Raw genomic sequence first — 43,572 nt, 5'->3', positions numbered from 1 at the left:
ACGCGGGGGTCGATCACGGCGTAGAGGATGTCCACGACGAAGTTCACGATCACCACCATGGCGGCGAGCAGCATCACGCAGTTGCGCACCACGATCAGGTCGCGGTTGGAGATGGACTGGAAGATCAGGCGCCCGAGGCCGGGCAGGTAGAACACATTCTCGACCACGATGGTGCCTGCCAGCAGGTTGGCAAATTGCAGCCCCATCACCGTGACCACCGGAATCATGGCGTTGCGCAGCACATGGCCCCACAGCGCTGCGCGCTGCGTCAAGCCCTTGGCGCGAGCGGTGCGTACAAAGTCTTCACGCAGCACCTCCAGCACGGCCGAGCGGGTAATGCGCGCCAGGATGGCAGCCTGCACCACGGCCAGCGCAATCGCAGGCAGCAGCAGGGCCTTGAGGGCTTCAAGCGGGCTGCCACCAGCGTCTTCGGTCCAGCCCGTAAAGCCGCCGGCCGAGAACCACTGCAGCTTCACCGAGAACAGCAGGATCAGCAGGATCGCGAACCAGAAGTTGGGGATGGCAATGCCGATCTGGGCCAGGCCCATCACGCCCACGTCACCCAGCTTGTTGTGGCGTGCAGCAGCGTACACACCGGCGGCCAGCGCCAGCACCGTGGTGATCACCATGGCCATCAGGGCCAGCGGCACGGTGAGCGCCAGGCGCTCCAGCACCAGGTCGAGCACGGGCGAGCTGTAGGCGTAGCTGTCGCCCATGTTGCCCACCACCAGGCCGCTCACCCATTGCCAGTAGCGCAGGCTGGCGGGCTGGTCCAGCCCCAGCTTGGTGGCCAGAGCCGCCACCGCATCGGGAGAGGCATCGGGACCCATCAGAATCTGCGCGGCATTGCCCGGCAGGATTTCCAGCACCAGGAACACGACGATGGAGGCGCCAATCAACGTGGCCAGGAGGGTGACAAACCGCTTGAGAAAAAACAGGCCCATGGGTGGGGTGCGTTGGCAGGTGGGTCAGACGCAGGGGCGTCAAAATTAATGTGTATACACAGCATAACGGTAAAAACGTCCCCGTCAGCGGTGGTGGGTTGCAGTGTGGCACGCAAGGCACATGCCACCGGCGCGGGATAATACGGAGCATGAACTGCGCCGCTCGCTCCGTTGCCCCTGTTTTTGGCCCCGTGCACTGGGAGGCTGTATGGCGCTGATGATCACGGACGAGTGCATCAACTGCGATGTGTGCGAGCCCGAATGCCCCAACCAGGCCATCTACCTGGGGCAGGAGATCTACGAAATCGACCCGAACAAGTGCACGGAATGTGTGGGGCATTTCGACGAGCCCCAGTGTGTGCAGGTCTGCCCGGTGGCGTGTATTCCCGTGAACCCGCAGCACGTGGAAAGCCGCGAAACCCTGTGGCAGAAGTTCCAGCGGCTGCAGGCGTCCACGCCGACGTAATTTGAGCCCAATCGACCGCTCGCGCTAGTGGTTTATGTCTTGGGTGCTACTGAATATATAGCAATATCCACTGCGCAACGGCTGGACGGACTTGTGGCCCTTCAGTCCCCCACGGGCCGAGGGGGCTTGGGGCGGGGCGGTTTGGTGGTGTGGATGAGCAGCGTGGCCTTTTCCATGTCCCCCGCCAACAGAGCGGGGTAGGCCTTGAGCGAGTGGGCGATGCTGTCCTCGATCAGCGTGCGCTGGTCTGGCGACGGTTTCTTGAGCACCCAGTTGGCAACTTCGCTTTTGACGCCCGGATGGCCGATGCCGATGCGCAGGCGCCAGTAGTCGGGCGATCCCAGCTGTCCGTGGATGTCACGCAGGCCGTTGTGCCCGGCATGGCTGCCGCCGCGCTTGAGCTTGACCTGGCCCGGTGCAATGTCCAGTTCGTCGTGCACCACCAGGATTTCCTCGGGCAGGATCTTGAAAAAGCGCGCCAGCGAAGCCACCGACTTGCCCGAGAGGTTCATGAAGGTCTGCGGCTCCAGCAGCCACACGTTCTGGCCGTGCACCGTGGTGCGTGCCACCAGGCCGTGGTAACTGCGCTCGGGCACCAGCGTGGTCTTGAGTTCGCGCGCCAGGGCATCAATCCACCAGAAGCCGGCGTTGTGCCGCGTGTCCTCGTAGTCTGGCCCGGGGTTTCCCAGGCCTACAAACAGCTTGATCATGTGCGGGATTATCGGTGGCTGGGATGGGGGCAGGCCGTTGGGAATGCTGCGGCGCCTCTGAAGACGTGTTCAGGAAGTGGGCTGTGCAGTTCGCAAGATGCGCCGCACCAATGAAAACGGCCCACACGAGGTGGGCCGTTTTGTGGTCAACCCCGCAGGGTGGGTTGACCGGAGGAAGTGATCGAGGTCGTTGACCGGCGAATTACTTCTTGCCCTTGCCCTTGCCCTTGGCATCGGCAGCAGGAGCGGCTTCAGCAGGGGTCTCGACGACCACGACTGGAGGCACCACGGACACCAGCACGGGGTTGTTGTTCTGGCCACCACGGACCTTGGCCACCACGCCCTTGGGCAGCTTGATGTCCTTCAGGTGCAGGGAAGCACCCTTTTCCAGCTTGGACAGGTCCACAGCGATGAATTCGGGCAGGTCCGAAGGCATGCAGGTCACGTCCAGTTCGTTCACGATCGGGTTGACCATGCACTTGTCCACCTTGACGGCGTTGGACTCTTCTGCACCGCTGTAGTGCAGTGGCACCTTCAGGTGCAGCTTGGTCTTGTCGTCCACGCGCTGGAAGTCGATGTGCAGCACGAGTTGCTTGTAGGGGTGGTATTGCACGTCACGCAGCACGACCTTGGACGTGGCGCCAGCCACTTCCATGTCCAGCACGCTGGAGTGGAACGCTTCCTTCTTGAGGGCGTGCCACAGTGCGTTGTGGTCCACCTCGATCAGTTGTGGTTCGGTAGCACCACCGTACACGATGCCAGGCGTCTTGCCCGAATTACGCAGACGGCGGCTCGCACCCGTACCCTGCTTGGCGCGCTCAAAAGCGACGAAGTTCATAGTTAGCTCCTGAAAAGGGTAGACCGCGACCAGTCGTACCCCGATTAAAAAAGACCTGTGACGCCTTCATGGCGGCAGGCCTGCGCATTGCTCTCGAACAGACAAGCCTCCCGAAGGAGGCGTGCGTGCAATCCGACTGCAACGCTCCCGGGGGAGCGTGTCAGAACAGGTTGTCCTGGTCCGAGAACAGACTCATGACCGACTCACCCTTGGCAATGCGCTGGATCGTTTCGGCGATCAGCGGGGCCACGGAGAGTTGGCGAATCTTGGAACATCCCTTGGCGTTGTCGCTCAGCGGGATGGTATTGGTCACCACGACTTCATCGAGGGCTGTGCCCTTGGCGATGCGTTCGATGGCAGGACCCGAGAAAATGGGGTGTGTGCAGTAGGCGTAAACCTTCTTGGCGCCGCGCTCCTTGAGCACCTCGGCCGCCTTTACCAGTGTACCTGCGGTGTCGATCATGTCGTCCATGATCACGCAGTTGCGGCCTTCGATCTCGCCGATCACGTGCATCACTTCCGACACGTTGGCCTTGGGACGGCGCTTGTCGATGATGGCCAGATCACAGTTCAGTTGCTTGGCCAGGGCGCGTGCGCGCACCACGCCGCCCACGTCGGGGGAGACGACGATCAGGTCTTCGTAGTTCTTCTGGCGCAGGTCGCCCAGCAGCACCGGCGACGCATAGATGTTGTCCACGGGAATATCGAAGAAGCCCTGGATCTGGTCAGCGTGCAGGTCCATGGTCAGCACTCGGGCCACGCCCACGGCCTGCAGCATGTTGGCCACCACCTTGGCCGTGATGGGCACACGGGTAGAGCGGGGGCGGCGGTCCTGGCGGGCGTAACCGAAATAAGGAATCACGGCGCTGATCCGCTCAGCCGACGCGCGCTTGAGCGCATCGACCATGATCAGCAGTTCCATGAGGTTTTCGTTGGTGGGTGCGCAGGTGGACTGCACCACGAAAACATCACGTGCGCGCACGTTTTGTTTGATTTCGACGGTGACTTCACCGTCAGAAAAGCGACCCACATCGGCTGCACCGAGGGTGGTGCCGAGGTGTTGGGCAATTTCAGCTGCCATGCCAGGATTGGCATTGCCGGTGAAAACCATGAAGTCGGGGTGGTTGGCTTGCATGAGCGTCCCAGCAGTCTGAAAAAAAAGCCCGTACGCGGAAAGCGTTTGGCAGGGGAAGAAGGATTCGAACCTTCGCATGCCGGAATCAAAATCCGGTGCCTTAACCAGCTTGGCGACTCCCCTACACAGGTCAATTGCCGAGGGCAATCAACCTTAAATTTCTTCTGATGCCCAACCTGCCAGAGGATGAACCATCAGATTCTCACATGCCTTCACTTGCCAGCCCTCAGGGGCTCCGCTCAAGTCAACTGCGCGTGACATTTGCGCAAACACCGCACTGCCTGAGCCTGTCATTCTGCCTTTGAGGCCGCGATCTTTGAGCCATTCAATGGCTTGTAAAACACCGGGGCAAAGAGCCTGAGCAACTGGCTGCAAGTCGTTTCGACCGAAGTCAAAGTGTGCTGCAGCAAAGCCTAAGATTGTAGCACTATTTGAATCGCGTTTCAAAGTTGGTGACGAAAAAATTTCTTTTGTCTCCAAACCTGCTGCGGGCTTCACGATCACAAAGCTCGCTTGCGGTAGCTGGTGCGCTTTCTCAAGCGGCGTGATTGTCTCACCAATTCCCTCCACCCAAGCGTTGTGACCGCATAAAAAAAACGGGACGTCTGCGCCCAGCTGCAAACCGATCTTTGCCAATGCGGGTCTTGGCAGGTTAAGCCCCCACAGCCGGTTCAAAGCCAGCAGCGTGGTGGCGGCATCTGAAGAGCCGCCTCCCATGCCTGCCTGCGCCGGTACGCGCTTCAGAACGCCGATGTGAGCGCCCTCACTGCAGCCTGTCGCAGCTTGCAGTGCGCGTGCAGCGCGAACCGAGAGGTCCTCGTCTGGCAGTACGGTGGAGAGGTCTTCCCGCGAAATCAACCCATCTATCCGGCGTTCGAAGTGCAGGGTGTCGCACCAGTCAACGAGCATGAATACGGACTGCAGAAGATGGTAGCCATCTGCACGCCGCCCGGTGATGTGCAGAAAAAGATTGAGCTTGGCCGGGGCCGGCACGTCATACAAGGCTTGCATGGAGGCAGAAAAGTGAAGTGCGCTTTTTCGCAGTTTGAACTGAGCAGTCCTGTTGGCCGCAGCAGGTTGCAGTCCGTCAGGGGGTCAGTGCAATGCGCAGCGTCGCGGTGGGTTCAGGATCGCTGCGGCGTGCCGTCAGTCGTCCGTCGGCAATGCCCGAGAGGTCCGCGTTCCACCCCGTTGCACTGGCCTGGGTGCCCTTGAGCCAGCTGAACAAGGCGGTCACGGGAATGCGGGTGCCGGTCACGTCTTGGAGCAGCGTATCCAGCGAGTTCGATGTGCGCGTGTCTTGGCCGCTGAGCAGCTGCGCATGACCATCTTTCCAGTCGAGTTGCGCAATGCGATTGCCAAAGGGGCTGAGCAAAACGAGTCCGCCGGCCTGTGGGGTGCCACGCAGTTCAAACAAGGCAGAAAAAGACTGTGAGGCCTGTCCGTCGATCTGCAAGGCGATGCGCCCACTCCAGCTGTCTTCGTCCATGGGGGCTTTGGCCATTGGCTGCGCACAACCAGCGAGCCACAGCGCACACAACACCAGCCACCATGTCCATCGGTGAGGAAGAGTCCGTAGCCGACTGCTGGAAGCGGCGCTGAAAAAGCCCGGCATCAGAGGGTGGCTCCGAGGCGTTTCAGAGTCTCTTTGAGGGTGTCGTTGTCAGGGCTGGCGCGTTGCCCTTCTTTCCAGACGCGTGTCGCACCGTCCCTGTCGCCCATGCTCCAAAGCACCTCGCCCAGATGTGCGGCAATCTCCACATCGGGCCGTGCCTTGAAGGCCGCTTCGAGGTGCTTGCGGGCGTCTGCCTTGTTGCCCAGGCGAAACTCTACCCAACCTAGGCTGTCCATGATGAAAGGGTCGTTGGGGGCAAATTCCAATGCCTTCAGGATGAATCGTTTGGCCTCGTCCAGCCGCACTCCGCGGTCCGCCAGCGAATAGCCAAGGGCGTTGTAGGCGTGGTGGTACTCCGGCTGGCGCGCGATCACTTGGCGTAGCAGCTTTTCCATGGTGTCGGGCTGGCCCGCCTTTTCGGCCAGCATGGCTTGGTCGTAGACCAGCTCGGCATCGTCGGGAGCCAAAGCCACCAGTTCAACTTGCACCTTGTAGGCTTCCTGGTAGAGGCGCTGGTCGCGTAACAGCTGCACTTCGGCCATCAGCTTCATGCGTTGGCTGTCTGCTGAATTGCCAGGCAGGTTGCGCAACAAGGCCCGCGCCTGGGCGACCTTGCCCTGGCGTGCCAGCAGTGACGCGCGGCGCGTTTGCGCACCAAAGACTTCCTCTGCGTTGTCGATCCGTGCGAGCCAAGCTTCAGCGCCCGCAAAGTCTTTCTTTTTCTCGGCAATCTGTGCATAGAGCAGGTACGCTTGCGTGAGGCTCTTTTGCCGCAGGTCGGCGTCACCAGACGCAGATGCCAGTTCCATGAATCGCTGAAGCGATGCCTCTGCTGCGGGCAGCCGGTTGTCCTGGTACTGCAAGGTGGCGGCCACCAGCCAGGCTTCCGCCAGGTCAGGCTTTTCCTTGGTGACCGTCTCCAGCTGGCGACTGGCCTCCGGGTAGCGCTGCAGGCCCAGCAATACCCTGGCATACGCCATGCGCAGGTCCGGGATAGGTTGTTTGGACAGCGTTTGCGTTACGATGGGTTCCGCGTCCAGCAGACCTTCGTCCATCAGCTCCAGCGCCAGCCTTGCTGCGCTCTCGCTGGCGTTGTCCAGGCCCTGTGCCTTGCGCGCAGCGTCCAGCGCTCCCCCCTTGTCACTTGCCGCAAGCCTCAAGCGGCCCAGCGACACCCAGGCCTCGGGGCCGGTGGCAGGATTGGTCAGTTCGTTGACCAGTGCTTGTTCTACCACTTTGGCGGCCAGCGCTTTGTCGCTTGCACGTCCATATAGTTGCGGCAGAGATGCCAAGGCCGACGCCTTGGACCGGGGAGAGGCTTGCGCGAGTTCTTGGCGCAGCAATTCAGGCGTCTCGCCAATGCGATTCAGTGCGATCAGGATCTGCAGCACATACCGATTGGCCTCGCGCGACTGGGGCAAGGCTTCCTTCCAGGCTCTGGCTGCAGCCAGGGCGTATTCGCCTGATCGTGATTGCAGGGCAATGTCTGCAGCCCTTTGGTAGAGCTGCCCGTCAGCGCTTCGGCGCGCAGCTTCCAGCATGAACGCATAGCCTGCGCCCGGGTCCCCAGTTCGTGCACTGATCTCGCCCAGAAAGATTTCGTAGAACAGCTCTGCGTCCAATGCGGGGTTGGACTCTACCGGAGGGGGCTCGTTCGGGGGGCGGCTTTCGCCGGCGGGCCTTTGGGCCCAAGCTGAGTGGGCGGACGCCGCAATCACGGTGACCAATGCGACGGTACGAAAGCTGTGGAATAACACCATCGGGCCATAATAATCCATGCCTGTTAAGCCGTTGCCCGGTTGTTTGTATGCCTGAGTTGCCCGAAGTGGAAGTGACACGGCGCAGTTTTGCCGATGCAATCGCCGGAGCCTGTATCGAGGCAGTGGTGATGGGCAAGCCCCTGCGTTGGCCCCTGGGTTGTGACCCGCAGACGCTGGTGGGTCAACAGGTGGTCGGATTGCGTCGGCGGGGTAAATATCTGTTGCTCGATATGACCCAGGGCCTGCTGCTCCTGCATCTGGGTATGTCGGGGAGCCTGCGCTTTGCGTCCGGCATGCCTCAGGCAGGCGTTCATGACCATTTTGACCTTGTGACCGACAAGGGAACGCTGCGTCTTCACGACCCGCGCCGGTTTGGTGCCGTGGTCTATGCGCAGGCAGAAAATTCGCCGCTGGCGACTAAATTGCTGGGCGGATTGGGCATGGAGCCTTTGTCCGACGGGTTCTTGCTCCCGGATTTCCAGATAGGACTCAAGAAGAGCCGGATGCCCATCAAGCAGTTGCTTCTGGCGGGGCGCTTGGTAGTGGGAGTTGGAAATATCTACGCCTCTGAGGTGCTTTTTTTGGCTGGCATCCGTCCAACCACCGTTGCATCACGCATCGGTGCTGCGCGGGTGCACAAGCTGCACCAGGCCATTCGCTCGGTGCTGGCCCGAGCGGTTGAGATGGGCGGTAGTACGCTGCGTGATTTCTCCAATGCGGAGGGAATGGCAGGCCACTTCCAGACCGCCGCTAAGGTGTACGGCCGCGATGGCCAGCCTTGCCATGAATGCGGCACGACCATCGAGCTGATTCGCCAGGGGCAGAGAAGCACTTACTTCTGTCGCCAGTGCCAGCGGCCCTAGGCCCCATCTGATCGGCGGTTCATGACAGCCGGTGTACGGTCGATGCTATATTTTGTATATGCCTGCCTCGCGGGCCATCCATAGATCTCTGGGAGCAAAGTGGGACCTTCATTCAACGAACAGTTCGACCAGCATGGCGTCTGGCGACGGGAGTTCGCCCAGCAGCTCAAGCGGCTGGCCGATTGGATGGCCACGCACGACCTCATGGATGCAGCGGTGCAAGAGCGATTGCAGCGCCTGGAAGAGCAGGTCCGCAGCGACAAGGTCATGGTGGCGTTTGTGGCGGAGTTTTCGCGTGGAAAGTCAGAACTGATCAACGCGATCTTTTTTGCTGACTATGGCCGGCGCATCATGCCTGCCAGTGCGGGCCGCACGACCATGTGCCCCACCGAGCTGGGGTACGACGCGAATATTGCGCCCAGCTTGCGGCTATTGCCGATTGAGACCCGCCTTCAGATGCAGAGCCTGGCGGAGTGGAGGGTCAAGACCGACCGCTGGCAGGAGATCCCGCTGGATGTTGGCAACGCCGACCAGATTGCCAAAGCCCTTGAAAAAGTGGCCGAGGTTCGCAAGGTCAGTCTGGACAATGCGCGTGCGCTGGGTTTCTGGCATGACGATCTGATAGACGAAAACCCTGTGCCTGACGCGCAGGGCTTGGTGGAGGTGCCCATGTGGCGCCACGCCATCATCAATATCCCGCACCCGCTCCTGAAGCAGGGTTTGGTGATTCTGGATACGCCTGGCCTGAACGCAGTGGGAGCGGAGCCCGAGCTGACGGTCAACCTCATCCCCCAGGCGCACGCAGTGGTGTTCATCCTGAGCGCCGACACCGGCGTGACGCGCTCGGACCTGTCGATCTGGCGAGAGCACCTGGCCATTTCGCCCGAGAGCATGGAAGCGCGTTTGGTGGTGCTGAACAAGATCGACACCCTCTGGGATACGCTCAACACCGCCGAGCAAGTCCAAGCGCAGATGGACCGGCAGTGCGCGACATCGGCCGAGATGCTCGGCGTGTCCCTGGACCGTGTGGTGCCTGTATCTGCACAAAAAGGCCTGGTGGCCAAGATCACTGCGGATGACGTGTTGCTGGAAACCAGTGGACTGCCCGCACTGGAAGAGGCGCTTGCCAAAGGCATCATGGGCAGGCGACAGTCCATACTGCGTGCCGCGGTGGCGACAGGGGTGGCCAGCCTGCGCACAGAAACGTCGCGGGTGATCAATATCCGACGCCGCGACCTCGATGACCAGATGGCTGAGTTGCGCAGTCTGCGGGGCAAGAATGCATCGGTAATCGAATCCATGCGCCATCGCATTGAGCAGGAGCAGCGTGAATTCGACCTCAGTACCGCCAAGATTCAGGCGGTTCGTGCGGTTCATCTCAAGCTGTTGCGTGACGTCTTCCAACAGCTGGGCGCCAAGGCGCTCAAGGCTGAGCTGGCGGAACTGGCCCAGACGCTTCAGCAAAAGGGGCTCAAGCTGGGCGTGAAGAAAATATACGTCCAGACCTTTGACAAGCTGCGAGGCACCTTGGACAAGGCGCAAGCTTCTGGCACCGAGATTCAGGCCATGCTCAGCGGGACCTTCCGGCAGCTCAATGCCGAGTTCGGTTTTTCTTTGCAGGTGCCCTCGCCGCCACAACTGGAGCATTTTGCGCAAGACCTGCACCAGATCGAGCAGAGTCATTTGCAGTATCTGGGAATGGGAAATGCGCTCAAACTCGCACAGCCAGAGTTTGCCGAGCGTCTGGTGCGCGCTCTGGCCATGCGTTTGCGAACGGTGTATGAGTCGGCTGCCAACGATCTGGAACTATGGAGCAAATCAGCCACCGCACAATTGGACGCGCAGCTGCGAGAGCGACGCCGGAGCTTTGCTCGTCGCATGGAGGCGGTAGACCGCATCCAACAGGCTGCCAGCGGGTTGGTAGAACGGATCTCGGAGATCGAGGCTGGAGAGGAAGAGCTTGGACAGCTGGAGCGCAAGCTCCATGAGCTGACGTCCAAGTTGGTGACTCTGCCAGGGGCTGCACCGGTGTTGACCGACGCGCATCCGGTTCCAGCATGAGTGGTAAGACCCGGGAGGATGTGGCCGAGCTCGTGGTCGCCTGGCAGGCTACCCATGGCCGCAACCATTTGCCATGGCAACAAACCCGCGACCCTTATCGGGTTTGGCTGTCGGAGATCATGCTGCAGCAAACCCAGGTCACCACGGTGCTGGACTACTACGCGCGCTTTCTGGACAGGTTTCCTGATGTCGGCGCCCTGGCTGCTGCGCCCCAGGACGGGGTCTTGGGGCTGTGGAGTGGCTTGGGCTACTACAGCCGCGCACGCAATCTCCACCGTTGTGCACAGCAGATCATGGCGGACCATGGCGGGGCCTTTCCGCGAACGGCGGCGGTATTGGCGTCCTTGCCGGGCATTGGGCGCTCGACTGCGGGGGCCATTGCAGCGTTCTGTTTTTCCGAGCGTGTGCCCATTCTGGACGCCAATGTGCGCCGGGTGCTGACGCGCCTGCTGGGCTTTGATCGTGATCTCGCTTCTGCCAAGAACGAGCGCCTGCTGTGGGACCACGCGGACGCGTTGTTGCCAGTGCGTGATCTTGAAGCGGCGATGCCCCGCTATACCCAGGGCTTGATGGACCTAGGGGCGTCTCTGTGTACGCCTCGTACTCCACAATGCTCAGATTGCCCGTTGATGGCCCATTGCGTGGCTTTCAAGGAGGGTGATCCCGAACGCTATCCGGTCAGAACCCGCAAACTGGCACGCCGGGCTGAATCATGGCAGTTGGTGATCGTGCGTGATGTGCAAAGCCGTATCTGGCTGCAACGCCGCCCGCCCACCGGGATTTGGGCGGGAATGCACTGCGTGCCCGTGTTTGCTGACCTTGAGTCCCGAGATGCATTTGTGAGGGGTTTGGGGAGCCCAGCGCAGTGCGTGCAGCAAGAGTTGCAGTCCTTTGTGCATGTGCTGACGCATCGGGATCTGCACCTTCACCCCCTGTTGGTACAGACCGATGGGGTTGTGCCCCCTGTGGAAGATGGAGAGTGGCTGGGGCCAGACCAATGGTCCTCGGTCGGGTTGCCGGCGCCCATTCGCAAGTTGCTGGACAGCACGCAATCGACACTTTGGTGACCGCAAATTGCGCGCTCCCTAGGTCTCGGCCCTTTTGTTTCGCCAGTGCCGAAATTTCGTTACCAGCACCCCATGTGGGTTGGCTCACAGAGCCCATTCATGAAAGCCATGGTCAGCGCCCATCCAGTTCACGGTGCCGTTTCAGCGCAGTCCATCGGTCACTGAAAGCCTGCGCCAGTTTCTCTACCAGATAGACAGAGCGGTGTTGCCCGCCGGTGCACCCGATGGCTACTGTGACGTAGCTCCGATGATTGCGGTCCAGCATTTCCAGCCAGTGCGCCAGGAATTGCTCAATGTGGGCCCGCATCAGGCCCACGTCGGGCTGGATGTCCAGAAAGTCGGCTACGGGCTGGTCCAGTCCGGTGAGGTCCTTGAGCGCAGCCTCGTAGTGCGGGTTGGGCAGCATGCGTACATCGAAGACATAGTCAGCATCCATGGGAATACCGCGTTTGAAGGCAAATGACTGGAACACCAAGGTCAATTGCCCTTGCGCAGTAGACATCAGACCCTTGACGTAGCTTTGCAGCTGGGAGGCGCGAATGGTACTGGTGTCGATCACATGCGACTGCTCGCGCAGTTCAGCCAGTAATTCGCGCTCCAGCTCAATGATCTGTACCAGCGCCCTGCGTCCTTGCTGAAGATCGTCGTGCGACAGGGGGTGGCGGCGTCGCGTTTCGGAGAAACGCCGCACCAGCGTGTCAATCGTTGCATCCAAAAAAAGCGATTTAACGGCTACGCCCTGGCTGCGCAAGCGGCTCAATTCTTGAGGCACTTGATGCAAAGAGGTGGCGCTGCGAACATCCACCGCAATGGCCACGCGATTGCCATGGTGCTTGTGTTCGAGCGCTACGAACGCCGGCAGAAGCTCAGGCGGCAGGTTGTCCACGCAGTAGTAGCCAGCATCTTCCAGGGCGTGCAAGGCGACTGATTTGCCAGACCCCGACATGCCCGTGATGAGGACGATTTCAAGGGCCATCAGCGTTTCCTAGTGGGGGTAGAGGTATCAAGAGGTGTGGTACGTGCCACGGCCAACATCGGAGCGACAGTGCCCAGCATTTCGCGCGCGTGCGCTAGCGTCGTCTCGGTGGCGCGCTCACCACTCAGCATGCGGGCGATCTCCGCAACGCGCTCGTCCTGCTGCACGACCAGCACGGTGCTGGTCGTGCCTCTGGCGCTTTTGTTTTTTGCCACCTTGAGGTGGTGGTGCGCACATGCCGCCACTTGAGGCAGGTGGGTCACAGCAAGCACCTGGCGGTCGCGTCCTAGCTGTTGCATCAATCGTCCCACGGTTTCGGCGACTGCTCCGCCCACGCCGGAGTCCACCTCGTCAAAAATGAGTGTGGGGGCTGAGCCCAATTCACTGGTTGTGACTGCGATAGCCAGCGAAATGCGAGACAACTCCCCGCCGGATGCGACTTTGCCGACCGGCTTTGGGGTCATGCCAGGATGCCCTGCCACCAAAAACACGACATCATCGATTCCGTCGGGAGAGGGCTCCGACGCCTTGGTTACCGACACCTCAAATTTGCCGCCTTCCATCCCAAGGCCCTGCATGGCCTGAGAGATGAACACGGAAAGCTTTGGTGCTGCTTTGGCGCGAGCCAGAGACAGCGCGCGCGCCGCCGTCTGGTATGCCTTGGCGCTGACTGATTCGTTGGCTTGCAGTCTTTCCAAATCGGTGGCTGCATCAAGTTGGCGCATGGATGCTTTCCAGTCCTTGAGCAGAGCGGGAAGTTCAGCAGGGGGGCGTTTGTATCGGCGAGCCAGTCCCATCCATAGGGACATGCGCTCGTCCAGTTCTGCCAAACGTTGCGGGTCGATGTCCGCATGGCGCAAATAGGTGTGCAGTGAATGCACCACATCTGTGGCCTGTGCCAGACTCGATGCCAGAATATCGGCCAGATTGGCAAACTCTGGCTCAATGTGTTCTTGCACCTGCAGCAGCGCATGTGCGCGGGTTAGCGCAGAGACCGCTCCCGCGTCGTCTTCTTGCAAAGCCTGAAGCGCCCCATGCGCCCCGTCCAGCAACGCCTGCGCGTGAGACAGGCGCTTGTGTTGCGCATCGAGGTCCTCCCACTCCAAGTCGCCCGGCGCAAGTTTGTCCACTTCGCTGATTTGCCACTGCAGGCGTTCGCGCTCTTGCTGAAGTGTTGCCTGTGCTGCGCGTGCCTGTTGCAATACCTTGAGGTCAGCGCGCCATTGCGCCCAACGCGATGCTGTATCGCGGGTACTCACACCGGCAAAAGCGTCCAGCAATCCGCGCACCGACTCTGGACGGGTCAGGCTTTGCCATGCGTGCTGACCGTGGATGTCGAGAAGCATCTCGCCCAATGCGCGCAATTGTGAAGCTGTCGCAGGTGTGCCATTGATCCAAGCGCGACTCTTGCCCTGCGTGTCTACCGTACGGCGCAATAGCAGCCAGTCATCGGTTTCAAACCCTGCTTCTTCTAGCCATGGGCGCGCATGTGCGGGGCAGTCGAATTCCGCGCAAATGTCGGTCTTGCTGCATCCTTCTCGTACTACCCCTGCATCTGCGCGTGCCCCCAGTGCCAATTGCAACGCATCGATCAGGATGGATTTCCCCGCCCCGGTTTCACCGGTCAATACGGTAAAGCCACTGCGCAAATCAAGTTCCAGCGTTTGGACGATCACAAAATCCCGCAGAGTTATCCGCCGCAGTGCCATGGTCAGGAGCCTCCTTCGTTCCAGCGCAGCTTCTTGCGCAATGTCGCGAAGTAGTTCCAGCCTTGGGGGTGTAGAAATCGCACGCGGTGCTCAGACCTTTTGACGAGGATACGATCGCCATGCAGCAAGGACGCGAGTGACTGCATGTCGAAGTTCGCGCTGACATCGCGCCCGCTCACCACTTCGACGGCCACTTCTGTCGCATCGGAGAGCACGATGGGGCGGTTGGACAGCGTATGCGGCGCGATAGGAACCAACACCCAGCCCGGGATCGACGGATGAAGCATGGGGCCTCCTGCGGACAGTGAATATGCCGTTGAGCCAGTGGGGGATGCAATGATGAGGCCGTCGGCCCTTTGATTGGCCACGAACTGCCCACCGACTTCAACGCGCAACTCCACCATGCCCGAGGTTGCTCCACGGTTGACCACCACATCGTTCATGGCCAAGGCTTCAAACACCACACGCTCGTCGCGAACGACGGTTGCATGCATCAGCGGTCGTTGGTCTTCTTCGTAGGCACCTCGCAGCATCGGTGGTAAGGTGGTCTGATAGGTGTCGAAGGGAATGTCGGTGATGAATCCGAGCCGGCCCTGGTTGATTCCGATCAACGGCGTTCCAAAACGAGCTAAGCGGCGGCCAATGCCTAGCATCGTTCCATCTCCCCCCACCACCAGCCCCAGATCGCACCGCGCACCGATCTGGTCTACATTCAAAGATGGGTAGTGTGTCAATCCGGTGTTGCTGGCGGTTTCTGCTTCCAGCACCACCTCACATCCCTGACGCTCCAAGAAATGCGCAATGTCTTCCAAAGCCCGGCGAGAGCCATCGCCGGGGGCGCCTGCAGCTGAAGTCTGGTACTTGCCTATAAGTGCGACATGGCGGAAATTGGACGTCATCGCGAAATTACATCATTAAACAGATGTGAGTTTCGCGACGCGCTTCATCATCCGCGTCTTGCATGCGCTTTCTCGCTCTGATTCCAGAGCGGCTACCACGATCCAGGTTTTCACATCCTCGCCCAGCTCGTCTGCGAGTGCTCCTGCTATCGCTGGGCTGATGTGGCCCCTTTGTCTCGCGTTATGAAGCGCGTTCCTGTTGAGGTTCAGCTTTTCGTGCCAGTACTGCGCTGGTTGCATCGATAGGGCTTGTTCCAATAGGGTCATTGTTGACAGCATTTTTCGCTCCTTTGAGGGTGCTTTTTTCCAGTGGGAAGTCGCGTTGCAGTTGGTCAATGTCTGGGATGTTGGCGTATCGGATGACGCGGTATCCAGCGCTCGTTAGTAGGGTGTCTCTCGCAGCGTCTTCTTCTGTTTTCTTCTTGTGCGAATCGTCGTCTAGTTCAATAACCGCTTGCACTTGCAGGGACTTGTCGCACACAACGAAGTCTGCAATTTTTCTGTCAAAGCTGTTTCGTGTAGCTCTTGATTTCGCGGTTAGCAAAGCTCCGAATGAAACCTGCGCCAGAATTTTTGATTCTGGTAAAGAGGTTGAGAGCCGGTTGTACATGGCCTCTTCGCGCTGTGTGAGAAGGCGTTTCCTTTTTGGTGGTTCGCGCCCTTCACCGTCGCTGCGGTCGGCGGCGCTGTTTTTCTTCAACGCAGCAATCACGATTGCTGCAATCACCACCAAGACGACCACAAATATCAAGGTTTTCATGTTTCAAGCGTTGTAATTTTGCAATCACCATGATTGCAGTCTTGCAATCATGGTGATGGCGAGTCTATTCTCCTGCCTGCAATCAATGTGGTTGCAATAGCCGGAGCCGCCATGCCTTCTACTTCGCCCGTTCGCACACCCCCAGCCACCAAAGGCGCTGCACGCGCTGTGGCGGCTCCTGCAGCGCCTGCGCTGGGGGTGTGCACCCTCAAGGGCCAATCAGGCGCCGGGATGCTCAACACATGGAGCATCCTTCGCGCTGGCAATGAATGCGGCTGGGTCGGCTTTCTCGCCTCCGGCGAAAGCCCACGGCAACGCGCCCAGTCCAAGACCATTCATTGCAACCTGTACGGCGTCGCCTGCACGTTTGCTGCCCCAGGGTGGGCACCACGCATGGCCGACTACATGGACGAACACCGCGCCCTGGTCACGCGCTGCGATCTGGCCTTGGACTTCTTCGACGGCATCAGCGGTGGCATGGACCGTGTTGCCAGTGACTACGACGCCGGAGCCATGGACCACTACGGTCATCGGCCCGATCACAACTGCGTGGGCGCATGGCGTGCTGGTGGTGTGGGTCGTTCCTTCTACTTCGGCAGCAAGGCCGCTGGCAAGCAAACCAACGTGTATGACAAGGGCGTCCAGCTCTACGGCAAACAGGACGCCACCGGCTGGCAGCGCATCGAGTTGCGCTATGGAAACCAAAAGCGACTGCTGCCCACCGACATTCTCCGCAGGCCCGCCGACTTCTTCTCAGGTGGGCATTTCGGATGCTCATTCGCGCCCTGAACATCGACGGAAATTCACCAACTTCAACTGAGGAAAATTGACATGCAAAAAACCTTTAATCGCTCGCTCGTCGCCGTCGGTTTGCTGATCGGTGCTGCTGCTGCAAATGCCGCAGCCGTGCCCATGCACTGTCTCCGCAGGGCTCTTGGTACTCCAGCGATGCGCCGTATATGCCAGCTGCTAGTGCGCAGGCTTACGGGTCCAAAGATGCCTTGTGTGCAGCTATTGCCGCTGCCATGGGTGGCTCCAATCCATCGCGCACTTACACCCCACGATCTGGTGGTATTACTTGCTTGATTGACAGCTATTCAGCCACCTCGGGCGCGTATGTCACCTCAAATGCATACAACGCTAGCAATCGCGGCGACTCCTGCCCCGAAGGTTCTACCGCCACTGGTGCCACCTGCACTTGCACCGCTCCACTCATTGAAAAAGACGGCCAGTGCAAGCCGCCTTCTTGCCCTGCGGGCCAGCATGAAGAGGGCGGCGCATGTGTTCCCGACAACTGCAAGCCCAACGAAACCCGCGTGAATGGCGTTTGCGTTCCTGAGCCTCCTTGCCCCGCTGGTCAAACCCGTGTCAACGGTGTGTGCAAAAACAATGGTTGCGAACCCGGGAAGTCAGTCGGAGACCGTATCACCAAGGGCGATAACACTACTTACACCTGTGAGGACGGTTGCACTGTAAAGACCAATCCATCTATCTGTATCAAGTTTGGCGACACGCAGGAGTGCACCGGCACCGGTCGCCAAACTGGCGGGACCTGCACGCCAGGGGATGGCGGTGGCGGCTCTACCCCAGGTACTGGAGGTAATGGCGACACTGGCGGTACTGGCACCGGTGGAACTGGTACTGGGGGCACAGGCACCGGGGGCACAGGCACCGGGGGCACAGGTACAGGCGGCACAGGTACAGGCGGCACTGGCACGGGCGGCACTGGCACGGGCGGCACTGGCACGGGCGGTACTGGAACGGGTGGCGGCGGCACAGGTACTGGTGGCACAGGTACGGGCGGAACTGGCACCGGTGGCACTGGCACTGGGGGTACTGGAACCGGCGACGGTGGTACAGGTACAGGCGGAACTGGCACAGGCGGAACTGGCACCGGTGGTACTGGCACAGGTACTGGTACACCGGTCCCTAACTATCCGAAGCCCAAGCCTGTCCCCCCCACACCCGAAGGCACATGCCCCCCCGGCATGCATAAAAGCGGGTCTTGGTGCATCAACGACCCTGTGCCACCTGATGGCGACGGTAAATGCCCCCCTGATGCCGTCAAGGTCGGCAGTACCTGCGTGTATCCCCAGCCCGGTGGCGCTGGCACTGGCACAGGTGGCGGCGGTACTGGCTCCGGTGATGGCGACGGCGAAAAGGGCGGCTTTGGCGGCTCCTGCATGTCCGGCTTTGCCTGTGAAGGTGACGCTATCCAGTGCGCCATTGCCAGAGAGCAGTACGCCCGCAACTGCAAACTGTTCGACGACAAAAGCGCTGAGTCTGACCTGTACAACGCTAACAAGGGCAAGACCGGCAATCAGACCGGCGACTTACCCGGCAATGAAACCATCCGCCTGAGCGGTCGCATCGACACATCGGACCCGCTCGGCGGTGGTGGCTGCATCGGAGATCTGAGCATCACCGTGTGGGGCCAGGGCGTTTCCTTGCCACTGTCCAACCTCTGTCAGCACCTCGCCATGCTCGGCAATATCTTGGTCGCCGTGTCCATGCTCATGGCCGCCCGCATCGTCACAAGGGGATAGCACATGCCCATTTTTATCGCTGCCATCGGCGGCATGTTGATCAATCTCGTTGGCACCCTCGCGGGCCGTATCCTGATCGCCTTGGGCATCAGCGTAGTGACCTACACCGGCGTCTCTTCGTCCCTCGACTGGATGAAGGCCGGGGCACTGACCGCGCTCGGTGGCCTGCCCGCTGAAATGATTGGCCTGATTGGCTTCATGAAGGTAGGTGTTTGCATCAGCATCATCACCAGCGCTATCGCTGCCCGCGCCATCGTCAGCGGCATCAGCGGCGACAGCTTCAAGAAGTGGGTGATGAAATGATCTATCTGACCACCGGGGCGAACGGCGCAGGAAAAACGCTCATCACCCTGCGCGATGTGCGCGCCCAGCAGCTCAAGGAAAACCGCCCGGTTTACTATCACGGCTTCGACATGGACGACGCCAAGGCCGCTGAATTCGGCTGGCAAAAGTTCGACCCCAAGAAGTGGCAAGACCTGCCTGATGGCTCCATCTGCGTGATGGACGAATGCCAAAATGAATTCCCGCTTAGGCGCTCCGGTAGCGATGTTCCCGACTACGTGCAGGCCATCGCCCAGCATCGCCGCCGCCGTGGTTTTGACTTCTGGATGATCTGCCCGCATCCCTCCCTGATCGATGTTTTTGTGCGTCGGCTGATCGACAAGCCTTCATGGCATCGCCACCTCAAGCGCGCTTTCGGTGCCGACGTGGTTAGCGGCCTTTCGGCGGGCTGGCATTGATAAGGTTGTGCAAGAAAAGCGCTCGGCTGTTAAGCAGCGCCCTGAGCTCGAAAAACTCTTGACCGTCTTGGTCAAGGGCGACGTTTTGGTGGTCTACAAATTGGACCGCCTTGCTCGGTCTGTGTCTCACTTCGTCAAGGTCTTTGAGTACCTGAAATCGAAGGGCGTCGGCTTCCGTTCTTTGACGGAGTCAATCGAGACCGACACGGCACATGGCCGCATGTTCCTGCACCTGCTGTCTGCCTTCGCTGAGTTTGAACGCGAATTGATCAGGGAGAGGTGCTTAGCTGGTCAGCGTGCTGCAAGGGCTGCAGGCAAGACCTGGGGCCGAAAGCGTGCCTTGTCTGATGACGATGTAGCCCAGGCTGCAGCCTGTTGGCGATCTGGTTGGTATGACCAGCGGACCCTTGCGGATATGCTGGGGGTGTCCATAAGTAGCCTACGCGACCACATCCACCGCCATGAAGGGCGGGGCCGCTGGGCCAAAACACGATTACAAAAGTAAAATCATTCCATGCTCGATGACCGTGCCAAGTTGTTGCTCAAAGCCCTGGTCGAGCGTTACATCGCTGATGGGCAGCCTGTAGGGTCGCGTACCCTTTCCCGTGCGTCCGGGTTGGATTTGTCGCCTGCCACGATACGAAACGTGATGGCGGACCTGGAAGAGCTAGGGCTGATCGCGAGTCCACATACCTCAGCAGGCCGTATCCCTACCGCGCGTGGATACCGATTGTTTGTGGACACCATGTTGACGGTGCAGCGAGAGTCTGTCATGCCGCCGCAGCTGGCACCTGAACAGCCTCAAAAGGTCATCGCCAACGCTGCGCAGCTGTTGTCCAACCTCTCCCAATTCGTTGGAGTGGTGATGGCACCTCGGCGTACCTCGGTATTTCGTCACATTGAGTTTCTGCGACTCTCTGAAAAGCGGTTTCTGGTCATCATCGTGTCCCCGGAGGGCGATGTTCAGAATCGTGTGATCTTTACCGAGGTGGACCACTCCCAGTCACAGCTGGTGGAGGCTTCCAACTTTCTGAACGCCCACTACGCGGGACTTGCGATGGAGCAGGTACGGGAACGCTTGAAGTCCGAGGTCGATGTGTTGCGCGGAGAGATCGCATCGCTCATGCAGGCGGCGGTCAACGTGGGTTCGGAGGCGCTGTCCGAGGCGCAGGATGAGGTGGTGATTTCCGGGGAGCGCAACCTGCTGTCGGTCAGCGACTTCTCCAGTGACATGGGCAATTTGCGCAGGGCTTTCGACTTGTTCGAGCAGAAGACTCAGATTCTCCGGCTCCTGGATATTTCCAGCCAAGCGGAGGGAGTGCGCATCTACATCGGTGGAGAGAGCCAGGTTGTACCATTTGAAGAGCTGTCGATCGTGAGCTCCCCGTACGAGGTCGATGGCAAGGTGGTAGGAACATTGGGAGTGATAGGTCCTACGCGCATGCCATACGACCGCATGATCCAGATTGTGGACATCACCTCCAAGCTGGTATCCAACGCGCTCAGCCACCGCAAGTAAGCCCCTACAATACGGCGCTTGCCACGTTGTATAGCGCTGTAGCATGGCCTGGGGGCGTTAGCTCAGTTGGTTAGAGCAGAGGACTCATAATCCTTTGGTCGTTGGTTCAAGTCCAACACGCCCTACCACCCTTGCTCGCAGGGTGGATGTATCAGCAAACGATGTGTTTTGTGATCCAAATCGCTCAGTTTGTTTTTGTAGCCTTCATCGTGCATTACAATCTCGGCTTGCGTTGAATTGACTGTCTGTTTGCATAGCCTGATTCAGGAAAGCAATCAGAAAGAAAGCAAATTTCAGGGGTTGCCAAGAAATCATGCTATAATTCAAAGCTTAGCGGCTGTAGCTCAGCTGGATAGAGTACTTGGCTACGAACCAAGGGGTCGTGGGTTCGATTCCTGCCAGCCGCACCAATGTTTAAAGCCTGCAATCGCGAGATTGCAGGCTTTTTCATTTGTCCAGGCGTATTGCGCCGATTGGAGAGTTCTGGCGATGAGCAAGGCTTTTACCAAGGAAACTGACGGTGCCGATGATGACGAGGGTTTGGCATTGCCTCCTTTGCCGCCGGGTGGCAAAAACTACATCACCCCGTCCGGGTATGCGCATCTGAGGGCGGAGCTGTTGGATCTCATCGACAACGAGCGGCCCAAGATCGTGGATGTGGTTCACTGGGCTGCCAGCAATGGGGATCGGTCTGAGAACGGTGACTATCTTTACGGCAAGAAGCGCTTGCGCGAGATTGATGGGCGTATCCGTTTTTTGACCAAGCGGCTGGAGATCGCCGAAGTGGTGGACCCCAGTTTGCACGCGGGTAGCGAACAGGTCTTTTTTGGGGCTACCGTCACCTACTCAGACGACGAGGATGGTGAGCGCACGATCACCATCATGGGCATCGACGAGGCGGACAGTCGTATGGGGCAGGTCAGCTGGATTTCACCCGTTGCACGGGCGCTGCTGAAGTCGCGCGTTGGGGATGAGGTGCAGCTACCAACACCAGGCGGTGTGCGCCACCTTGAGGTGTTGGAGGTGCAGTACCCACCCCGTAGTGTCGTCTCGTAGCGATTGCAAACAGGCAGTGCTCCTGCGCACCACTTTCCGCGACCTGAGCGGGCTTGGTGTACTGCTGCGCCAGTGCGTCAGGGTTGTGGTGTGATTCTGGCCGCGCGCAGCACAGCCTGGGTGCGGCGCAGGTTGCGCAGTGCAAGCTCCAGGTGGGATTGGTCGCGTACTGCCACTATGAAGCGCAAGTCCGTGGTGTCCAAGGCCGCTTCATCATCCATATCCACATGGGTGATGTCGGCCTCTGAATTGGCAAGCTCTGCTGCTACCCGTGCCAGCACCCCTTTGCCGTTGTTTACGGTAACAACCACGCCCGTTTCGAACATGCGGGTGGGCTCATCCGACCAATCGACAGCGATGAACCGCTCGCTGTCTTTGTGTTGCAGACGCTTGGCGACACTGCAATGTGCGTTGTGCACCACCAGTCCCTCGCCACGGCCCAGATAACCGACGATGCTGTCGCCCGGCACTGGGCGACAGCAGGCGGCATACTGCACGGAAGCATTCTCGCTACCGTCCAGGGTCACAGCGCCTTGCGACAGGGTTTCGTGCGATGTGTAGCGCTCGCGGGTCATGAGCAGGGCATCCGGGCGGTGTCCATGCTCAGACATCAGCACCATGAGGCGCTTGGCTACGATGCTGGCAATGCGCTTGCCCAAACCCAGGTCTGTCATCAGCTCGCTGCGCGTGCGGTTGCCAGTAAACCGCAATAGTTTGTCCCACAGCGGTTGCGTCTCTGCGTTTACTGGAGGCAACTGCTCCAAGCCTTCGGCGCGAATGGCCTGGGTCAACAGCTTTTCTCCCAGCCCCTCAGATTCAGTATGAGCCAAGGTTTTGAGGTAGTGGCGGATCTTGGACCGTGCACGGCCCGTGCGCACAAAGCCAAGCCACGCGGGGTTGGGTGTGGAGATAGGGTCGGTGATGATCTCCACCACATCCCCATTCTTGAGTTCGGTGCGCAGCGGGATCTGCTCGTTGTTGATCTTGGCGGCCGTGGTGCGGTCGCCCACATTGCTGTGAATGGCGTAGGCAAAGTCCACCACGGTGGCGCCGCGAGGCAGTGCCATGATCTGGCTTTTGGGTGTGAAGACGTAGACGGCATCGGGAAACAGGTCCACCTTGACGTGGTCCCAGAACTCCGCCGCATCCCGCGTTTCGTTCTGTATGTCCAGCAAGGATTGCAGCCACTTGGTTCCGAGGCGCTCGGCTGCAGTGCCTTCCCCGTCCTGGGCCTTGTACAACCAGTGTGCCGCCACGCCCGCTTCGGCAATCACGTGCATCTCGTCGGTGCGCATCTGGAACTCAATGTTCACGCCCGAGGGCCCTACCAGGGTGGTGTGCAGAGACTGGTAGCCGTTGAGTTTGGCAATGGCAATGTGGTCCTTGAACTTGCCAGGTACCGGCTTGTACATCTGGTGCAGTACACCCAAGGCGGTATAGCAATCGGTCACTGTCGGCACGATGACTCGGAAGCCGTAGATGTCCGTCACCTGGGCAAAGCTCAGGTGCTTGAGGTCCATCTTCTGATAGATGGCATACAGCGTTTTCTCGCGGCCAGCCAGGCGCACCTTCATGCCGATCTTGGAGAAGGCCGCATCCACTTCGGTCTGCACTTTTTGAACCAGATCGCGTCGGCGGTTCCTGGATTTGTTGACGGCCTTCGCCAAGGTGGCGTAGCGCCAGGGGTGCAGGTGTCTGAAGGCCAGATCCTGCAGTTCACGATAGGTCTGGTTCAGGCCCAGGCGGTGGGCGATGGGGGCATAAATTTCCAGCGTCTCGGACGAGATGCGGCCCCATTTGCTACGCGGCATGTCTGACAGCGTGCGCATGTTGTGCGTGCGGTCGGCCAGCTTGATGAGGATGACGCGCACATCACGCGCCATGGCCAGCAGCATTTTGCGAAACGATTCAGCCTGGTTCTCTTCGCGGGTGTTGAACTGCAGCTTGTCCAGCTTGGTGAGGCCGTCTACCAGTTCGGCCACCGGGGCGCCAAACCGGTCGATCAGGTCGGCCTTGGTCACGCCGCAGTCTTCCATGGCGTCGTGTAGCAGCGCGGCCATTAGCGCCTGGGCATCGAGCTTCCACGCCGCGCACTGTGCGGCCACTGCAATAGGGTGGGTGATGTAGGGCTCACCGCTGTTGCGCAGTTGCCCCAGGTGGGCTTCGTCGGCAAAACGGTACGCCTGGCGCACCTGCTCGATGCTGACGGGGTCCAGGTAGTCCAGGCTGTCGGTCAGCGCCGCGAAGCTGGCCGCAGCCGCATTGGCGGCCGCAGCGGCTGCCGAGAAATTGCCTGCCGGAGATGGTTCACCCGGCCGGGGCTGCGTTGCAGAAGGTGAATTGAGCACCGCGTTCATGCCTTAAATGTAGCGCGGGACTGCGCCAGAGGACTTTCGGGCAAAAAAAAGCACCGCTGGCGCGGTGCTTTTGGGTGGGCATTGCCCCGCAGAACGTTCAACCGGGAACCTTCTTGAGCATCTCCAGGCCCACTTTGCCTTCGGCGATTTCACGCAGGGCGGTCACAGCAGGCTTGTTGCGGCTTTCGATGCGGGGGGCGTGCCCTTGGCTGAGCATGCGGGCACGGTACGTGGCGGCCAGTACGAGCTGGAAGCGGTTGGGGATCTTTTCCAGACAGTCTTCTACGGTGATGCGTGCCATCGGTTACTCCGGGGATTCAGGTGATATTGAGCGACTGGAAGGTGTCAGCACGGGCGCGGCGCTGGGCGGCGTACTTGAGTCGCTGGGCGTGAACTACGGCTTTCAGGTCGAAAAGCGCGCGCTCAAACAACTCGTTAATTATAACGAAGTCGAATTTGCTGACCTGGGCCATCTCGATGGCGGCATTTTTGAGGCGTACTTCGATGACATCCGCAGAGTCTTCGCCCCGCCGCTCCAGCCGCGATCGCAGTTCTTCCCAGCTGGGCGGGAGGATGAAAACCAGCACCGCATTGGCAAATGCCTGCTTGATCTGCAGTGCGCCCTGGAAGTCTATTTCCAGAATCACATCCGAGCCCTGTGCAATGCGTTCTTCGATGGCCTTCTTGGAGGTGCCGTAGCGGTTGCCGTGCACATGGGCCCATTCGACAAACGCGTTGCCTTGCACCATGGCGTCAAACTCGGACTCCGACGCGAAGAAGTACTCGCGGCCATGCTTTTCCTGGCCGCGGGGCGCACGGGTGGTGTGCGAGATGGAGGGGTGGACATGCGAGTCCAGCTCCAGCAAGGCCTTGACCAGGCTGGACTTGCCGGCCCCACTGGGGGCTGCCACAACGATGAGATTTCCTGGATAGTCCATGGTTGATGTGCGCCAGGCGCTATCAAAAAATGAGTGTTATTCGATATTTTGCACTTGCTCTCGCATCTGCTCGATCAGCACCTTCATGTCCACGCTGATGCGGGTGAGGTCGAGAGCGGCAGACTTGGAGCCCAGCGTGTTGGCTTCGCGGTGCAGCTCCTGGATCAGGAAATCCAGGCGTTTGCCCACTTCGCCACCCTTTTTGAGCAGGCGCTCGATTTCGTCCAGGTGCGAGTCCAGCCGCGTGATCTCTTCTGCCACGTCGATGCGGATGGCAAACGCCGTGGCCTCGGTCAAGGCGCGGTCACGCGCAGCTTCGGGCAGGGTGGCGCCATCGGTGAGGGCCATGGCCTCTTTCCAGCGTTCCATGAAGCGCAGGCGTTGCTGCTCTACCAGCAGCGGAACCATGGGTACGGCTTGTTCGGCCAAGGCCCGCAGCTGCTTGACACGGTCCAGCAGCATGGTCGCCAAGCGCTTCCCCTCGCGCTCGCGGGCTGCCAGCAAGGCGGTCAGCGCTTCCTCGGCCAGGGCGGGGATCGCGTCGCTCCAGTCCTCGGTGCCAGAGTGCGCGTTGGCGCACAGACGCAGCGCGTCAGCCACGGTGAGGGGGGCGGCTGCGGGCAGCCACGCCTTGATGGAGTCTTGCAACGAATTGAGACGCTGCAACAGCCGCGCGGGCGGGTCTTGCAGGCTGTTGCTATCGTCGGTATCTAGGGCGGCTCGCACTTCGACCTTGCCGCGTTTCAGGCGCGCTGTGAGCAGGCTGCGCAGCGTGGGCTCCATGGCGCGCAGCTCGTCAGGCAGGCGAAACGACAGGTCCAGAAAGCGGCTGTTGACGGATCGGATTTCCAGTCCCAGCCGGCGCGTCTGGGGGGCGCGGGCGTCGGTTTCAGCGCCAGTGGCAGATGCGCCATGCTGTGCGCTGGCGTATCCGGTCATGCTGTAAACTGGCATTGGACTTTTTGATGGTTGCTTGCGATCCGGCGATTATCCGGGTTCCGCCTTACCCCCGAATCATCTTCGCAAAATATGTCAAAAATCAAACCGGCCCCCTTGCCGCCCGATACCGCAATTGGCGGTTACCGTGTGGTGCGCCGGTTGTCCTCCGGTGGTTTTGGTGTGGTCTATCTGGCCCTCGACGCCGAAGGCCAGCAGGTGGCCATCAAGGAGTACCTTCCTTCGTCCCTGGCGACCCGCGCTCCTGGTGAGTTGCTTCCGAAGGTGCCGCCCGAAAAGCTCTCGCTGTACCGCCTGGGGCTCAAGAGCTTCTTTGAAGAGGGCCGCTCGCTGGCCCAGATCTCGCACGCCTCCGTGGTGAGCGTGCTCAATTTCTTCCGCGAGAACGAAACCGTTTACATGGTGATGAACTACCTGGAGGGCGCGACCCTGCAGGACTTCATCATCACCGCCCGCGACCTCAAGACACAGAAGGTGTTCCGCGAGTCCACCATCCGCTCGTTGTTCGACGAAGTGCTGCGCGGCCTGCGCATCGTGCACCAGCACAAGATGCTGCACCTGGACATCAAGCCCGCCAACATCTTCATCACCGACGACAACAAGGCCGTGATGATCGACTTCGGCGCGGCGCGCGAGGTGCTGAGCAAGGAAGGCAACTTCATCCGCCCCATGTACACCCCCGGCTTTGCTGCGCCCGAGATGTACCGGCGCGATTCGCAGATGGGGCCGTGGACCGACATTTATGCCATCGGCGCCTGCATTTACGCCTGCATGCAGGGCTTTCCGCCGAACGAGGCGCCGCAGCGCGTGGACAAGGACCGCCTGTCGCTCGCCCTGACCAAGTTGCGTGGCGTGTATTCCGACAACCTGATCGAGGTGGTGGAGTGGTGCATGGCGCTTGACCCGCTGTCCCGCCCCCAGTCGGTGTTTGCCTTGCAGAAAGAGCTCAGCCGCGAGGGTGAGCGCCGCTACACCAAGCTCACGGTGGCCGAGAAGATGCGGCTGCAATTGGACACTCTGGTGTCTGACACCAAGAAAAATGTGCAGAAGGTGGGTGAAGCCACCGGTATCGGAGCCAAGCCCAAATGAGCCAGACGCACGCGATGCGGGTTCGGGCGAGGTACATGTCCACGGATGGCGCCCGGGTGCATCCTTGTTTGCGTGAGTCCTTATGAAGTTCTCGGTATTCCAGATCAGCCGCCGTGGCGGCCGCGAGAAGAACGAAGACCGCATGGGCTATTGCTACACGCGCGAATCGGGCCTGTTTGTATTGGCCGACGGCATGGGTGGCCACCCTGAAGGTGAAGTGGCCGCGCAGATCGCGCTGCAGACCATCTCGGCGCTGTTCCAGCGCCAGGCCAAACCCCAGCTCAAGGATGTGCAGGAGTTTCTGTCCGGCGCGTTGCTCGCGGCACACCACCAGATCCTGCGCTACGCCACAGAGAAAGGCATGCTCGACACACCGCGCACCACCTTGGTCGCGGCGGTGTTGCAGGCCGGTACCGCCACCTGGATCCATTGCGGAGACTCGCGCCTGTACATGGTGCGCGATGGCGATCTGCTGACCCGTACGCGGGACCACTCGTACATGGAGCTGCGCAACACGCCGCCCCCTGGTCTGGACAAGATCAACCGCAACGTGCTGTTCACCTGCCTGGGTTCGCCCACCAAGCCCATTTACGACATCACCGGCCCTGTGTACCTGGAGCAGGGCGACCGCATTCTGTTGTGCTCAGACGGCCTGTGGGGCACGCTCAGCGACGAAGACATCGCCAAGCAGTTGGGCCGCAACACCGTGTCGCACGCTGTGCCCGAGCTGGTGGAAGATGCCCTTCGCAAAGCGGGGGACAGCAGTGACAACGTGACCGTGGTGGCTCTGGAGTGGGAGACGCCAGATGCGTTCGAGTCCACCCAGGGGGTGTCCACTGACAGCATCAGCGACGACGTGTTTGCGTCCACCATCCAGGCGGGCCCACTCGATGGGCTGGTGGATGACCTGGACGATGCGGCCATCGAGCGGTCGATCGCTGAAATCAACGAAGCCATCCGTCGCTCTGCTGCCCGCAAGGCCTGAACTGCTATCGGCGCTGTGGGTTGCATCCAGGCTCCCTCCATGCGAATGTATGGAACCAGGTTTTTTCGCCTTCCATCGCCCACCTCATGACGCAGGTGGGCGACCCGCTCCATACAGAGAATCACATGACCACCTTCATCCGCACCGGCAACCGCGCCGTCAACCAACTGCGCCCTGTGCGCATCACGCGCCACTACACCATGCACGCCGAAGGCTCGGTGCTGATCGAGTTTGGCAACACCAAGGTGCTCTGCACCGCCTCGGTGGAAGAGCGTGTGCCCCCGCACAAGCGCGGTAGCGGCGAGGGCTGGGTCACGGCGGAATACGGCATGCTGCCGCGCGCCACCCACACCCGCAGCGACCGCGAGGCCGCACGGGGTAAGCAGACCGGCCGCACGCAGGAGATCCAGCGCCTCATCGGCCGCAGCCTGCGCGCCGTGTTTGACCTCAAGCTGTTGGGCGAGCGCACCATACAGCTCGACTGCGACGTGATCCAGGCCGATGGTGGCACGCGCACGGCTGCCATCACCGGCGCCTGGGTCGCGGCCCAGGATGCGGTCAACCAGCTGCTGGCCAGCGGCAAGATCGCCCAGTCGCCCCTGCTGCAGCCCGTAGCAGCCATTTCGGTGGGCATCGTGCAGGGCACGCCGCTGCTGGACCTGGAATATGTGGAGGACGTGGATTGCGACACCGACATGAACGTCGTGATGACGGGCGCAGGCCACTATGTGGAGGTGCAGGGCACAGCCGAAGGCGTGGCCTTTACCCGCGCCGAGATGGACCAACTGCTGGGGCTGGCCGAACAGGGCATCGCCCAGCTGGTGCAGCTGCAGCAGCAAGCCCTGCAAAATACTCCTTAATTGATAGCTGCTTGCGCATATTTCACTAGCGCTTGCGGCCATTTTGACCATGAAAATTGTTTTGGCATCCAATAACCGCGGCAAACTGGCCGAGTTGCAGGCCATGTTTGCGCCCCTGGGCGTGGAGCTGGTGCGGCAGGCCGACCTGGGTGTGGGTGAGGCCGAGGAGCCTTTCCGCACCTTTGTCGAAAACGCCCTGGCCAAGGCACGGTTTGCATCCGAACACACGGGCCTGCCCGCATTGGCCGACGATGCCGGCATGTGTGTGGACGCTTTTGGCGGCCTGCCGGGCGTGGACACCGCGTATTACTGCACCCAGTTCGGCTACGAGAAAAGCGACGACAACAACGTGCGCGCCCTGCTGGAGCAACTGCAAGGTGTGGCCAACCGCCGCGCCGCCATGGTCAGCACCCTGGTCGCCGTGCGCAGCCCGCAAGACCCGGAGCCGCTGATTGCCGTGGGCCGCGTGGTGGGCGAGATCACCACCGAGCCCCGTGGCAGCAACGGCTTTGGCTTCGACCCCGTGATGTTCATCCCCGAGTTCGGCAAGACCTTTGCCGAGCTGCCCGTCGAGGTGAAAAACGCCCACAGCCACCGGGGCCGATCGGCCGCACAGATGCTGGCACTGATGCGCGAACGCTGGTTGTAGAAGGGCGCTGACCGTGGTTCATATTCCGATCACGCCACAGGCCGAGGCCGAACCTGCCGTGGTGCGCGACATCCAGCACTACATGCGCCCGGGCCTGTTGCAGCTGCCCAGCCTGCCGCCCCTGTCTCTGTACGTGCACCTGCCCTGGTGCCTCAAGAAATGCCCGTACTGCGACTTCAACTCGCACGAATTTCGCGCGGGTGGTTCCGGTGGCGAGGTGCCCGAGCAGCGCTACATCGATGCCCTGATGGCCGACCTGGAGGCCGCGCTGCCCTTGGTCTGGGGGCGGTCCGTGCACAGCATCTTCATTGGCGGCGGCACGCCCAGCCTGTTTTCGCCGGCAGCCATCGACCGGCTGATCGGCGACATCCGCGCCCGTCTGCGGCTGGAGCCAGATTGCGAGATCACGATGGAGGCCAACCCCGGTACGTTCGAGAAAGACCGTTTTCGCGCCTTCCGCGCGGCGGGTGTCACGCGCCTGTCGGTGGGGGTGCAGAGCTTTAACGACCAGCACCTGAAGGCCCTGGGCCGCGTGCATGACCGTGCCCAGGCGATGGCGGCGGTGGAGGAGGCCGCTGCGTCCTTCGACACCTTCAATCTCGACATCATGTACGCCCTGCCGGGCCAGACGCTGCCAGAGCTGGAGCAGGACCTGCGAACGGCGCTGGCCTTCAAGCCGCCGCACATCTCCATCTACCACCTCACCATCGAGCCCAATACCTACTTCGCCAAGTTCCCCCCGGCCATCCCCGAGGACGACCAGGCCTACGCGATGCTTGACCGGATCACGGAGATGACGGGGCAGGCGGGTATGGCGCGGTACGAGATTTCTGCGTATGCGCAGCCGGGCCACCAGTGTTTTCACAACACCAACTACTGGCAGTTTGGCGACTACCTGGGCATCGGCGCGGGTGCGCACAGCAAGCTGAGCTTTGCGCACCGCGTGGTGCGGCAGGTGCGCTTTCGGGACCCCGCGCGCTACATGGACAACGCCCTGGCAGGCCATGCCGTGGCGCAGGACGACGAGGTGCGCCGCGCCGATCTGCCGTTTGAGTACATGCTCAACGCCCTGCGCCTGCGCGAAGGCTTTGCGCTGCAGGACTTCATGGCCCGCACAGGCCTGCCGTTGACCGCCATCGCCAAGGGCCTGGAGGCTGCCGAGCGCAAGGGCCTGATCGAGCGCGACATGGCGCGTGTACGGCCTACCGAGCGGGGCTTCGACTTTCTGAGCGATCTGCAGGAGCTGTTCCTGGCGGACTGACGGAGGCCCCGTCAAAGCCGGTTTACGATCTCCCGGGGGATTGTTGGCAGGCCCCCAGACCAGTCAGCAGCCGGGGGCAAGCTCAGCCACACTTTGCCGCAAGGATGCGGCCATTGCCGTCTACCTCCAGGTTCAGCCGCTGGGTGTCGTATTCCTTGGTGATGATTTGCCCTGGGCGCAGGATGCGCGCCGTCTGCGCGCCCGAGCGCTGCCGTGCAGACTCCACGATCGATGCCGTGCTGTTTTGTCCCACTGCAAACTGCGCGGGCTGGGCATTGCACATGCCTCCAGGCGCCGCGCCTGTCGGTGCCGTGCTGGCGGGTGGTGCGGGTGTTTGTCCGTAACCCGCACACCCAGTCACAGCTGCTCCCAGGGCCAGGCAACAGGCGACGGCAAAAGGGGTGGTTTTTTTCATCATGCGGCTCGCTCCGGGGTACAAAACACCCACCATAACGGAACGCAGGCGAAACAGTGTGCCGGTCACGCTACGGATCAGTTTCCAGCCGTAACGATGACGGGGCCTGGCATCCGCGCTGGTCTCGGTTGACTCTTGACTTGCATCAAGATTTTGTGGTGCTGGCACAACATAAACCGCTGCCTTCAACTTGTCCGTGGCCCTCAGACGGTTTGCTGTAAGTACGGTTCCGCACAATGAAGCGACCGGTGCTGTGCGTCGGCGTTGGCAGACCCCTTGCCACCTGGGCCAGTGTGTTGCACGGGCTTGTGCTGACAGTGCCGTATCCAACCTCCTGACCATGCCTGACGCTTCTCGCCTCCGCCTCATCCGTGCCCTGGGTGACACCCTGGATGGTTTGGACGTGGCGCTGTGCGCGTTTGACGACAGCGACCGCACGGTGGCCTGGAACAGGACCTTCTTCAAGTTCTTCCCGGAGCACGAGGGGCATGTGTACGAGGGCGAGCCCTACGAAGCCAACCTGCGCCGCTTTTATAACCAGCGGCTCGATGCCCAGGAGCTGCCCAACATCGAGCGCTACATCACCGCCGGGGTCGAGCGCCACCGGGCGCAGACCCGCCCCTACAGCTTCGATCACCGGGGGCTGCGCGTGCACGTGTCGTCGTTGCCCATTGAAGGCGTGGGGCGGGTGCGCGTGTGGCGTGCCGAGGCGCTGCCGCTGCAGAGCGCGCAAGCCACGCTCGCTACGCCGGCCGAGGCCGACATCCATGAGCCCGGCTACCTGCGCAGTCCGCTGTTTGAAAGCGCCGAACTGTTTGACCGCATTCCCGATGGGCTGATGATCTGCGCCGAAGATCAGCGCATCCAATGGGTCAACCAGCCCTTTATGCAGATGTATAGCCTGTCGGACCGTACGGCTGCCGCGGGTAAAGCGTTCGACGAGGTGTACCGCCACGCCTGGTCCGTCGAAGGTCAGGGAGATATGGCGCCTTTTTACAACGGCCTGTCGATCTTGCAGGAGCACATGCGTTTTGCGGGGGCGCCGTTTGAGGTGCCCTTGCCCCGCAGCCGCTGGAGCCGCGTCATCGCCAAACAGGGCAGCGACGGCACGGTGTTCTATGCCCATGTGGACATCACCGAACTCAAGCGCCAGCAGCGCTTGCTGGCCCAGGCGGAACGCAGCGCCCGCGACAGCGAGGCGCAATTGCGCGAGAAATCCATCTTGCTCGAAGCCACGCTGGAAAACATGGACCAGGGCGTGGCCAAGATCAGTGCCGCCGGTGTCGTCGAGCTGTGCAACCGCCGTGCACTGGAGCTGCTGGAGCTGCCCGCCGAGCTGATGGCGTCCAAACCCACACTGATGAATGTGCTGGCCTACCTGCGCGCTCGCGGTGAGTTCAAGGGTGCCTCCCAAGACATCCAGGACATGCTGCTGCACAGCAACGGTGGAGTCGATCAGCTGCAGGTGTACGACCGCCCCCGGCCCGACGGACGCATCCTGGAGGTCCAGACCGTACCCATCAAAGGCGGGGGAGCGCTGCGCACCTTTACCGACGTCACCCAGCGCAAGCAGGCCGAGCAGCAGATCCGCCACGTCGCAGAGCACGACGGCCTGACGGGCTTGGTGAACCGCACGGCCTTTTTGCAAGCGTTACAGTCCGCTGCCACCGATGTGCACCGCCTGGGCCGTGGCTTTGCCGTGTTGTATGTGGACCTGGATGGTTTCAAACCCATCAACGACCGCTACGGCCACGCGGTGGGCGACCAGTTGCTGGTATGGGTGGCGCGGCAACTGACGCAGGCTGCGCGCGAGGACGACGTGGTGGCGCGGCTGGGCGGTGATGAGTTTGCGTTATTGCAACGTGGGGTGTCCGACCGCGAAAGCGCCTACCGCCTGGCCGATCGCCTGGTGCAGGCGCTGGGGCAGCCCACCGAGATCGAGGCGCACGCCCTGCAAATCGGCGCGTCCGTCGGTATCGTCCTGTCGCCCGGCGACGGAACCGAGGCCGAAGAACTCCTGCGCAAGGCCGATTCCGCGATGTACCTGGCCAAGGCCACGGGGCGGGGCTGCGCAAGGATTTACGGAACGTGAACGTTGGGCTGCCCGGGCGCTTAACCCACGATCCCTTTCTGCTGCTGATCGACGGAGCTTGGAGGAATCGGTTCTGTCCTACATGCCCACATTGGTCACCGTCCTAACATTGACCTGTCGATCCCCTCGACATCCCTCCCGCTTGCATCGTGCAAGTGTTAAGCCCGCAACCTGCGGGCTTTTTTTTGTCCGCCCTTCGGCATCACCACGGGGGTGAAAAAAGCGACTGCGTCGTAGGTCTTTTGCCGGGCGGCAAAGCCCCGGAGCCCATCTGTTGGCACCATTGCGGAATGGGTGATGTCGTCATCACCCAGCCATCCCAGCGCGCTACATCACAAGAATGATTCAGTACAAACCCGGCACGCAATTTCTCTACAAAGGCAGAACGGTGAGCGTGGACTACGTCATCATCAAACGCACCGGTCTGTGGATTCGGTTGGCGCACAGCGAAGAGGTATGCCGCCCTGAAGATTTGACCCCCATCGCACCGCAGGGAGCGGGACTGACGAGGTGAAAGAAAGGCCACACGCAGAGCACAGGCCCGGCGTGGCACCCCACCGGGAGGTCTACTTGAGCTGCTGGGACAACCACAACAGCCCCCAAACGATCGCCACCAGCTGAACCAGGTTGACGAAGAGCGCCGCAGAATGCACGCGGCGAAAGTGGTGAATCGCTCCGTCGCTACTCGCCTCGATCTGTGCACCGAGCTGCTGCATGGCTTGCAACAAGTGCTTGCGCAGCAGCGAGACGATGCAGGCATTGACCGCCACGCCGATGGCAATGGGGTACCTGCCCCAAAGCGCATAACTGACAAACGCCCCCAGTGACGCCCAGAACGCGGCGCGGTAGTACACGTTGAAAAACCCCCGAACGAACCGCGCGTCCAGTGGGGTGTCGTGTTTCAGCGTAAGAAGCGGCAGACCGCCCATCAAGAAGTAGGCGGTGGTGACCAGCAGGGCCACCGTGAAAAAGAACGATGCGTAGAGGGCCGAGGACAACATCTTTCTCTCCTCGACATGGCTAGTCACTTCAGGCCGCAGGCCCACACCCAATTTCTCCATCCTGCCGATGGATGCGGCAAGGTTCAGCCAAACACAGTCTAGGGGGCAGACGTTTTCTCGTAAATCGGGCGAGAGGTAGCTGGCCTCATCATGCAGTGCGCCCAAGACATCAAAGACCTAATGGTCAAGCTCACGCGGTACATGGCATACGTGAGGTTGTATACCCATCTACGATGGTCCGGGTACTCGCATTCGCAAGACCGAGAGTGCAAAGATCGCCGATTGCACCCCACAGTCACTCCACTTACATCTGCTCTGGCGTCACCGCTTGGAGCTGTACAGAGGGATTCCCCGATAGAGGGCTTTGCAGCCGCCTCTGCATACAAGCGCGGCTTTCAAGTCGGTACAGACGACACTGCAGCAAACTTCCTATTGCTCAACAAGTGCAACTACCGCTACGTTTTTTGGCCCTGTGACAGCGAGAATAGAAGCAAGGGAGCGTCGATCGAGTAGAGCGGCGAGCGCATTGACGAGCTGCGCTGTCATCGTGAGGCCATGTCTCACCTTGACCCGGTGCATGTTAACAAGATGCACCTGAGCCCAGACATCCGGGGGATCTCGCGGCCCTGTGCCGACAAACGTCTACGAAAGAACGAAGTCAAAAATGACAACAAGTGTTTGGTTTAGATCGTCCATCGCGGCGGCCTTAGCAGCAGGTTTCACAAGCGCAATCGCCGCGCCGCTATCAGACCTCAGTGCTGGTCAAACCGGCCGCATTGAGTTCACATCCTCCACCCCGGACCACCGCTGGGCACTGATCCGTGGCCGGTTGGGTACTGAAGTCACGGTCTACGGCGATCTGTTGATGCCAACTCAAGCGAGCAGCGGAAAGGTACCAGCAGTGGTGTTCTCGCATGGCAGTGAGGGCGTGAGTAGCCTGTACTTCGATGTGTGGGCCAAAGCGTTGAACAACGCAGGGTATGCCGTGTTCGTGGTGGACAGCTTCAAACCTCGTGGCGAGGACCGAGTGACCGGCCCCACAAAGCAATTGACTTGGAACACGGTGGCCAACACCACTGATGCCCTATATGCGCTCAAGCTGCTGGCAACCCATCCCCAGATCGACAGCAGCCGTATCTTCCACATGGGTTGGTCACGTGGCGGGCAGGCTTTGCTGGATGCGGCATGGCCGACCTACCAGCAGCATGTGATTCCCGCCAACTTGAAATGGGCCGGCAGCGTGGCGATCTACCCCGGCTGCAACATGCGTTACCGGGTGGATCACCACAGCAAGTTACCCGCACCAATATTTATGGTGCTGGGTGAGAAGGATGACATGACCTTGCCCAAGCCGTGCATGGAATTGGCAGATGAGTACGCCGCAGCAGGTAATCCGGTGAGCTACAAGATTTATCCGGGTGCCACGCACGTCTTTGACCGGCTCAACCAGCCATGGAGGAAGTACAACGAGGGCAACTTCAATCTCTGTTCCATGGACGTGCGAATGCCCTATGGCACGAATGACCGCAGCTGGGGGCCAGCTCAAGACAAGTATTCAGGAAAGACCTTTACGGACAACGCCGAATGGAACGCCTACGTACCAAAGTGCAGGCAGACGTCCTGGGTCACGGTGGAAAGTAACGAGAAGGCCCGAGAGCGGGCCGTAAAAGACGTTCTGGCGTTTCTGAAAGGCATCCAATGAAGCGCGCCGCCCAGCTTTCCCTGTGTCTGTTGACTGGTGCTGCGTTGGCCTTCTGCGCAAGCGTAATGGCTCAGATCACTCCAGTGGCCGATGGCGGTGCAGCCGCGCCGGATGAATGGCTGCTGGCCAAGACTGGCCCGCGCTGGTTCCAGATCACGCAGCCCAGCCCCAACCCGAGCACGCTCAATACCCGCGCACCATCGGCCGGAGAAAAGGCCCTCGTGGATCGTGCGCGTGCCCTGGTCGGCCAAAGGCCCGCCAAAGCCTTTGCGCTGATGGATGGCAACACCGTTGTGTACTCTGCATTCAACGCCCCGGCCGATTCCGAATCCTTGTTCTTCGGTATGTCCATGGGCAAGACGGTCACGGCCATCGCAACCGGGCAAGCCATCTGCGCAGGCAAACTCACGCTGCAGTCCAAGGCCGGAGACGTGCTGCCGGAACTTCAGGGCAAGGCACTGGGCAATGCCACGGTGCATGATCTGCTGCGCATGGCATCGGGGGCGGCAGAGCAAAACGGCGACAGCACGATCTGGACGCCAGAGCAGACCAAGGACTGGAACCAGGGCCTACTGAACCTCGCAGAATTGATTGCGACGGATCGCATTGCCAAGGCTGCGCGTGGTGCGTTCTCTGAATACAAGCCCGGAGAAGTGTTCGCGTACAAGTCCACGGACCCCATGACGCTCGGCCTCATGGTCAGCCGCGCAACCGGCATGCCGCTGAGCCAGTGGATTCAAGAACAGGTGCTCAACCCCATGGGCGCAGCGCATCCGGGGCTGTACTCGCAAGACCGTGCCAAGAATGGGCTGGGGGACTCCGGCATGCGGCTGCGCATGGAAGACTGGATGCGGTTCGCCGTATGGGTGAAGGAGTCGTCCAAGAAATCAGACTGCTTCGGTGACTTTGTGAAGGCGGCGATGACCAAGCAGATCAGCAACGACCGCAATCCTGCGGCCCGCAAACATGGCCGGATGTTCGGTGGCTATGGCTACCTGATCTGGACGGAAAACACGACGGCACCGGGCACGGCATGGGCCACTGGATGGGGTGGTCAGCGCATTGGCTGGAACTACCGCAACGACCGGATGTTGGTGGTGTTCTCCAGCAGAGAGGCATGGATGCCGGAGGTGTATGAGCTTGCGCGCGATTGGGGAGAAGCGCAGCGCTGATCTGTTGGTCGAAAATCCGTTCGATGCCGAAGAATTCATCGTACGAAGGCAGACTTTAGATTGGCAGGACTGATGAGTTCCAGAGTCGCTGTTTTGGCGTTGGAATAGTTCAAATACCCCGCGCCAGAACGGCTGTGGCGTAGCTAGTTCAAACACCAACCAACCGGCAGAAATGATGGCCGGGAAAAAACAAATAAGCGCCCCGAGAGGCGCTTATTTGCTTACTAACTGGCGGAGACTGTGAGATTCGAACTCACGGACGGTTGCCCGTCGGCAGTTTTCAAGACTGCTGGTTTAAACCACTCACCCAAGTCTCCTGTGTGAAGGCGCGAATTCTAGCCGACTGCGGGTGCTGATTTTTTCAGCATGCCCCGGGTCTCGATGAACTTGACCACATCGGCCACGCCGGCAAGGGTTTTGAGGTTGGTCATCACAAAGGGCTTGAGGCCCTGGGCGTTGGTGCGCATGCGGGTGGTGTCCGCGTGCATTACATCCAGGTTGGCGCCCACGTGGGGGGCGGCACGCGGGGGCCGAGAGATGGGTAAGCTGATGGGTAGGAGGGCCGCACATGACATATACGCTGCGTGTCTCGGCAAAGACACCACACGCATCGAGCATTACCGGGATCGATACCCCCGTTGAGGTGGAGCTAGGAGGTAGGCGCGCAACGTTCGTGTTGCAGCATCGAAATCTGATCGTACGGATTGCAGACTTTGCGACTGAGTCTGAAGCCGAAGCATTTTTGCCGCGTCTTCGTGCCGGACTGTGGAACATAGCCCTAGTCCGCAACGTACCGTTCATCTTGGAGCATGGCCGGGGAGATATCACCTATGCCGATGATCCGATGCAGGCGGGCAAAAATCTGGCCAGGAGTTTCGGCTTGGCTGACGATAGTCCCGTCCATGGACTGGGCAATTCCGGCGGATACACGGTTTTTAGGACGGACCAGAACATCAAGTTTTTTGCAGGAGGAGATGCTTCTGGTTATGTTTCATCGCCTTTCGACGTACTAGCTCCGCTGTTCGTGGAGGCAGTTTCGACTTGCGAGGACGGGGCAATCAGCGAGACAAAGACTGCGACAGCGATTTCACTGTACTTAGGGCAATTTCTGGAAACATCCATGCGGGCGCGGTTACTGACATTGATGATGGTGTTGGAAGTTCTCGCGCCAGACCTCCCGAAGCACGAATCCGCTGTAGCCATGCTGGAGAAGATGACATCTGATATTGATACGCGACTTCGTGAGGATATCAATGAGGAGGAGCGTTTCGCGCTGGAGTCACTGCAGAGAGAGTTCGACTTCCGTAAGGAGACTTCCATACGCAGGCGCATACGCGAACTGGTCACGAACGGCGCAGGATTGGCACATGCTGATCGCAATCAGCTAGCTCGTGAAGTTGTGCGTGCCTATGACCTAAGGGGGAGAATTGTGCACACCGGTGTTGCTAGCGACGACGATGTTTACGCAGCCCACGACACCATTTTCCATACGGCGAAGGCCCTTCTCCGGGGCAGACTGGGGCTACAACAATGACCATCTTGTAATCTTGAGATTGGTCCTTTCACGCTGTCTATGGACATAAAGTATTCCACGCTTCTACACACAGCATTCGATGCATATCTGATCCGATGGGACGCGGGCGACATGGGGCCACCGGAGCGCTATCTGCCTTACGATTTTGAGCAGATTGACCATCATCAATGGTCTCTGTTGGGGGCTGAGATGGTGAGAGATGAGCTCCGAGAACTCACGAATCTACTCAATCACTGGCTCGGGGCGCTGCGTCGCTGGCGGGCCTGGAATTCCATCATCGCAGGCTACGAACAAGATGATGCATGGGAACTACGCCGAGAATTTCTTGACGCGCTTGCGCATCAGTGCCTGTGTCTTCCGAGCGCTATTCGCGACACGTTCACCTTCGTTGCTACGAACTCGATGCATCAAGTGCGTCTTGCACAGGATGCGAGCTATCCAGATCACATCGACGGCGACCCTACGACGCATGACGAGAAGCCACGCCACCTGACTAGGAAGCAAAAGGAGCAGCGTTTGCTAAAGCTCCTGGCTCCCTGGCCAGCAGCCAAGGACTTTGTCGCCTTGATTTGTTCGCTAGACGCTCAAGACTACAGATCCGCCACCTCGGACTATCGCAATCGCACGAGTCATGCAATTGGACCACGTCTGGGAATTGGGATGACTAGGGCGGTGGTTAGATCTGTGAGACCTGCGGCAGAACACAGGAAACAGGCGGACGGAACCTATGCCATGGTGCGTATTCCGGGGCGAATGTCTGTGGGGTATGGCTGGGGCGGCACCCTGCCGCTCGATATGGAGGAGGCGTGCACTGTAAATCTGGAGCAGTTCCGCCGCGCCCGCGCTTGCTACGAGTGTTATCGAAGTTTGCTATCGGATGGCATTCAAGGAATACCGCCAGCGCCACAAATTCCGCAGACGCCACAGGCCACCTAGCGCCCCTACCACGTTAGCTGCCCTCAGTTGCCGGCTAATCAAAGAGCTAACGACTTGACCTCTTCATTCTTGTGATTTCTTTCTCACATACTTCATCCCGAGGCCCGCTTTGTATAGTTGTCGTGCCCGCAACTCGCCTGGGTACCCTGCCCGTGCCTCGAACATCCCCATTTTTTGCATGCTAGTCAGGGAACGCCGGACGGCATCTGCTGAAATAGTTGCTCGCTCCGCTAGTGGCTCGATGATTCCCTCGATAGAGAACGGAGTCTGAAGTCCATCAAATGCGGCAAGCAGTCTGTCTACGGCTGCTTTGTTTGCATCGATGTCAGACTCAATGTTGAGGAAGCCCTCGATGAATCGTGCGCTCCGGCTACGCTCGTCTTTTGCAGTCTTCTTGGGGTCAAGCGAAAAGCTGACGAAAGCCCCTGGGGATTCTGGATCATGAGCCAACAAGGTATCGAGCAATCGTGAGTCTAGGATATGCCGTGCCATACCGTCGGGACGGACAAAGATCACTGCCGGCCCGGGCCATGCGTCCATGATGGGAAGAACGGAGGGGGCGAGCCCAGTTCGATGGTCAAACAGAACTACGTCATAAGTCAGTGAGCCACTATCAATTTCTGTCTCTATCTGCTTCCTGAGATTCGTTACTGCCAATTGCAGCACTGACGCATCTAGCGAGGCATTTAGCAGAAACGCCGCAAAATCCATGTCGAATCGGGCTGCAGCTGGCCGCGCTGACACAAGGTCAACATGCCCTGTGATTGATGCGCCAACATAGGTGCGCGAAAGAGGGTTGAACGTGGTACCTGGCGTCGCCAACCCCATTAATGTCGCGTCCACGTCCGTAGCCACAACATCAAGCATTGCGTCCAAGGAGGGCGCCTCAAGATCAGCATCCACGGTGAGTATGCGGTAGCCCGCATCGGCCAGCACCTTGGCTAGGGCCAGCAAGACAGTTGATCGCCCTTGGCCTCCCTTGTATCCATAAAAATGAACGGCTTTTACATTGCGCCGGCTGGTTGACGTCTCGATGGCGTCATTTGGCTGATTTATCAGAATGGCTGGCGGGCCTATAGCCGTTTCGCTGCGCGGGGTGAAAGCGCTCAACCAGCTAGTCCCAGCTTCTCTCGAACTCAGAAAGCCGAACTGCTCCTGGCGTTCTTTTTCCGAGAGCACTACCAACTCGATCATCGGACTCGCGACGACCGATGCGACGTCATCCGCCGACATGCCAACGGTATTGCAAAACGCGACGAATCGGGCATCAGTTGTCATGCCCTGAAACGAATTGTCGACACACAGGACATACAGCGTCGGGTGTGCATATTCAACCTCGACCTTGATGCCGCCTTTGCGCGAAATAGATTGAATAAATTCAGATATTGTCATGGCCGGATCAGAGTGATTTCTGGAACTTCGTTGCGAGGTAGGACCTAGTGCTGCCCACAACGGCGGATAAATTTTTCATCTGTTCAGGAGTCGTCGCCGGGGCTGGCCAGCCGTCGGTGACGTGCCTTGTATAGCGAATGTAGGGATAGGACTCCGCAGGGGCGGATCGGGCTGCGTCTCCGCCTCCGCACCAATTGCCCGCGCCTAACGCCCCCGGAGTACGCATGAAACCCGTGCACGACGACTCTCCAGCGAGCCGCGAGTGAAAGTAGCAATGCTGCATTTCGTGCGCTTTGCTCCAATGCATCCAGTGGGGCAGGAGGTGAGCTGGAAGAAGCATTAAAGACCAAGACAGGAGTACTCCTAGCTACAACGGTATCTCCATCGTCGCGGCCTACCCAGTTCCAATAGCGATCCAGCTCAAATACGAAATATCCGCCAGATGGGTCATGCACATGAAGACTAGGAGGGGTGTAGGTATTACCAAAGCCTCTGTTGCCCCTGAAATCCATGCTCCATACCTTTGACGGAATCGCATAGTGCACCTGACTCAATTGAAAGGTCGCACTCTCCACGGAGGAAAGCTTGTGGCATGAGGCTCCCTGTAGATTTCGCCGAATTGTCAAGCGACCGACGTGATCGATTTCCAGAGTGGTGCCTCCCACGCGTCGCCCGAACTGTGTGGACGACGAGCGGATAAGAATGTCGCTTGCCTCGAAGTGGAACCCTGGTGTCTCATCATTCACAAGAGAAAAACCACTGCCGCATAGGTCGTTGTCGAACGGCAGTCCGAAGGCCTGGGCTTCCATTCGGCCATCGTCGGCAGGCTGCTTTGGCAACCAAACTCTGATGTCACAGAGGGGGCCACGTTGGCCCTGTTTCACTAAATAGGCGTCGAGCTTGAAATCCGGACGATCATCCATTCGCACCTCAAAGTGGAGATAGGTAGCGCCATCTTCGTCTGCATCAGGCCGCAGTCAAGCAGCGCAGCAAAGTTATCGAGTAGGAAGGAGCCACTAAGCCGTGTCTGTTAACTAGTGCGATGGTGACCTACGCACCACCCACGGCGATAGGTAAGCTTATGGGTAGAAATGCAAAACGGGCCGCTCGGGCCCGTCTGTCATGCATCCTGGAAAGGGACTGTGAGATTCGAACTCACGGACGGTTGCCCGTCGGCAGTTTTCAAGACTGCTGGTTTAAACCACTCACCCAAGTCTCCGGGAGGGAAGGCGCGAATTCTAGCCGACTGCGGGTGCTGTTTTTTTCAGCATGCCCCGGGTCTCGATGAACTTGACCACATCGGCCACGCCGGCCAGGGTTTTGAGATTGGTCATCACAAACGGCTTGAGGCCCTGGGCGTTGGTGCGCATGCGGGTGGTGTCGGCGTGCATCACATCCAGGTTGGCGCCTACGTGGGGGGCCAGGTCGGTCTTGTTGATGATGAACAGGTCGCTTTTGGTGATGCCAGGGCCGCCCTTGCGGGGGATTTTTTCGCCAGCGGCCACATCGATGACGTAGATGGTGAGGTCGCTCAGCTCGGGGCTGAAGGTGGCGGCCAGGTTGTCGCCGCCGCTTTCCACAAACACGATGTCGGCGTTGGGGAACTCGCCCAGCATGCGGTCGATGGCTTCGAGGTTGATGGAGCAGTCCTCGCGGATGGCGGTGTGGGGGCAGCCGCCGGTTTCCACGCCCAGGATGCGCTCGGCGGGCAGCGCGCCGCTCACGGTGAGCAGGCGCTGGTCTTCCTTGGTGTAGATGTCGTTGGTGATGGCGATGAGGTCGTAGTCATCGCGCATGGTCTTGCACAGCATTTCCAGCAGCGTGGTCTTGCCGGAGCCGACGGGGCCACCGATGCCCACGCGAAGGGGCGGCAGATTCTTGGTGCGGTTCGGGACGTGGTGCAGGTTGCTGGTGGTCATGATCGGAAGAGGCGGGAGTATTGGGTTTCGTGCTGGGCTGACAGGATGGCGAGCATGGGCGAAAAGGCCTGGCGCTCGCTGTCCATCAACCCGATGGCATGGTCGGCTGCGGCTGGGATGGCATCGGCCAGCCGGGCCAGGATGCGCTGGCCGGCGCTTTGGCCCAGCTGCATGGATTTGAGGGCGGCCTGCACCATGTTCTCCGCCCAGCCAAAAGCGTAGGCCAGCAGGACATCGCGCACGGGCGCCTGGGTGGTGGATGCGGCCAGTGCGAATGCCACAGGGTAGGTGGGGGGTAATGCGGCCAGGTGGCGCACGGCGGGCATCAGGGTCTCGTCGCCCTGGTTCTGATTGCGCAGCCAGTCGGCCATCGATCGGCCCATTTGCTCGGTCTGCAGGCGCAGTTCGCTCGTTTCTCGGGTGTGCAGCACCCAGTCGTTGAGTTCGCGCACATGCGCCCAGTCGGCGCGCCGCCACGCACCCACAGCCTTGGCGACGAGGGCCATGTCGCCCCGGGCCTGGGTGATGTGGAGCTGGTCCTGCAGCCAGTCACCCACGGCGGTTTCGCTGGCGAGGCCCACATTTTCAATGGCGCTTTCCAGCCCCTCGGAATACGAAAACCCGCCCACCGGCAGTGCAGGGGAGGCCA

The 43,572-nt window shown here is 60.2% G+C and carries 41 protein-coding genes, 5 tRNA genes and 1 pseudogene; 23 read left to right on the top strand and 24 right to left on the bottom strand.

Annotated features, from left to right (window positions below):
• The coding region (locus tag ISS20_RS07230) for an ABC transporter permease (RefSeq protein WP_291435138.1) at positions 1 to 944 on the bottom strand (944 nt) is incomplete at its 3' end.
• 208 nt (positions 945 to 1,152) lie between these two features.
• On the opposite strand from ISS20_RS07230, the gene ISS20_RS07225 reads away from it, so the two are divergent.
• Positions 1,153 to 1,410: a YfhL family 4Fe-4S dicluster ferredoxin gene (locus ISS20_RS07225; RefSeq protein WP_056060470.1), complete on the top strand. Its 258-nt coding sequence runs from the start codon at positions 1,153 to 1,155 to the stop codon at positions 1,408 to 1,410.
• A gap of 101 nt (positions 1,411 to 1,511) precedes the next feature.
• Here the strand turns inward: ISS20_RS07225 and pth are convergent, their stop codons facing one another.
• The 7 genes from pth to ISS20_RS07190 form a co-directional block, all read right to left on the bottom strand.
• On the bottom strand, positions 1,512 to 2,120 hold the full coding sequence (pth, locus tag ISS20_RS07220; RefSeq protein WP_291435137.1) for an aminoacyl-tRNA hydrolase: 609 nt from the start codon (positions 2,118 to 2,120) through the stop codon (positions 1,512 to 1,514).
• 202 nt (positions 2,121 to 2,322) lie between these two features.
• Positions 2,323 to 2,958 carry a 50S ribosomal protein L25/general stress protein Ctc gene (locus ISS20_RS07215; protein ID WP_056060476.1) on the bottom strand — a complete coding sequence of 212 codons (636 nt, stop codon included), beginning with the start codon at positions 2,956 to 2,958 and terminating at the stop codon, positions 2,323 to 2,325.
• 160 nt (positions 2,959 to 3,118) lie between these two features.
• A complete protein-coding gene (locus ISS20_RS07210; protein WP_056060480.1) occupies positions 3,119 to 4,093 on the bottom strand; it encodes a ribose-phosphate pyrophosphokinase in 975 nt (324 codons plus the stop codon).
• 46 nt (positions 4,094 to 4,139) lie between these two features.
• Positions 4,140 to 4,216: transfer RNA gene (locus ISS20_RS07205), tRNA-Gln, on the bottom strand.
• A 30-nt stretch (positions 4,217 to 4,246) separates the two neighbouring features.
• Positions 4,247 to 5,104 carry a 4-(cytidine 5'-diphospho)-2-C-methyl-D-erythritol kinase gene (gene ispE / locus ISS20_RS07200; protein WP_291435134.1) on the bottom strand — a complete coding sequence of 286 codons (858 nt, stop codon included), beginning with the start codon at positions 5,102 to 5,104 and terminating at the stop codon, positions 4,247 to 4,249.
• Between the two features lie 76 nt (positions 5,105 to 5,180).
• Positions 5,181 to 5,597 (bottom strand): lipoprotein insertase outer membrane protein LolB, encoded by a 417-nt coding sequence (locus ISS20_RS07195; RefSeq protein WP_291435133.1) that lies wholly within the window; start codon positions 5,595 to 5,597, stop codon positions 5,181 to 5,183.
• Positions 5,598 to 5,707: 110 nt separating this feature from the next.
• On the bottom strand, positions 5,708 to 7,486 hold the full coding sequence (locus ISS20_RS07190) for a tetratricopeptide repeat protein (RefSeq protein WP_291435132.1): 1,779 nt from the start codon (positions 7,484 to 7,486) through the stop codon (positions 5,708 to 5,710).
• 29 nt (positions 7,487 to 7,515) lie between these two features.
• On the opposite strand from ISS20_RS07190, the gene mutM reads away from it, so the two are divergent.
• From mutM to mutY, 3 genes are all read left to right on the top strand, one after another.
• Entirely contained in the window at positions 7,516 to 8,331 is an 816-nt protein-coding gene (mutM, locus tag ISS20_RS07185; protein WP_291435131.1) for a bifunctional DNA-formamidopyrimidine glycosylase/DNA-(apurinic or apyrimidinic site) lyase, read from the top strand.
• Positions 8,332 to 8,430: 99 nt separating this feature from the next.
• Positions 8,431 to 10,392, top strand: a complete 1,962-nt coding sequence (locus tag ISS20_RS07180; protein WP_291435129.1) for a dynamin family protein — start codon at positions 8,431 to 8,433, stop codon at positions 10,390 to 10,392.
• Positions 10,389 to 11,459 (top strand): A/G-specific adenine glycosylase, encoded by a 1,071-nt coding sequence (gene mutY, locus ISS20_RS07175; RefSeq protein ID WP_291435127.1) that lies wholly within the window; start codon positions 10,389 to 10,391, stop codon positions 11,457 to 11,459. Before ISS20_RS07180 ends, mutY begins: the two co-directional genes overlap by 4 nt.
• A gap of 112 nt (positions 11,460 to 11,571) precedes the next feature.
• Here mutY and rapZ read toward each other — a convergent pair whose 3' ends face one another.
• From rapZ to ISS20_RS07155, 4 genes are all read right to left on the bottom strand, one after another.
• A complete protein-coding gene (rapZ, locus tag ISS20_RS07170) occupies positions 11,572 to 12,435 on the bottom strand; it encodes an RNase adapter RapZ (protein ID WP_291435125.1) in 864 nt (287 codons plus the stop codon).
• Positions 12,435 to 14,144 (bottom strand): DNA repair protein RecN, encoded by a 1,710-nt coding sequence (recN, locus tag ISS20_RS07165; RefSeq protein WP_291435123.1) that lies wholly within the window; start codon positions 14,142 to 14,144, stop codon positions 12,435 to 12,437. The genes rapZ and recN overlap by 1 nt, the downstream gene beginning before the upstream one ends.
• Positions 14,145 to 14,146: 2 nt before the next feature.
• Positions 14,147 to 15,043: an NAD kinase gene (locus ISS20_RS07160; RefSeq protein ID WP_056060503.1), complete on the bottom strand. Its 897-nt coding sequence runs from the start codon at positions 15,041 to 15,043 to the stop codon at positions 14,147 to 14,149.
• Between the two features lie 181 nt (positions 15,044 to 15,224).
• Positions 15,225 to 15,803 carry a DUF2726 domain-containing protein gene (locus ISS20_RS07155; protein WP_291435120.1) on the bottom strand — a complete coding sequence of 193 codons (579 nt, stop codon included), beginning with the start codon at positions 15,801 to 15,803 and terminating at the stop codon, positions 15,225 to 15,227.
• Positions 15,804 to 15,914: 111 nt separating this feature from the next.
• On the opposite strand from ISS20_RS07155, the gene ISS20_RS07150 reads away from it, so the two are divergent.
• The 9 genes from ISS20_RS07150 to greB all read left to right on the top strand — a co-directional run bounded on the left by ISS20_RS07150 (position 15,915) and on the right by greB (position 21,664).
• Positions 15,915 to 16,592: a replication initiation factor domain-containing protein gene (locus tag ISS20_RS07150; RefSeq protein WP_291435118.1), complete on the top strand. Its 678-nt coding sequence runs from the start codon at positions 15,915 to 15,917 to the stop codon at positions 16,590 to 16,592.
• 1,394 nt (positions 16,593 to 17,986) lie between these two features.
• Positions 17,987 to 18,349, top strand: a complete 363-nt coding sequence (locus ISS20_RS07145; protein WP_291435116.1) for a virulence factor TspB C-terminal domain-related protein — start codon at positions 17,987 to 17,989, stop codon at positions 18,347 to 18,349.
• A gap of 3 nt (positions 18,350 to 18,352) precedes the next feature.
• Positions 18,353 to 18,652 (top strand): DUF2523 domain-containing protein, encoded by a 300-nt coding sequence (locus tag ISS20_RS07140; protein ID WP_291435115.1) that lies wholly within the window; start codon positions 18,353 to 18,355, stop codon positions 18,650 to 18,652.
• Complete coding sequence (locus ISS20_RS07135; protein ID WP_291435113.1) at positions 18,649 to 19,089, top strand: zonular occludens toxin domain-containing protein; 441 nt, start codon at positions 18,649 to 18,651, stop codon at positions 19,087 to 19,089. The genes ISS20_RS07140 and ISS20_RS07135 overlap by 4 nt, the downstream gene beginning before the upstream one ends.
• 7 nt (positions 19,090 to 19,096) lie before the next feature.
• Positions 19,097 to 19,594 (top strand): recombinase family protein, encoded by a 498-nt coding sequence (locus ISS20_RS07130; RefSeq protein ID WP_291435111.1) that lies wholly within the window; start codon positions 19,097 to 19,099, stop codon positions 19,592 to 19,594.
• Between the two features lie 9 nt (positions 19,595 to 19,603).
• Positions 19,604 to 20,608 carry a heat-inducible transcriptional repressor HrcA gene (gene hrcA / locus ISS20_RS07125; RefSeq protein WP_056060538.1) on the top strand — a complete coding sequence of 335 codons (1,005 nt, stop codon included), beginning with the start codon at positions 19,604 to 19,606 and terminating at the stop codon, positions 20,606 to 20,608.
• A gap of 51 nt (positions 20,609 to 20,659) precedes the next feature.
• Positions 20,660 to 20,736, top strand: a tRNA-Ile gene (locus ISS20_RS07120).
• A gap of 205 nt (positions 20,737 to 20,941) precedes the next feature.
• Positions 20,942 to 21,018, top strand: a tRNA-Arg gene (locus tag ISS20_RS07115).
• 79 nt (positions 21,019 to 21,097) lie between these two features.
• Positions 21,098 to 21,664 (top strand): transcription elongation factor GreB, encoded by a 567-nt coding sequence (gene greB, locus ISS20_RS07110; protein WP_291435108.1) that lies wholly within the window; start codon positions 21,098 to 21,100, stop codon positions 21,662 to 21,664.
• 77 nt (positions 21,665 to 21,741) lie between these two features.
• Here the strand turns inward: greB and ISS20_RS07105 are convergent, their stop codons facing one another.
• The 4 genes from ISS20_RS07105 to ISS20_RS07090 form a co-directional block, all read right to left on the bottom strand.
• Positions 21,742 to 24,021: a bifunctional (p)ppGpp synthetase/guanosine-3',5'-bis(diphosphate) 3'-pyrophosphohydrolase gene (locus ISS20_RS07105; protein ID WP_291435106.1), complete on the bottom strand. Its 2,280-nt coding sequence runs from the start codon at positions 24,019 to 24,021 to the stop codon at positions 21,742 to 21,744.
• A gap of 97 nt (positions 24,022 to 24,118) precedes the next feature.
• On the bottom strand, positions 24,119 to 24,322 hold the full coding sequence (rpoZ, locus tag ISS20_RS07100) for a DNA-directed RNA polymerase subunit omega (protein WP_005794722.1): 204 nt from the start codon (positions 24,320 to 24,322) through the stop codon (positions 24,119 to 24,121).
• Between the two features lie 16 nt (positions 24,323 to 24,338).
• Complete coding sequence (gene gmk / locus ISS20_RS07095; RefSeq protein ID WP_056060545.1) at positions 24,339 to 24,959, bottom strand: guanylate kinase; 621 nt, start codon at positions 24,957 to 24,959, stop codon at positions 24,339 to 24,341.
• 36 nt (positions 24,960 to 24,995) lie between these two features.
• Positions 24,996 to 25,898 carry a YicC/YloC family endoribonuclease gene (locus tag ISS20_RS07090; protein WP_291435104.1) on the bottom strand — a complete coding sequence of 301 codons (903 nt, stop codon included), beginning with the start codon at positions 25,896 to 25,898 and terminating at the stop codon, positions 24,996 to 24,998.
• 90 nt (positions 25,899 to 25,988) lie between these two features.
• Here ISS20_RS07090 and ISS20_RS07085 point away from each other — a divergent pair, with 90 nt between their 5' ends.
• From ISS20_RS07085 to hemW, 5 genes are all read left to right on the top strand, one after another.
• Complete coding sequence (locus ISS20_RS07085; RefSeq protein ID WP_015012787.1) at positions 25,989 to 27,005, top strand: serine/threonine-protein kinase; 1,017 nt, start codon at positions 25,989 to 25,991, stop codon at positions 27,003 to 27,005.
• 82 nt (positions 27,006 to 27,087) lie between these two features.
• Positions 27,088 to 27,990 (top strand): PP2C family serine/threonine-protein phosphatase, encoded by a 903-nt coding sequence (locus ISS20_RS07080; RefSeq protein ID WP_056747320.1) that lies wholly within the window; start codon positions 27,088 to 27,090, stop codon positions 27,988 to 27,990.
• A 125-nt stretch (positions 27,991 to 28,115) separates the two neighbouring features.
• The gene (rph, locus tag ISS20_RS07075; protein WP_291435100.1) at positions 28,116 to 28,850 is read left to right on the top strand and encodes a ribonuclease PH; all 735 of its coding nucleotides are present in this window, start codon (positions 28,116 to 28,118) and stop codon (positions 28,848 to 28,850) included.
• A gap of 49 nt (positions 28,851 to 28,899) precedes the next feature.
• Positions 28,900 to 29,499, top strand: a complete 600-nt coding sequence (gene rdgB, locus ISS20_RS07070; RefSeq protein ID WP_291435098.1) for an RdgB/HAM1 family non-canonical purine NTP pyrophosphatase — start codon at positions 28,900 to 28,902, stop codon at positions 29,497 to 29,499.
• Between the two features lie 13 nt (positions 29,500 to 29,512).
• The gene (hemW, locus tag ISS20_RS07065; protein WP_291435096.1) at positions 29,513 to 30,760 is read left to right on the top strand and encodes a radical SAM family heme chaperone HemW; all 1,248 of its coding nucleotides are present in this window, start codon (positions 29,513 to 29,515) and stop codon (positions 30,758 to 30,760) included.
• Between the two features lie 82 nt (positions 30,761 to 30,842).
• Here hemW and ISS20_RS07060 read toward each other — a convergent pair whose 3' ends face one another.
• Positions 30,843 to 31,178 (bottom strand): I78 family peptidase inhibitor, encoded by a 336-nt coding sequence (locus ISS20_RS07060; protein WP_108497684.1) that lies wholly within the window; start codon positions 31,176 to 31,178, stop codon positions 30,843 to 30,845.
• Positions 31,179 to 31,515: 337 nt separating this feature from the next.
• On the opposite strand from ISS20_RS07060, the gene ISS20_RS07055 reads away from it, so the two are divergent.
• Positions 31,516 to 33,267, top strand: a complete 1,752-nt coding sequence (locus ISS20_RS07055; RefSeq protein ID WP_291435092.1) for a diguanylate cyclase — start codon at positions 31,516 to 31,518, stop codon at positions 33,265 to 33,267.
• A gap of 566 nt (positions 33,268 to 33,833) precedes the next feature.
• Here the strand turns inward: ISS20_RS07055 and ISS20_RS07050 are convergent.
• Positions 33,834 to 34,433: a hypothetical protein gene (locus tag ISS20_RS07050; protein WP_291435090.1), complete on the bottom strand. Its 600-nt coding sequence runs from the start codon at positions 34,431 to 34,433 to the stop codon at positions 33,834 to 33,836.
• Positions 34,434 to 34,932: 499 nt separating this feature from the next.
• On the opposite strand from ISS20_RS07050, the gene ISS20_RS07045 reads away from it, so the two are divergent.
• Complete coding sequence (locus ISS20_RS07045) at positions 34,933 to 35,970, top strand: dienelactone hydrolase family protein (protein ID WP_291435089.1); 1,038 nt, start codon at positions 34,933 to 34,935, stop codon at positions 35,968 to 35,970.
• Between the two features lie 65 nt (positions 35,971 to 36,035).
• The gene (locus ISS20_RS07040) at positions 36,036 to 37,142 is read left to right on the top strand and encodes a serine hydrolase domain-containing protein (protein WP_291435087.1); all 1,107 of its coding nucleotides are present in this window, start codon (positions 36,036 to 36,038) and stop codon (positions 37,140 to 37,142) included.
• 229 nt (positions 37,143 to 37,371) lie between these two features.
• Here the strand turns inward: ISS20_RS07040 and ISS20_RS07035 are convergent.
• Together ISS20_RS07035 and ISS20_RS07030 are read right to left on the bottom strand one after the other, a co-directional pair.
• Positions 37,372 to 37,459: transfer RNA gene (locus tag ISS20_RS07035), tRNA-Ser, on the bottom strand.
• Between the two features lie 18 nt (positions 37,460 to 37,477).
• Positions 37,478 to 37,660, bottom strand: a pseudogene (locus tag ISS20_RS07030) (urease accessory protein UreG); the annotation flags it as partial.
• Between the two features lie 50 nt (positions 37,661 to 37,710).
• Between ISS20_RS07030 and ISS20_RS07025 the strand changes: the two are divergent.
• Positions 37,711 to 38,676 carry a hypothetical protein gene (locus ISS20_RS07025; protein WP_291435085.1) on the top strand — a complete coding sequence of 322 codons (966 nt, stop codon included), beginning with the start codon at positions 37,711 to 37,713 and terminating at the stop codon, positions 38,674 to 38,676.
• Between the two features lie 39 nt (positions 38,677 to 38,715).
• Positions 38,716 to 39,612, top strand: coding sequence for a hypothetical protein (locus ISS20_RS07020; protein WP_291435083.1), 897 nt, complete (start codon positions 38,716 to 38,718; stop codon positions 39,610 to 39,612).
• A gap of 63 nt (positions 39,613 to 39,675) precedes the next feature.
• On the opposite strand, the gene ISS20_RS07015 is transcribed toward ISS20_RS07020, so the two are convergent.
• The 4 genes from ISS20_RS07015 to ISS20_RS07000 form a co-directional block, all read right to left on the bottom strand.
• Positions 39,676 to 41,004 (bottom strand): AAA family ATPase, encoded by a 1,329-nt coding sequence (locus ISS20_RS07015; RefSeq protein WP_291435082.1) that lies wholly within the window; start codon positions 41,002 to 41,004, stop codon positions 39,676 to 39,678.
• A gap of 1,130 nt (positions 41,005 to 42,134) precedes the next feature.
• Positions 42,135 to 42,224, bottom strand: a tRNA-Ser gene (locus tag ISS20_RS07010).
• An 18-nt stretch (positions 42,225 to 42,242) separates the two neighbouring features.
• Entirely contained in the window at positions 42,243 to 42,923 is a 681-nt protein-coding gene (gene ureG / locus ISS20_RS07005; protein ID WP_291435081.1) for an urease accessory protein UreG, read from the bottom strand.
• On the bottom strand, positions 42,920 to 43,572 hold a 653-nt coding region (locus tag ISS20_RS07000), incomplete at its 5' end, for an urease accessory UreF family protein (protein WP_291435080.1). The genes ISS20_RS07000 and ureG, both read right to left, overlap by 4 nt.

Source organism: Acidovorax sp. (assembly GCF_016783915.1).
Classification (GTDB): Bacteria; Pseudomonadota; Gammaproteobacteria; order Burkholderiales; family Burkholderiaceae_C; genus Acidovorax.
This window is presented reverse-complemented; position numbering and strand designations above follow the sequence as displayed.

Coding starts and splice junctions, on each gene's coding strand:
- ISS20_RS07225 (WP_056060470.1), top strand. CDS start 1,153: ATGGCGCTGATGATCACGGACGAGTGCATCAACTGCGATGTGTGCGAG.
- pth (WP_291435137.1), bottom strand. CDS start 2,120: ATGATCAAGCTGTTTGTAGGCCTGGGAAACCCCGGGCCAGACTACGAG.
- ISS20_RS07215 (WP_056060476.1), bottom strand. CDS start 2,958: ATGAACTTCGTCGCTTTTGAGCGCGCCAAGCAGGGTACGGGTGCGAGC.
- ISS20_RS07210 (WP_056060480.1), bottom strand. CDS start 4,093: ATGCAAGCCAACCACCCCGACTTCATGGTTTTCACCGGCAATGCCAAT.
- ispE (WP_291435134.1), bottom strand. CDS start 5,104: ATGCAAGCCTTGTATGACGTGCCGGCCCCGGCCAAGCTCAATCTTTTT.
- ISS20_RS07195 (WP_291435133.1), bottom strand. CDS start 5,597: ATGGCCAAAGCCCCCATGGACGAAGACAGCTGGAGTGGGCGCATCGCC.
- ISS20_RS07190 (WP_291435132.1), bottom strand. CDS start 7,486: ATGGATTATTATGGCCCGATGGTGTTATTCCACAGCTTTCGTACCGTC.
- mutM (WP_291435131.1), top strand. CDS start 7,516: ATGCCTGAGTTGCCCGAAGTGGAAGTGACACGGCGCAGTTTTGCCGAT.
- mutY (WP_291435127.1), top strand. CDS start 10,389: ATGAGTGGTAAGACCCGGGAGGATGTGGCCGAGCTCGTGGTCGCCTGG.
- rapZ (WP_291435125.1), bottom strand. CDS start 12,435: ATGGCCCTTGAAATCGTCCTCATCACGGGCATGTCGGGGTCTGGCAAA.
- recN (WP_291435123.1), bottom strand. CDS start 14,144: ATGGCACTGCGGCGGATAACTCTGCGGGATTTTGTGATCGTCCAAACG.
- ISS20_RS07160 (WP_056060503.1), bottom strand. CDS start 15,043: ATGACGTCCAATTTCCGCCATGTCGCACTTATAGGCAAGTACCAGACT.
- ISS20_RS07155 (WP_291435120.1), bottom strand. CDS start 15,803: ATGAAAACCTTGATATTTGTGGTCGTCTTGGTGGTGATTGCAGCAATC.
- ISS20_RS07150 (WP_291435118.1), top strand. CDS start 15,915: ATGCCTTCTACTTCGCCCGTTCGCACACCCCCAGCCACCAAAGGCGCT.
- ISS20_RS07145 (WP_291435116.1), top strand. CDS start 17,987: ATGTCCGGCTTTGCCTGTGAAGGTGACGCTATCCAGTGCGCCATTGCC.
- ISS20_RS07140 (WP_291435115.1), top strand. CDS start 18,353: ATGCCCATTTTTATCGCTGCCATCGGCGGCATGTTGATCAATCTCGTT.
- ISS20_RS07135 (WP_291435113.1), top strand. CDS start 18,649: ATGATCTATCTGACCACCGGGGCGAACGGCGCAGGAAAAACGCTCATC.
- hrcA (WP_056060538.1), top strand. CDS start 19,604: ATGCTCGATGACCGTGCCAAGTTGTTGCTCAAAGCCCTGGTCGAGCGT.
- greB (WP_291435108.1), top strand. CDS start 21,098: ATGAGCAAGGCTTTTACCAAGGAAACTGACGGTGCCGATGATGACGAG.
- ISS20_RS07105 (WP_291435106.1), bottom strand. CDS start 24,021: ATGAACGCGGTGCTCAATTCACCTTCTGCAACGCAGCCCCGGCCGGGT.
- rpoZ (WP_005794722.1), bottom strand. CDS start 24,322: ATGGCACGCATCACCGTAGAAGACTGTCTGGAAAAGATCCCCAACCGC.
- gmk (WP_056060545.1), bottom strand. CDS start 24,959: ATGGACTATCCAGGAAATCTCATCGTTGTGGCAGCCCCCAGTGGGGCC.
- ISS20_RS07090 (WP_291435104.1), bottom strand. CDS start 25,898: ATGACCGGATACGCCAGCGCACAGCATGGCGCATCTGCCACTGGCGCT.
- ISS20_RS07085 (WP_015012787.1), top strand. CDS start 25,989: ATGTCAAAAATCAAACCGGCCCCCTTGCCGCCCGATACCGCAATTGGC.
- ISS20_RS07080 (WP_056747320.1), top strand. CDS start 27,088: ATGAAGTTCTCGGTATTCCAGATCAGCCGCCGTGGCGGCCGCGAGAAG.
- rph (WP_291435100.1), top strand. CDS start 28,116: ATGACCACCTTCATCCGCACCGGCAACCGCGCCGTCAACCAACTGCGC.
- rdgB (WP_291435098.1), top strand. CDS start 28,900: ATGAAAATTGTTTTGGCATCCAATAACCGCGGCAAACTGGCCGAGTTG.
- ISS20_RS07060 (WP_108497684.1), bottom strand. CDS start 31,178: ATGATGAAAAAAACCACCCCTTTTGCCGTCGCCTGTTGCCTGGCCCTG.
- ISS20_RS07055 (WP_291435092.1), top strand. CDS start 31,516: ATGCCTGACGCTTCTCGCCTCCGCCTCATCCGTGCCCTGGGTGACACC.
- ISS20_RS07045 (WP_291435089.1), top strand. CDS start 34,933: ATGACAACAAGTGTTTGGTTTAGATCGTCCATCGCGGCGGCCTTAGCA.
- ISS20_RS07040 (WP_291435087.1), top strand. CDS start 36,036: ATGGCTCAGATCACTCCAGTGGCCGATGGCGGTGCAGCCGCGCCGGAT.
- ISS20_RS07025 (WP_291435085.1), top strand. CDS start 37,711: ATGACATATACGCTGCGTGTCTCGGCAAAGACACCACACGCATCGAGC.
- ISS20_RS07020 (WP_291435083.1), top strand. CDS start 38,716: ATGGACATAAAGTATTCCACGCTTCTACACACAGCATTCGATGCATAT.
- ISS20_RS07015 (WP_291435082.1), bottom strand. CDS start 41,004: ATGACAATATCTGAATTTATTCAATCTATTTCGCGCAAAGGCGGCATC.
- ureG (WP_291435081.1), bottom strand. CDS start 42,923: ATGACCACCAGCAACCTGCACCACGTCCCGAACCGCACCAAGAATCTG.